This is a genomic window from Pseudomonas sp. NBRC 111138 (assembly GCF_001320835.1).
GTDB classification, from domain to species: domain Bacteria; phylum Pseudomonadota; class Gammaproteobacteria; order Pseudomonadales; family Pseudomonadaceae; genus Aquipseudomonas; species Aquipseudomonas paracarnis.
In genome coordinates, this window is record NZ_BCBO01000056.1 from 1 (window position 1) to 42,295 (window position 42,295).

The 42,295-nt window shown below is 61.7% G+C and carries 35 protein-coding genes and 1 pseudogene; 21 read left to right on the forward strand and 15 right to left on the reverse strand.

All coding sequences use genetic code 11. The annotated features are described in order from the left end of the window. Positions 1-22 precede the first annotated feature (22 nt). Positions 23-427, reverse strand: coding sequence for a response regulator (locus APH41_RS10020; protein WP_034125891.1), 405 nt, complete (start codon positions 425-427; stop codon positions 23-25). A gap of 53 nt (positions 428-480) precedes the next feature. Then, positions 481-678, reverse strand: a complete 198-nt coding sequence (locus tag APH41_RS10025) for a Flp family type IVb pilin (protein ID WP_034125890.1) — start codon at positions 676-678, stop codon at positions 481-483. A gap of 337 nt (positions 679-1,015) precedes the next feature. On the opposite strand from APH41_RS10025, the gene cpaB reads away from it, so the two are divergent. The 8 genes from cpaB to APH41_RS10065 are packed head-to-tail and all read left to right on the forward strand — an operon-like array spanning position 1,016 to position 8,442. Next, on the forward strand, positions 1,016-1,960 hold the full coding sequence (gene cpaB, locus APH41_RS10030; RefSeq protein ID WP_054918760.1) for a Flp pilus assembly protein CpaB: 945 nt from the start codon (positions 1,016-1,018) through the stop codon (positions 1,958-1,960). Between the two features lie 19 nt (positions 1,961-1,979). Continuing rightward, complete coding sequence (locus APH41_RS10035) at positions 1,980-3,185, forward strand: type II and III secretion system protein family protein (RefSeq protein ID WP_034125888.1); 1,206 nt, start codon at positions 1,980-1,982, stop codon at positions 3,183-3,185. Beyond that, a complete protein-coding gene (locus tag APH41_RS10040) occupies positions 3,182-4,375 on the forward strand; it encodes a pilus assembly protein (RefSeq protein ID WP_034125887.1) in 1,194 nt (397 codons plus the stop codon). Before APH41_RS10035 ends, APH41_RS10040 begins: the two co-directional genes overlap by 4 nt. Then, entirely contained in the window at positions 4,372-5,643 is a 1,272-nt protein-coding gene (locus tag APH41_RS10045; RefSeq protein ID WP_054896410.1) for a CpaF family protein, read from the forward strand. The genes APH41_RS10040 and APH41_RS10045 overlap by 4 nt, the downstream gene beginning before the upstream one ends. Positions 5,644-5,652: 9 nt before the next feature. Next, positions 5,653-6,534 carry a type II secretion system F family protein gene (locus APH41_RS10050; RefSeq protein WP_034125885.1) on the forward strand — a complete coding sequence of 294 codons (882 nt, stop codon included), beginning with the start codon at positions 5,653-5,655 and terminating at the stop codon, positions 6,532-6,534. A 1-nt stretch (position 6,535) separates the two neighbouring features. Beyond that, on the forward strand, positions 6,536-7,423 hold the full coding sequence (locus tag APH41_RS10055) for a type II secretion system F family protein (RefSeq protein ID WP_054896408.1): 888 nt from the start codon (positions 6,536-6,538) through the stop codon (positions 7,421-7,423). A gap of 10 nt (positions 7,424-7,433) precedes the next feature. After that, entirely contained in the window at positions 7,434-8,159 is a 726-nt protein-coding gene (locus tag APH41_RS10060; RefSeq protein ID WP_034125883.1) for a tetratricopeptide repeat protein, read from the forward strand. A gap of 10 nt (positions 8,160-8,169) precedes the next feature. Continuing rightward, entirely contained in the window at positions 8,170-8,442 is a 273-nt protein-coding gene (locus tag APH41_RS10065; RefSeq protein ID WP_034125882.1) for a DUF3613 domain-containing protein, read from the forward strand. A gap of 136 nt (positions 8,443-8,578) precedes the next feature. Here the strand turns inward: APH41_RS10065 and APH41_RS10070 are convergent, their stop codons facing one another. After that, positions 8,579-9,364, reverse strand: a complete 786-nt coding sequence (locus APH41_RS10070; RefSeq protein ID WP_054918763.1) for a response regulator transcription factor — start codon at positions 9,362-9,364, stop codon at positions 8,579-8,581. Positions 9,365-9,435: 71 nt separating this feature from the next. Beyond that, positions 9,436-9,939 (reverse strand): prepilin peptidase, encoded by a 504-nt coding sequence (locus tag APH41_RS10075; protein WP_034125880.1) that lies wholly within the window; start codon positions 9,937-9,939, stop codon positions 9,436-9,438. Positions 9,940-10,010: 71 nt separating this feature from the next. Here APH41_RS10075 and APH41_RS10080 point away from each other — a divergent pair, with 71 nt between their 5' ends. Together APH41_RS10080 and APH41_RS10085 are read left to right on the forward strand one after the other, a co-directional pair. Then, positions 10,011-10,448, forward strand: coding sequence for a TadE/TadG family type IV pilus assembly protein (locus tag APH41_RS10080; RefSeq protein WP_003188217.1), 438 nt, complete (start codon positions 10,011-10,013; stop codon positions 10,446-10,448). Continuing rightward, entirely contained in the window at positions 10,445-13,195 is a 2,751-nt protein-coding gene (locus tag APH41_RS10085) for a PAS domain-containing sensor histidine kinase (RefSeq protein ID WP_054918766.1), read from the forward strand. Before APH41_RS10080 ends, APH41_RS10085 begins: the two co-directional genes overlap by 4 nt. A 469-nt stretch (positions 13,196-13,664) precedes the next feature. Here the strand turns inward: APH41_RS10085 and APH41_RS10090 are convergent, their stop codons facing one another. From APH41_RS10090 to pbpC, 6 genes are all read right to left on the reverse strand, one after another. Beyond that, positions 13,665-15,608: a pilus assembly protein TadG-related protein gene (locus tag APH41_RS10090; protein WP_054918770.1), complete on the reverse strand. Its 1,944-nt coding sequence runs from the start codon at positions 15,606-15,608 to the stop codon at positions 13,665-13,667. Positions 15,609-15,876: 268 nt separating this feature from the next. Then, the gene (locus APH41_RS10095) at positions 15,877-16,434 is read right to left on the reverse strand and encodes a DUF4136 domain-containing protein (RefSeq protein WP_054918771.1); all 558 of its coding nucleotides are present in this window, start codon (positions 16,432-16,434) and stop codon (positions 15,877-15,879) included. Between the two features lie 43 nt (positions 16,435-16,477). After that, positions 16,478-17,080 carry a DUF4136 domain-containing protein gene (locus APH41_RS10100; protein WP_054918773.1) on the reverse strand — a complete coding sequence of 201 codons (603 nt, stop codon included), beginning with the start codon at positions 17,078-17,080 and terminating at the stop codon, positions 16,478-16,480. 23 nt (positions 17,081-17,103) lie between these two features. Then, positions 17,104-17,853, reverse strand: coding sequence for a methyltransferase (locus APH41_RS10105; protein ID WP_054918775.1), 750 nt, complete (start codon positions 17,851-17,853; stop codon positions 17,104-17,106). Beyond that, positions 17,846-18,154 carry a MazG-like family protein gene (locus APH41_RS10110; RefSeq protein ID WP_003188211.1) on the reverse strand — a complete coding sequence of 103 codons (309 nt, stop codon included), beginning with the start codon at positions 18,152-18,154 and terminating at the stop codon, positions 17,846-17,848. Before APH41_RS10110 ends, APH41_RS10105 begins: the two co-directional genes overlap by 8 nt. A gap of 184 nt (positions 18,155-18,338) precedes the next feature. Beyond that, positions 18,339-20,651 carry a peptidoglycan glycosyltransferase PbpC gene (gene pbpC / locus APH41_RS10115; protein ID WP_082430436.1) on the reverse strand — a complete coding sequence of 771 codons (2,313 nt, stop codon included), beginning with the start codon at positions 20,649-20,651 and terminating at the stop codon, positions 18,339-18,341. Between the two features lie 224 nt (positions 20,652-20,875). On the opposite strand from pbpC, the gene APH41_RS10120 reads away from it, so the two are divergent. Next, positions 20,876-21,169, forward strand: a complete 294-nt coding sequence (locus tag APH41_RS10120; RefSeq protein WP_003188208.1) for a hypothetical protein — start codon at positions 20,876-20,878, stop codon at positions 21,167-21,169. A 123-nt stretch (positions 21,170-21,292) separates the two neighbouring features. On the opposite strand, the gene APH41_RS10125 is transcribed toward APH41_RS10120, so the two are convergent. After that, positions 21,293-26,188: an alpha-2-macroglobulin gene (locus APH41_RS10125; protein WP_054918776.1), complete on the reverse strand. Its 4,896-nt coding sequence runs from the start codon at positions 26,186-26,188 to the stop codon at positions 21,293-21,295. Between the two features lie 299 nt (positions 26,189-26,487). Between APH41_RS10125 and APH41_RS10130 the strand changes: the two genes are divergently transcribed. Both APH41_RS10130 and APH41_RS10135 read left to right on the forward strand, forming a co-directional pair. Further along, the gene (locus tag APH41_RS10130) at positions 26,488-27,834 is read left to right on the forward strand and encodes an MATE family efflux transporter (RefSeq protein ID WP_054918778.1); all 1,347 of its coding nucleotides are present in this window, start codon (positions 26,488-26,490) and stop codon (positions 27,832-27,834) included. Positions 27,835-27,934: 100 nt separating this feature from the next. Continuing rightward, positions 27,935-28,261 carry a hypothetical protein gene (locus APH41_RS10135; protein WP_054896399.1) on the forward strand — a complete coding sequence of 109 codons (327 nt, stop codon included), beginning with the start codon at positions 27,935-27,937 and terminating at the stop codon, positions 28,259-28,261. Between the two features lie 80 nt (positions 28,262-28,341). Here APH41_RS10135 and speA read toward each other — a convergent pair whose 3' ends face one another. From speA to APH41_RS10155, 4 genes are all read right to left on the reverse strand, one after another. Beyond that, positions 28,342-30,255 carry an arginine decarboxylase gene (gene speA / locus APH41_RS10140; RefSeq protein ID WP_034126423.1) on the reverse strand — a complete coding sequence of 638 codons (1,914 nt, stop codon included), beginning with the start codon at positions 30,253-30,255 and terminating at the stop codon, positions 28,342-28,344. 142 nt (positions 30,256-30,397) lie between these two features. Then, the gene (locus APH41_RS10145; protein ID WP_003188201.1) at positions 30,398-30,769 is read right to left on the reverse strand and encodes a translation initiation factor Sui1; all 372 of its coding nucleotides are present in this window, start codon (positions 30,767-30,769) and stop codon (positions 30,398-30,400) included. 306 nt (positions 30,770-31,075) lie between these two features. Then, on the reverse strand, positions 31,076-31,612 hold the full coding sequence (locus tag APH41_RS10150; RefSeq protein WP_054918781.1) for an NUDIX hydrolase: 537 nt from the start codon (positions 31,610-31,612) through the stop codon (positions 31,076-31,078). Positions 31,613-31,614: 2 nt separating this feature from the next. After that, complete coding sequence (locus APH41_RS10155) at positions 31,615-32,682, reverse strand: DUF2333 family protein (RefSeq protein WP_003188197.1); 1,068 nt, start codon at positions 32,680-32,682, stop codon at positions 31,615-31,617. A 298-nt stretch (positions 32,683-32,980) separates the two neighbouring features. Between APH41_RS10155 and APH41_RS10160 the strand changes: the two genes are divergently transcribed. The 8 genes and pseudogenes from APH41_RS10160 to APH41_RS10195 form a co-directional block, all read left to right on the forward strand. Then, positions 32,981-34,651: a PleD family two-component system response regulator gene (locus APH41_RS10160; RefSeq protein WP_034126420.1), complete on the forward strand. Its 1,671-nt coding sequence runs from the start codon at positions 32,981-32,983 to the stop codon at positions 34,649-34,651. 1,499 nt (positions 34,652-36,150) lie between these two features. Beyond that, a pseudogene (locus APH41_RS29640) lies at positions 36,151-36,666 on the forward strand (methyl-accepting chemotaxis protein); the annotation flags it as partial. A 304-nt stretch (positions 36,667-36,970) separates the two neighbouring features. Beyond that, positions 36,971-37,426: a type II 3-dehydroquinate dehydratase gene (gene aroQ / locus APH41_RS10170; RefSeq protein WP_054918786.1), complete on the forward strand. Its 456-nt coding sequence runs from the start codon at positions 36,971-36,973 to the stop codon at positions 37,424-37,426. Between the two features lie 24 nt (positions 37,427-37,450). Next, entirely contained in the window at positions 37,451-37,915 is a 465-nt protein-coding gene (accB, locus tag APH41_RS10175; protein WP_054918788.1) for an acetyl-CoA carboxylase biotin carboxyl carrier protein, read from the forward strand. Positions 37,916-37,932: 17 nt separating this feature from the next. Continuing rightward, the gene (accC, locus tag APH41_RS10180; RefSeq protein ID WP_003188188.1) at positions 37,933-39,294 is read left to right on the forward strand and encodes an acetyl-CoA carboxylase biotin carboxylase subunit; all 1,362 of its coding nucleotides are present in this window, start codon (positions 37,933-37,935) and stop codon (positions 39,292-39,294) included. Between the two features lie 267 nt (positions 39,295-39,561). Next, a complete protein-coding gene (gene prmA, locus APH41_RS10185) occupies positions 39,562-40,440 on the forward strand; it encodes a 50S ribosomal protein L11 methyltransferase (protein ID WP_034134793.1) in 879 nt (292 codons plus the stop codon). 30 nt (positions 40,441-40,470) lie between these two features. Continuing rightward, positions 40,471-41,718, forward strand: a complete 1,248-nt coding sequence (locus APH41_RS10190) for a DUF3426 domain-containing protein (RefSeq protein ID WP_054918791.1) — start codon at positions 40,471-40,473, stop codon at positions 41,716-41,718. A gap of 185 nt (positions 41,719-41,903) precedes the next feature. Continuing rightward, on the forward strand, positions 41,904-42,295 hold a 392-nt coding region (locus APH41_RS10195), incomplete at its 3' end, for a tRNA-dihydrouridine synthase (RefSeq protein WP_177333559.1).

Consider the following 42,295-nt stretch of genomic DNA (forward strand, 5'->3'; position numbering starts at 1 on the left):
TTTAATAAGCGGTGCAGGTCCGTTACCGACCAGGTGTAGAGAGGGGAAACAGGCTGTTGAGGGTATCGAGCAAGCGCACCAGGTAGATCGGCTTGCGAAACAAGTCCAGCACCTGCAAGCGCAGCATATCGCTGACATCGTCCATTTCTGCATGGCCAGACATCACGATCACAGGCAAATGCGAGCGTGAGGTATGTTCGCGCAGGCGCTTGATCAAGGAGATACCACTTTCCTCGGGCATGCGCAGATCGGTGATGACCAGGGCGATATCAGGGTGAAGTGTCAATTCTTGCAAGGCGAAGGTGACGGAGGTCGCGGTGAAACAGACAAATCCCTCGTTTTCGAGGGATTCGGCCAACTCCACCAGCGCATCCTCCTCGTCGTCCACCAATAGGATTTGTTGGCGGGATGACGAAGGGTGGGTCATGGGCGGTACCTGATAAAAAGAATCACCGGAACGAAAGAATACCGCAATGACGGCTAAGTCGCCGCTGGCAGCGCATCGGACACTTGCTCGAAGATGCCTTTTATCTTATCGCCAAGCCCAGTACCAATACCGACGATCACCAACGCAACTATCGCGACGATAATCACATATTCAATAGCCGACGCCCCATCTCTGCGACGCAGGAATAACTGAGCGTGAACATAAAATTTCAAGAACAGGTCAAGGATCATGTTGAGATCTCCTTCATGCGCCACAAAGCGCCGATACAGCTGGCCCGCACAATGATTGCCGTGTGCCACTAGAGCATTGTCAACAAATTTAACACTCACAACTGTAAGAATGAATTAATCATAAAGTATTAGTGGCTCCATGCGCCCTGCAAGTCCGTTGTTTAAAGGCCCGATTCTAAAAACATCGATAAATTTTTCGTTCGGTAATGGCATTTCGTCCTAGCTGAGCTACCTTCAAATAGCCAAATCGTTAGTTGTTCATCACAGCCCAGTTGCGAATTTAACTCGTTTGGATTAACGGGAATAAAAGTAGTGCAACAGGATAGGGAGCGCCGTCATGAACAGTCGCATCAGCATGGTCCTGGCTGGCTTGCTGCTTATCGGAGCCCTGGTGGCAGGGTATTGGGGCTTGGTGCTCAGCCGTCCACCGGCACCTGCCGTAGCACCCTCGCCACAACCTGTCATTTCCGTGGAAAAAACCGTTGCGGTCGTGGAAGACCAGACCCGCCAGCCCGTCGTGGTACTGGTGCACGCGGTTACGCCTTTTGTGCCCCTCACCTCTGCCGATGTAGCCGTGGAAAAACTGCGCACCGTGCCGGCAGGCAGCCTGACCAGCGTTGACCAGGCCATCGGTCGTACGCCTTTGCGGGCCCTGGGTGCCGGCACCTGGCTCAATGATGAAAGCTTCACCGCCGGCGGCCCCCTGGCCCGCATGATTCGTGCGGATGAACGCGCGCTCGCCGTCGCCGTCGACGAGGTCATCGGTGCCGGTGGCCAGTTGAGCCCCGGCGACTACGTGGATGTCTTGTTGTTCTTGCGCCAGGACAATGCCAATGCCGAGCAATCGGCGCAGGTGGTCATCCCGGCGATTCGCCTGCTCAGCGTCGGCGACCAACTGGGTTTGGCCAACGACGGCACCCCGGCAGTACCGCCACCCGCCACCGCCGAAGAACGCGCCCAGGCCGCTCAACGTCGCACCGCCGCGCGCAGTGTGGTGCTGGCGGTGCCCGAACAATTGCTGAGTCGGTTGATGCTCGCTTCCCAAGCCGGCACGCTGCGCCTGGCCGTGCGCAGTGCCGACGAACAATTGCTCAGCCGCTACTGGGCCGGTGAAAGCGACACCCCGGACAAGGTGCAAAGCGCCAACCGCGACCTCTACCAATTCACCCAATTGGCCCTCAGCGGCCCGCCGAAAAAAATCACCCCTGCGGTGGCCGTCACCGGCCAGCGTCGGGGTATCGAAGTGATTCGCGGCGCGGCGGCAGCACAACCTACCCCCTGATTGAACAAGGATGCCTTGAATGAGCCAACGCTACGCTCAATTGGCCTTGGCCTTGATGCTGCCGTGCCTGCCCCTGGGCATGGCGATGGGCGCATCGGGCAGCTGCAACGCCCTGGGCCAATTGCCCGCCGTGATCGAGGTAGGCGAAGGCTTGCAGACCGAGCTGCAGTCGCCGGTAGCGATTACGCGCCTGGCTATCGGCGACCCGAAAATTGCCGATGTGCGGGTCAACGGCGACCGCCATTTCCTGCTCACTGGCGTCGGCAGCGGCGCTACCAGCCTGATGGTGTGGACCGGCTGCTCGACCACGCCGCGCCAGAGCATGGTGTTCGTCAAGGGCAAGGCTACTTCGGCGCTGACCAGCCAATCGCTGTCGCCCTCCGAAGACCCGACGCTGCCCAGCCAGGTGCAGACCGATATTCGTTTTGTCGAGGTCAGCCGCACCAAGCTCAAGGAAGCCAGCACCAAGATCCTGGGCATGGGTAAAAACTTCTTCCTCGGCAGCCCCGACTTGCTGTCCCCGTCAGAGGGCATTTTCAAATTGCCGGTGAGTGCCGACAACTTCAACATCGGGTTTGGCGGTGGCCGGGTCAAGGCACTGATCAACGCCCTGGAAAGCAGCGGTTTCGCCTATACCCTGGCGCGCCCGAGCCTGGTGGCCATGAGCGGCCAGAGCGCGACCTTCCTGGCCGGCGGCGAAGTGCCGATTCCGGTGCCCAGTGCCGGCAGCGATACCATCACCATCGAATACAAGGAGTTCGGTATTCGCCTGACCCTCACGCCCACGGTCATCGACCACAACCGCATCGCCCTGAAAGTCGCCCCGGAAGTCAGCGAGCTGGATTACAGCAACGCGATCCGAATCCAGAATATCCAGGTGCCGGCCCTGACCGTCCGGCGCACCGACACCAGTGTGTCACTGGCCGACGGTGAAAGCTTTGTGATCAGCGGCCTGATCAGCAGCACCAACCGCTCCACCATCGCCAAGCTCCCGGGCCTGGGCGATATCCCGATCCTTGGTGCGTTTTTCCGCGACTCCAATATCCAGAGCGAAGAGAAAGAACTGCTGATGATTGTCACGCCGCATCTGGTCCAGCCACTGGCTGCCAATGCGCAGTTGCCGTCGCTGCCCGGCGAAAAACTGCGCACCTATGATCCGAACTGGTTCCGCCTGTTCTTCCTGGAAAACGGCAACTTCGACCGTCGCAGTGGACTTTCCCAATGAGCGATAGCCTGAGCCAGACCTTCCTGGCAATCACCCGTAACAGCACCGACCTGGAATGGCTCCAGGGTGCCCTGGCCCCTCTTGGCCAAGTGATCAACGTGGGCGGCGGCAGCCTGGATGAATTGCTGGCACTGGTGGACGTGACCTTCGCCAACCTGGTGTTCGTGGGCCTGGACCGCGAGCACCTGGTAGCCCAGAGCGCCTTGATCGAAGGCGCCCTGGAAGCCAAGCCGATGTTGGCGGTGGTGGCCTTGGGCGACGGCATGGACAACCAGTTGGTACTCAACGCCATGCGTGCCGGCGCTCGGGATTTTGTCGCCTATGGTTCACGCTCCAGCGAAGTGGCCGGGCTGGTGCGGCGCCTGAGCAAGCGCTTGCCGCCCAGCGCGCCGAACGCCCATCTGGGCGGCCTCACCGTGCTCTACGGTGCCCAGGGCAATACCGATGGCGCCCTGCTGGCGAGCCACCTGGCGATGGTGGTGCAAAAGAGCGGCCAGCAGACGCTGATGCTCGACCTCGGCTTGCCCAGGGGCGACAGCCTGGCACTGCTGGGCCTGGACAGCACCTTCAATTTCGGCGACGCCTTGCGCCACCTGCGACGCCTGGACGCCACCCTGATCAACAGCGCGTTCACCAGCACCGACGACGGCCTGCGGATCCTCGCCTACGCCGCCAGCGATGACCCCTTGGAAATGACCAGCGCCGCCGAGCTGTACATGTTGCTCAGCGCCTTGCGCCAGCACTTCCAGCACATCGTGGTCAACCTCACCGGGCAAGCGGACAGCGAAGCCCTGCGCACCTTTGTCAGCCACTGCGACAAGCTGCTGTGGTGCACCGACCAGTGCGTACTCGACTGTCGGCGCAACCTGGCGATGCTGAACCTGTGGCGCGAAAAAGGCATGAAGCTCGACCATGCCAAGCTGCTCGTCGATCGCTACGTCAAAGGCTGCGCCCCCGGCACCGAAGCCCTGGAAAAAAGCTTTGGCCTGGAGTGCATCGCCGTGCTGCCCCTGAGCCCCGAAGTGCGCCTGAACGCCAAGAACCAAGGGCAAAGCCTGTTCACCCTGGCCCCCCGCGAAGCCTTGACCCAAGCCCTGCGCCACCTGGGCGAGCGCCTGGCCAAACGCACCGAAGGACTGGATAAACCTTCGACGCGCTGGTTCGAACGCCTGCTGGGAGCGAGTCGATGAACGGCGAAAAACTCTTCGGCGCACCGGCCCGTGGAAGTGCCGCGCACAACGATCACGACGGCCTGAAACTGGTGCTGCATCGCTACATCATCGATGCCATCGAAGAATCGGGCCAGAACCTGCTGGAAGGCTCGCGCCAATCCCTGGCGCAATTTGTCATCGACAAAGTGGCCGAATACATCACGCGCATGCACCTGGCGATTTCGCGCTATGAGATGGAGCGCCTGGCCGAGGAAATCGTCGATGAGCTGACCGGCTTCGGCCCGCTGGAAGTGCTGCTGCGCGATGTGTCGATCACCGAGATCCTGGTCAACGGCCCGCACAGGGTGTTTATCGAGCGTGACGGAGTACTCCACCAGAGCGACCTGCGCTTTATCGACGCGCACCATGTAGAACGCGTGATGCAGCGCATTCTCGCGCCCCTTGGAAGGCGCCTGGATGAGTCGTCGCCGATGGTCGATGCGCGCTTGCCGGATGGCAGCCGGGTCAATGCGATCATCCCGCCGATTGCCCTGGACGGCCCGTGCCTGTCGATCCGTAAATTTCGCAAGGACATGCTCAAGAGCAGCGACCTGGTGGCGATGCAAACCATCGACCACAACATCTTCGAGTTCTTCCAGGAGGCGGTGGGCAAGCGCTGCAATATCCTGATCAGTGGCGGCACCGGCACCGGCAAGACCACGCTGCTCAATATCCTCAGCCAATTGATCAACCCCCACGAACGCCTGGTCACCATCGAAGACGTCGCCGAGCTGCAACTGGGCCACCCCCACGTGGTGCGCCTGGAAACCCGTCCGCCCAATGCCGAGGGGCATGGCGAGGTCAAGGCCAGCGACCTGATTCGCAACGCCCTGCGGATGCGCCCGGACCGCATCATCCTTGGCGAGATCCGTGGCGTCGAAGTGCTCGACGTGATGACGGCCATGAACACCGGCCATGACGGTTCCATGAGCACCGTGCACGCCAACAATGCCCAGGACGCGTTGCTGCGCCTGGAAACCCTGGTGGGCCTGACCGGCCGGGTGGTGGCGGAGAAAACCCTGCGGCAGATGATCTGTGCCGCACTGGATGTGGTGGTGCAACTGACGCGCCTGCCCGATGGGCGCCGTTGCGTCAGCGAGGTGGTGGAAGTGGTGGGGGTGCGCGACGACGTGTATGTCACCAACACCCTGTTCCGCCTCGACCGCCGTACCGGTTTCGGCTTTCTGCGCGAAGCGCTCAACCCGGCCGGCGACAAGTTGCGGCGCGAATCGGCATTGCCGTTGTAGAGAGGGCTCATGACCGGACTTGTCTTGCTGCTCATTTGCATCCTGCTGATCAGCCTGTCCGTCTGGCTGTTCCAGCGAGGGTTGCGCCAGGCAGGCACCGACCGGGTGCTGGAGCGGCTCAGCGACGGCCAGCCGGTGCCCCAGGAGCCGAACGGCAGCTGGGTCGCGCTGGAGCGCATGTTCCAGCGCGCCGGCCTGGGCAAGCCCACCGACCGCCTGGGTTTGTGGCTGAGCGGCTGGGCGCTGGGCATGTTGCTGGGCTATCTGCTGGCCGGCGGGCTGGGACTGTTGGCCATGCTGATCCTGCCGCCGCTGCTGCTGCGGGTGTATATCGCCTGGCGCTACCAACGGCGAGTGCAGCGCATGGTCGAACAATTACCGCAGCTGCTGGACCACAGCGTGCGCAGCCTCAAGTCTGGGCGCACCCTGGCGGACGCTGTGCTGGGCGCGATCGACAGCACCGAAGCGCCGCTCAAGCAGGCCATGAGCCGCATCCAGCGCAACGTGCAAATGGGCGTGAGCCTGCCGGAGTCGGTCAGCGACTTTGCCGAGTTTTACGAGCGCGATGAATTCCGCCTGTTTGCTCTTGGCCTGAAGGTCAACCACCGCTACGGCGGCAACGCCAGCGAGCTGCTGGAAAACCTGATCAAGATGATCCGCGAGCGCGAACAGGGTGCGCGCCAACTCAAGGCCATGACTGGCGAAACACGCATGACCGCCTATGTGCTGGCGGGTTTGCCTATCGTCATGGTCGGCTACTTCCTGATGGTCAACCCGGGCTACCTGATGAGCATGTGGAATGACGGAACCGGGCGCCACCTGCTGCTGGCCGCGGTGGCGCTCGACATCACGGGCACCTTCGTCATGTGGCGCATGTTGCGGAGTATTTGAGATGGCCATCCTGATTTGCATCCTGTTGTCGCTCGCCGCCGTCGCCTTGATCGTCGGCAACCTGCTAGAGCAAAGGCGCCGACAACGCCTGGTCAGCCAACGCCTGCAAGGCCAACTGACCCGCGAGGACAAACTCGGCAGCCTGATGCGCCAGTTGGGCGCCAGCACCGTGGCCCAGCGCTCGGTCAGCCTGGACAACGAAACCCAGACCCTGCTCAACCGAGTCGGTTGGCGTAAAGCCAACCAGCGCTCCATGTTTGCCGCTTTCCAGATCGGCGTGCCCATCGTGTTGCTGGGCTTGACCCTGCTCGGCCAACAGCTGCTGTTTCCCCATGCCGGCTCACCCTGGATTGCCCCGGCGATTGCCCTGGGCATCGGTTACTTGCTGCCCAAACGCATCCTCGCCCTCAGTGCGAAATACCGCCAGGAGCGTATCGCTCGGGAAATCTCCACCTTCATTCCGTTACTGCGCATCCTGTTCGAATCCGGCATGGCAGTTGAGCAATCGCTGCGGGTGTTGAGCACCGAAGCCCAGCGCTTGCTGCCAGACCTGACCCATGAACTGCGCCTGATCCTGGCAAGGGTCGACTCGGGCCTGGAACTGTCCGAAGAGCTGGGCAAGACCGCACGCCTGTTGGCCGTGGATGAGTTCACCGACACCTGCATCATCCTTCAGCAGTTGATCCACCAGGGCGGCGGCGCGATGAAATCCTTGCTGGCCCTCAAGCAGTTGCTTGACGACCGCCGCCTGACCCGCCTGCAGGAATACATCTCGAAGATGTCCGCGAAGATGTCCGTGGTGATGATGGTGTTCCTGTTTCCCGCCTTGCTGATCGTGCTGGGGGGGCCGGCCATGATCGCCATCTCCCGAGCCTTGAATAACTTTTGAGGAGCCTGCCATGAAACCACTGATCGTCGCCTTGAGCCTGCTGATGCTGGGCGGCTGTGCCAGCAACGGCCAGGTTCCGTGGGCCGGGTTGCTGGCGCCGGGCAGTTGCCCCAAGCCCAGCTCGGACCAGGAGCTGTCGCTGAACCTGGCCGATGACATGGCCAACGAAGGCAAGCTGCACGCCAGCCTTGCCAACCTGCAGAACCTGCCCAGCGCCCTGCCCCAGGTTCGTCAGCGCCAGGCCCGTGCCTATCGCTTGCTAGGCCGTCCCGACGCCGAGCCATTGTACCGCAGCCTGCTGGGCACCTGCCTGGCCGCCGACGGTGAGCACGGCCTGGGGCAACTGGCGTCGGCCAAGGGCGACAACGGCCAGGCCATGGCTCACCTGCAACGCGCAGCACGGCTGGCGCCCACCGACGAAAAAATCCGCAACGACCTGGGCGTGGTGTACCTCGATCAACGGCGCCTTGAAGACGCGCGCTTTGAATTCATGACCGCCATCGAACTCAAGCAGAGCGATCAATTGGCGGCGGTCAACCTGGTGACCTTGCTGATCTATCAGGACAACTGGGAGCAAGCCGCGAAAGTGGTCGGCCAACTCGGGTTGAGCCCTGATCAGGTGACCCGAGCCCAGGCACGGGCGCAACACCTCAAGGACGCTGGCACGGCACCGCAGCGCCCAGTCAAAGATCAGGTAGCGGCGGTCAGCGATACGCTGCCGGCCTCTGTGAAATAAGGAGTCGATGATGAAATTCCAATACCTCGCCGGCCTTGCATGCCTGGCCCTGCCCCTCCTCGCTTCGGCCATCGAAGCGGGGCCGTCTTCACCCCGGCAGGCCGAAACGGAAAACTGGATGGCACTGCAACTGAGCGGGCGCGCAGCCTCGGCCAACCCCCAGAAAACCACGCCGGCAGAACGCGAACAGGCGCTCAAGCGCTGGCTGGACAGCAACAAGCACCCGATTCCGGAGTTCTTTGATCAGAAAATAGGCGGCACTGCGCAAAGTGGAAGCAAGTAAAGCTACTGTGGCGAGCAAGCTTGCTTGCGCTGGGGAGCGAAGCGCCCCCAAGAAAAGCCGACTCCAGCTGCGCTGTCGAGCGGGAGCAAGCTCCCTCGCCACGGAAAGATGGCTCCTGCAAGGTTTGCCTGGGCCTTTAGTGCGCAGTCACCCGCTGGCGCATCGCCGAGTTGCTCGGTGACAACGCCAGCGCCAACTGCGTGCGGTTGTGCATATGGGTCAGGCGCAGCACCTGGGACACGTACAGCTTCACCGTGTTCTCGGTAATCCCCAATTCACAGGCAATCTGGTAGTTGGTCTGGCCCTTGCCCACCAGGCGAGCCACATCCAGCTGGCGCGGTGACAGCTGATTGAAAATCGCCGGGATCTCCAACGACCCGGCTTCATCGGCCGATGGGTCCCCGTCATGGTCCTGGAGCGTCGGGTTGCGACGCACTTTGTCCAAGTCCATATACAAGTCGTTGATCGATTCGGACAGGTACTGCAACTTCTGGTTGAGCGTGCCCAGCTGCAGGTCTTTTTGCCGTTCCTCCAACGCCGCTTCCTGGCGCTTGAGGCCTTCGAGCAATTCATCGAGGTTGATCGGCTTCTGGTAGTAATCGGCGATGCCCGCACGCAGGGCTTTGATCACATCCTGTTTGTCGGCACGACCGGTGAGCATGATCGCTTCGAACGCACGATGTTTGCCGGCGATCCGTTGCAGCGCCTGGACCAGTTCGATGCCGTCCATGTCCGGCATATGCAGGTCACACAGCACTAAACCAATCTGAAGGTCTTCGCCAAAACGCTGGACCGCTTGCTGGCTGGACTCGCACGGGACACAACGGTACCCGCTGCTTTCAAGAAATTCACAGAGTTCCTCCACGATCAATGGTTGATCGTCGACAACGAGCACTTTTACTGCAGACGTAAGCTTGTTCACGCGCTACTCCATGCCTGGCAAGCCAAATGATGACCTATCCTTTCTGACGAAAACTCCTACACAACTACTCATTAAACGTAGACGTACTTTCCGACTATGTACATAGCATTAATCAACTCGTGCGACTGATGGATCCAAAACCAGCTGCCGGCAAAACCTGTCAAAACGAAGGGCGCAAAGGGCTGTTTTGTTGACGCTTGCCCTGCCCGCTCAACGCGATTTGAGCTAAGCCATTGATGCATAAGTGTCCAGGCCACCATGACGATGCCGGCACCGATCAACGCCCCCAACAGGTAGTCGATATTGGAGGCCAGCCCCAAGGCGGCTAGCAACTTCACATCCCCCGCGCCAAAGCGGCCCAACGCATAGCCCGGCAAGGTCAGTACCAGTGCCAAAGCCAAGGCCAGGCCGCCCTCGCTGCGGGGCGCGCCCAGCCAGGTCGACCCCGTCCACAGCAGGTAGATCAACGCCAGCAGGCCTACGCCCAGGGTCAGCGTATTGGAAATTTGGCGCTGGCGAATATCCTGCACAGCACATACGCCCAACCACAGCACAATCACTAGCGTCTGGATCACGTAAAAAACATCCCTTTTGGCTGAATGATTCTATGCTGATATCAAGTACTCGACTCAGGGTAGACGCAGTCATGAAATCGAGCCTCCCGAGAAAGCAAAAAGGCGCTGCGGCGATCGAGTTTGCCTTGGTCTTCGTGATTTTCTTTGCAGTGTTCTACGGCATGCTCAGCTACAGCTTGCCGCTGCTGTTGATGCAGTCATTTCACCAAGCGGCAGCCGAAGGGGTACGCCGCAGTGTGTCCCTGGACCCCAGCACCGCAGGCTATTCGGCCCTGGTGGTGCAACGCGCCAAGGATGCCGCCCAGGCCCAATTGAACTGGATCCCCGGCTCATTGAAATTCTTGCCCGGCTATATCACCGCCACCTACACCAATAATTTGCTGACAGTGAAGATCACCTACCCCTCGGCCAATATCAAAGCGGTCTTGCCGGCCCTGGTATTGCCCGGGGTGGGCACCGTACCCAACCTGCCCACCAACCTCACTGCTACCTCGAGCCTTCAGTTTTGACGACGGGGGATAAATTGTTCGCACGCCTGCGCGGGCGCACCAGCGCCCTGGCCTTGGACGCGCCAGCAGCACCCGCGTCGGGCCTGCAAGTGCAACTGGACAACCTGGGTGGAGTGCTGAACATCTCGGGCACCTTGAAGCCTTTACTTGCCCAGCATCTTGCCAACGCGCCCAACCCCCCCTTGCAGACCTTGCTGTGTGCCGACAGCGCGCGGAGTGTCGAGGGCACGCCGCAGGAGTGGCAACGACACGGCCTGGACCTCGACTTCCAGGGCGCTGCTGGCCAGGTCCTGCATACCCGCGGCTGGATCGAGCCGGAGGGCGACGGCTGGGCCCTGCACCTGCTGGACATCACTGACCTGCTGGCCGACCGAGTACGGGTGCAGCAACGCGAACAGAACCACCAACTCGCCGCCCTGATGAGCGAACAGCTGCGCGTGTGCAGCCCCAACCGCCTGCCCGAGGTGTTCAGCGAACACCTGCGCAGCGTGGCCCAGCGTTGGCGCATCCCCTGCGTCGCCATGGCACTGCTCGACGAAGATGATCAAGGCTGGCGCATCTACAGTCACTACGCCGCTCACGACGCCCCGGCCTTGTGGCAGACCGGGCAACACCTGGGCACCAGCCTGGACAGCATCAACGGCAACACACCACTTAGCCTGGACATTGCCCAGGGGCGCAGCGACAACCCGCGCCTGCACAGTGTATTTGGCAATGCCGACGGCTTCCTGGTGCCGTACCGCGACAGCCATGGCGCCGCCGCGTGGCTGCTGTGTGGCTTCTATAACGGCCAGGCACACCACACCGGCGAGCGTGACTGGCTGAACCTGTGCGCAGCACTCGCCGCGCCGCTGCTGGGCCGTCTGCGCGAACAGCGTCACCACCAGCAACTGGAACGGGTAGAAGCCCTGCAAGGCCTGCTCGGCACTGGCTGGTGGGAACTGTTGCCCGCTACCCAGGAAATCCAACTGGCGCCACAATTGCTGCGCAACCTGAGCCTGGACGACGGCCCCACCCGCCAACCCCTCGGTACCTGGCTCGAGCTCATCCACCCCGCCGACCGTCAGGCCCTCGACAGCCGCCTGCAAGACCTGCAAGCCCTGGGCAAGCCACTGCTGACCAACGTGCGCCTGCAACGCACCGAGTCCGAGCAGTCGCCCCTGTGGTACCGCATACAAGGCCAAGTGCTGGGAGCCGGCAATGAACGGCGCTGGGTCGGCTTCATGCTCGACATCAGCGACATTCAGAACCAGCAACTGCAAGCCGCCGCCGCCCATGCGCGCCTGGACAACCTGATCGCCAGCTCACCGGCCGTCATCTATGTGCAGCGCTACGTCAACGGCGCGCTGCACCCAGCGTTTTTCAGCGCCAGCCTGTTGCCGCTGCTGGGCTGGACCTTGGCCGATTGCAACCACGACACCCTGGCGGCGCTGATCCACCCCGACGACCGAGAACACTACTTCGAACGCACCCGCCAGCTGCTGCGCGAAGGCAACGTGCGCAGCCGCTACCGCCTGCGCGACAAGCAAGGCAACTACCACTGGCTGCTCGACGAAGCCAAGCTTTTGCGCGACGACCTCGGCTTGCCGGTAGAAGCCGTGGGCCTTTGGCTGGACGTCACCGAGGCGACCCTGGCCGCCGAGCAGGTGCGCCAAAGTGAAGAGCGCTACCGCATCCTGGTGGAAGACTCGCCAGCGATGATCTGTCGCTACCGTCCCGACCTGATCCTCACCTTCGGCAACACGCCGCTGGCCAATTACCTGGAATGCCGGCCCGACCAATTGCCAGGCATCGACTTGGGCCAGTGGCTGTCGGATGAACAGCGCGCCGCCTTTATGCAACGCATTCAGCAACTGACCCCGGAATTCCCGGTGAGCACCGCGGAAATCAGCCTGCAACTGCCGGGGCGCGAACATGCCTGGTGGGTGTGGTCGGACCGTGGCGTCTTCGATGAACAAGGCGCTCTGATCGAAGTGCAGGCCGTGGGCCGCGACAACACCGAAGTACGCCGCTCCCAGCAGCAACTGACCCAAAGCGCGAAAATGGCCACCCTCGGCGAAATGGCCACCGGCCTGGCCCATGAGATCAACCAGCCGCTGAACGTGATGCACATGGCCATCACCAATGTGCTCAAGCGCCTGGGCAATGGCGATGTGCAAATCGACTACCTCACGGAAAAACTGCAGCGTATCGACGCCCAGGTGCAACGCGCGGCACGGGTGGTCGACCATATGCGCGTGTTCGGCCGCCGCTCGGAAATCGAGCAGCAACCGTTCGACCCCGCGCAGGCGCTGGAGGGCACCCTGTCCCTGCTCAGCGAAGGCCTGCGCGGCAAAGGTGTAGACGTGTGCATCAGCCCTGCGGACTTCTCGGTGCAGGTCAAAGGCTATGTCGACCAGCTGGAACAGGTGCTGATCAACCTGATGGTCAATGCCCGCGACGCATTACTCAGCCGGCGAGAAAAAGACCCTGCCCTGCGCCCCTGGATTGCCCTGCACAGCGAGCACGACAGCCGCCATGTGCGTATCTGGGTCGAAGACAACGCCGGCGGGATCGACCCGCGCCTGTTGGAGCGGATTTTCGAACCGTTCTTTACCACCAAGCCAATCGGCGTCGGCACCGGATTGGGGCTCTCGGTGAGCTATGGGATTGTGGAAAACATGGGTGGGCGCCTGAGCGTCACCAACGGCGAGGCCGGCGCGAAATTCTGCGTCGAGTTACCCATCGCGCAAAACTCAATCAGCTAACCACGATGCGAAGCGAGCCGCTCTTGCTCTTGCTCTGCTTTTGATCTTAGGCGCCCCGTCAAACCACGCTGGCCGGAATTCGACAGGGATTTGGGGGGTAAACCGGCAGGGATGCCGGTTTAGCCGCCCCGCGCCATGGATGGCGCGTGGCGGCGGCCCCCCAAATCACTGGCGGATTGCGGGCACACCGAGCCTAGGCGAGGTGCCGAGTGGTGGGGCAAGAGCCTTTTGCTTACTTTTGGGCTCTTTTCAAAAGTGAGCCGCTGTAAAAGCGGAACCCTAAGTGGCCGTTACCGCAGGAATGGATATGTACTCGGTATACCTGTGTCGGCTGTCAGGCCGCCATCGCAGGCAAGCCAGCTCCCACATTTGGAACGCGGGGTGTCAGCCAGATAGGCGTCGGCTGTCAGGCCGCCATCCCAGACAAGCCCCCACATTTGGAACGCGGCGCGTCAGATATACCAACAGGCTAAATCACCAGATAAGCCCGGCCCATATGGCAAGAGAGATTGGCACCGACTTCGGCGTTACCCAGGTTGATGCCCAAGGCGCTGAGTAAAGTGTTGACGACGGGGTCGAGAATCGGCGACAGCACGTTCTGGATCAACCCCACCACCGCCGTAGTGATAGTCGCCAACAGCCCGGCGACCCCAGCCAACGCACCATTGGAGACACTCCCGCTGGGTGGTGCGTAAGTCACCTGCAAGCCATTAAGGGTCGCCGCCAGGCTGCCGACGATATTGGCGGTGCCCGGCGCGAACTTGTAGGTGGGCGGCGCATTCATCTCGGCCACCGGCGCAAACACCATCGTGCTGGTTTGCGCGGCAATGGTGGAGTTGGCTTTCAACAGCAAACCACCCCCCACATTGGGTGTACGGTTGGGGCTGCACAGCAGCGTCAGGACCACACAGTAGCGCTGGCCAAAATCGATCAGCCTGACCGGCTGCACATCGACTGCTGCGGAGGAAGAAAAAGCCGCCACCGGATCCACCGTACCGACCGCCAGGGTCGCCAGGGACGTAGTGGTTTTCACCGTCAAGGATTTGGAGGCCGGCGAGTCGCAATTGAAATCCGTGACATTGGTTTGCGCACTGCCGGCTTCGATGTAAATGGCCAGCGATGTGGTGACATCGACGTCAGCCACATTACAGGCCACCAGGCACAACACACCGCCAACCACCGCCGGCAGGTTGAGGTTCAACAAGCCCTTGACCACCTGGGACACCGGCGTGCCCAGGCCCGTCAATATGGACGCCACGCCAGAGACCGCCTTGATGATCGGCGCCTGCACGGTCACCAACGTGCGCACTTGCGCGGTGCGTACAAAAATCTGATCGGTCGGCGGGGTATTCTGCAAGCCCTTCTTGGCCAACACAGGATTGCCAATGGCCGACAGCTGCGGCGGTTCGATGACCTTGGTCTGGATCGACACATTGCCCACCAGCGGAATCGCGACCTGCGCCGCCGCACTCACCGCATTCTTGCTGCTGGACAACTGCGCCACCGCTTCCAACAGTTGAAACAATTGCACGTTGCTATTCAGCGCCGCCGTCGGCGTGCCGGTGGCGATGTCGATCAGGTCACCCACGGTCAACAGCTTGCTGTTGGGCGCAATGGCTTGAATCGAAATCACGTCATTGACGACCGCTGTGACCGCCGCACCGTTTTTCTGCAAAACCTTCACAGCAGCGTCGATCAGTTGAGTAGCCGAGACTGCGGTACTGAGCAAGGCATCGTAGTCACCGGCCTTCACGTTCAGGTTAATCGCCAGTTGGTCCAAATAACTGAGCAGGTTGACGTTGGTCTGCAGCAAGCCGTTCCAACCCGCCGCCGTGAGCGAAAGGTTGCCGCCGAGCAGGTTGCCGATGACCAGGTTGAGCAGCGGGGATTTGCCTGAATCGACGCTGGCCAGGCTGCTGCGGATCGACAGCTGCGCCACGGGCGGTGGTGTCGCCGCGACGGCGGTGGCGCTCAAGTTGATTTGCGGGGTAATCGGCGCACCACTGAACAGGTTCCACAGCCCATTGGCAACGCTGGTCATCACAGTGCGGGAAGCCACCACGCGGATAGCGTCGCTCTTGGTGGCATCAGCGGTAAACACACGGGTGTTCAGAGCATTGGTCGCCAGGGTGCCGCATGTCACCGCCAGGGTGCTGCCATTACCGACCACAAAACCGTTGCGCGCCGCATTTTGCGTGGCATAGGCGTTTGCGGTGGTGTTGGTACCGCATTGGCCACCGAGACTGGCTGCCTCCAACGCCGAGGTATCGGCGACGGATTGCAGCTTGCGCTTTTCCAAATACAAGCGCCCGCTGTCGACCGCCAGCAACGTAAACACCAAGGCCAAGGCCAAAGTGCCTGCCGCCATCAAGCCAATTGCACCACGCTGTCTGGAGCCGAATCGGGGAGACATCGAAGCACTCCTGCGCTAACTCTCCGTTGCACTGGAGTGTAGACAAGGCTTCGGCAGGTTGCTGGCAACTCGCCACATTGGCGACTGGCGGAGATGCCCTGAATGTCGGCCCCCTAATACAACTCAGCTAAGCGAACGCTATGCTCAAAACACTGAAGATCAAATGTGGGAGCTGGCTTGCCTGCGAAAGCGGCAGTGCAGTCACTGAAGCAGTGACTGACACACCGCTTTCGCGAGAAAGCCTGCTCCCACAGGGGGTACGGGGGGATCAGCGCGGGGGGTAGTTGGAAAGGATCTTGGTCACGGTGCTGCGGATGGCTTTGTTGCGTTCCTTGGGGTTCGGCGTGCTGGCCATCATCTGTTCGTCGCTGCCGCGCCACACCAGCTTGCCGTCCTTGCCGTCGAGCAGGTCGATCTGGATGGTCGCGACCTTGTAGGTGATATTGCGGGTTTCGTTGTACATCGGCGCGCCCCAGTAACCATTCCACGGGCCGCCCCAGGCACCGCCATAGTTGGTGGTGACTTGCTGCTGGCGGTCTTCGACGATCAGGTAGGCCTGTACATTCAGGTCAGCCTTGGTGCCCGCCGCCGCAGGACGCAAACCGCGCTGATCCAGCTGTTCGCCCACGGCCTGGCGGATGCGTTGCTCGGTGAGGTCGCTCTTGATCCTCGGGTCATCGGGACGGTACTGCAACGCTGGGTCTTTCCAGGCCCAATTGCGGTAGGCGCCGAAGTCTCGGCTGGCGTCGAAATCGTGGTTGACCTGGTTGCTCTGGCAACCGCCCAGCAACATGACAACAGCAAGCGCAGCGATGCGACGAAGCATGGTGTTCTCCAAAAACAACGTGGGCATGTAATGAGAATAGCTGCTAACTGGGCGGATAGGCAGCCATTGCCTTCTGCATCGCCTTGCGCAAGCTATCGGCGCGTTCGCTCAGGCTGCCCTGGCTAGTGGTTTCGGCGCTGGTGCTCCACACCGGCTGGCGGGTGCGCGCATCGAACAGGCTGATACGCGCCACGGCCACTGTCACTTCATAGGTGCGCACCACGGGCACGCTGTTGTACATGCCGTAACCGTTGCCATAGCGGTTATAGCCGCCGTAGCCGTAACCATAATCGTCCTGGACCTGGCGCAGGCGTTTTTCCAGGCGTACATCGGCGCTCACAAGCAGGTCGGGCGCACGCTTGTCATGCAAGGGGCGCAAGCCGCGCTGATCGAGGGCGCCGCTGACCGCCTCGGCAATCTGCGCCGAATCGGCCCAGGCCGTGCCCGCCGGCAACTGACCGTTGAGCCAACCCCAGCTGCGGTAGGCACCATAGTCGCGCACCGGCGCGGGGTAGGCGCTGGCATCAAAGGTAGTGGCCGCCTGGGCGGGCGCCGGCGGCATCGGTGCCGAACTGGCCACGTAAGGATTGGGGCTCGAGCAGGCCCCAAGGCCTAGAGACAACAGGATTAAAACGAGACGACGCATGTCGACCTCCCACGCTGGGCCGCTTAAACCGGGCGGCAGATCCAGTGCAAATATCGCCCAAGCCCGGCAAAGCTTGGGTGACGACGGTGAGCGAGCTCCATCTCCAACAAGTCCTGCAGGTTGGCGCGAGCCTGGAATTCCACCGGCATATAGTCGTGGAACACCCGCACGCCACTTTGGCTTTCGACCTGCCACAGCCCTTCGAGTTGCGCCGCCAACTCCCGTGGGTCCAGGGGTTGCTGCGGCGTCAGGCTCTGCTTTTCGCCGGCCATGTCGTTCTTGCGCATTTTGCGGAAGTGGCCTTTGAGCAGATTGCGGTAGATCAACGCATCACGGTTGTAGAACGCCAGGGACAACCAGCCACCCGGCAGCGTCAGTTGGTGCAGTACCGGCAGGATAGCGTGGGGCTCGGCCAACCACTCCAGCACGGCATGACACAGCACCAGATCGTAGGGCTCGGTGAGTTGGCCGAGCAAGTCCTGCCACGGTGCATGAATAAAGGTCGCGCTTTGGCCCGCGTCGGCGAAGCGCTGGCGCGCACCTTCAAGCATCGGCGCAGCGGGTTCGGCCAAGGTTACCTCGTGGCCCTGCTCGGCCAGCCACAGCGACATGTGCCCCAGGCCTGCGCCGATATCCAGCACGCGCAATGGGCGTTGCGGCAAGGTTTCTACCAGGTCGGCCTGGAGCACCGCCAAGCGAATCGCGCCCTTGGCGCCGCCGTAGATCTTCTCGGCAAAGCGCGTGGCCAACTGGTCGAAATGACGATCACTCATGGGCAAACCGCCGTTCGCTATCGGCCAGCTTGGCGCGCACCACTTCGTTCATATCCAGCCCCAGCTCACTGCACAGCAACAGCAGGTACAGGACAATATCGCCGACCTCCTGGCCCGCATGGGCGAGTTTATCGGCGGGCAGTTGGCGGGATTGGTCTTCGGTGAGCCATTGGAAGATTTCCACCAGCTCGGCCATTTCCACGCTGGCAGCCATGGCCAGGTTTTTCGGGCTGTGGAACTGCTTCCAGTCGTTGGTATCGCGGATGCGGTGCAGGCGTTCGGTGAGGTGTTCGAGGTTCATGCGGGGGCTCCTGAATGGGTATAGCTTACCCGATCATTCCCACGCTCCGCGTGGGAATGCTTCCAGTGACGCTCCGCGTCGCCTGCGCGGATGACGGGACGCGGAGCGTCCCAGGCGGCGTTACCACGCAGAGCGTGGGAACGATCAGCAGAGCGTGGGAGCGATCAGCAGAGCGTGGGAACGATCAGTCGACAACGCTGAACTCGAGCCTGGCGGTTTGACCGGCTTCATCCAATACGCTGAGCTGATAGCGGCCCAGCCGTTCAAAACTGGCATTGATGCTGTCCTGGTTCGCGCTGTCGCCCAACGGCGCACCGTTGAGAAACCACCAACGCCGGCCACTGCCGCCCAGGGCGGAGATGTTCAGGCGCAAGGCTTGTTGACTGGCAGCGGGCAGGCGCAGTTGGTCGCCTTCGCGTACGCCCACGATGGACAACGGCGATGAAGCGGCCAGCGCCGGCGGAGGGCAATCCGGGTCAGGCGCAGGAATGCGCGCTTCCCGGCGTTCAATCCTTGGCAACCAGGGCTCCAGCGGCGCCGGCCACAGCGCGATGTTTTTGGGGGTTGCGCCAGGGCAATGGGCATCGACCCTCAAACCCTTGGGGTTAACCCAGATGCTTTCCATCAAGCCCACGCTCAAGGGTTGATCCAATGCCTGCAAGGTCGGCGGCGTGGTGTTGTCCAGGGTCCAGGCAAAACGCTGGCGGCGGCAATTGGGGTCGCTGCGGCTCATGGGCTGGCCCAGCGGCCAACAAATCGCTGCCACGCCGATATTGGCAGGCACCGGTTTGACTGGCGCACTGATGCCGCGCTGGCTGTCGCGGTTGGTCAGCACGTCATGCACCTGCAACATCAACGGTGCTGCCGACGCCAGGCCGAACTGCCCCGGTACCGGCGTGCCATCGGGCCGGCCGATCCATACGCCAATCAGGTAACGCGGGCCCACGCCAATCGCCCAGGCATCGCGAAAGCCATAACTGGTGCCGGTTTTCCATGCCAGCACCGGCCGTTGGACCAGCTCGGCACGCGGGTCGCGGTCGGGCCGCGCTTGGCCGCTGAGGATGCGCCGCACAATCCATGCGGCGCCGGGCGACAGCAACGGCCGCTCCCTGAGCGTATCGTCCGGCTGTAACCGCAGGCTGGCGCTCTTGCCATCGCGGGCCAGGGCGCTGTAACCACTCACCAGATCTTCCAGACGACTGCCCGCACCGCCGAGGATCAGCGCCAGGTTCGGCTCGGCCAATGCCGGCAACGCCAACGGCATGCCACCGATGCGCATCTGCGCGGCAAAGCGCTTGGGCCCATAGGCTTCCAGCAGCTGCACCGCCGGCAGGTTCAACGAACTGGACAACGCGGTGCTCGCCGGTACCGCCCCGGTAAAGCCCATGGAAAAGTTGCCAGGGCGGTAATCGCCATAGCGCCGAGGCACGTCCTGCAACAGCGATTCGGAGTGAATCAGGCCGTCATCCAACGCCATCCCGTAGAGAAAAGGCTTCAAGGTGGAACCGGGCGAACGCAGCGCGCTGATCATGTCCACATGACCAAAGCGTTTGGTGTCGTTGATATCCACCGACCCCAGGTAAGCGCGCACCGCCATGCTTTCTTCTTCCACCACCAGGATGGCTGCCGAGGTGTGCTCCGGCAGGCGTGCGCGCCAGCCCAACAGCAGGTCTTCGAGACGGCGTTGCAAGGTGGCATCCAGCGTGGTGCGAATCAGTGGCGGGCTGTCGGGGCGATTCAGGCGACGTGCGAGCAAGGGCGCCAGGCTCGGTTCCAGGCGTGGGGCGAGCAACAGGGGTTCTTCCAAGGCTTCATCCACCGCCGACTGCGGCCATACCTGAAACTCGGCCAGGCGGCGCAGCACTTTGTCCCGGGCCTGCTGGGCGCGCTGCGGATGACGGTCCGGGCGCAAACGACTCGGCGCCTGGGGCAATACCGCGAGCAACGCGGCTTCGGCGTGAGTCAGTTGTGATGGCGACTTGCCCAGGTACGCCCAACTCGCTGCCGCCACGCCCTGCAGCGTACCGCCGAAGGGCGCGCGATTCAGGTACAGGTTGAGGATTTCGTCCTTGGACAGGTGCCACTCCAACTGCGCGGTACGCCACAGCTGGCGTAACTTGCCGTGCAGGGTGCGTGAGTGTGGGTCGAGCAGGCGCGCAACCTGCATCGACAAGGTGCTGCCGCCGGACACCACTCGCGCGCCGCTCAGGTTTTGCCAGGTCGCACGCACCAGCGCCAACGGGTTTACGCCGGGGTGTTGGTAGAACCAACGGTCTTCATAGGTGAGCAGCGCGTCGAGATAATACGGCGACACTTCGCGGGTCTGTACCGGGTAGCGCCATACGCCATTGGCATCGGCAAATCGCCACAGCGGCGTGCCATCTTCGGCCAGCACCACCCGCGCCAGGTCGTCCTGGGGCAGGGGCAAGGGCCAGATGCGATCGGCGCCCCACAGCAGCGCTATTACTAACGCCACACAACCCAAAGCCCAGCGCAATAACTGTGGGAGCGGACTTGCTCGCGAAAGCGGTGGGTCAGTTGGCAGAGATGTCACAGGCACGCCGCCTTCGCGAGCAAGCCCGCTCCCACATTGGGCCGCGTACATCCGCAGGTGATTAAACTAAAACTCAAACGGGCAAACCTCTATGCTTGCAGGGAACTCGCCTGCGTTATCGACAACCAAAGGCACAGTTACGCCCACCTTCTCATCAGGACACGCACATGCAGGTAGAAAGCTTTTTCGAATGGTTGGGCCAGGCGCTCGGTTCCGTCATCCGTTTTATCGTCGACGGGCTCAGCGGTTTGTTCGGGGCCTTGACCCACGCCGGCGGCAACTTTATCGACGGCCTGTCACGCACCTTGGGCATGGACACCTCGATCATCAGCATCATCACTCTGATCGTCGGGTTGCTCTTCCTGTACTCGGCGGTACGCGCCTTTATGCGGGCCTCGATTATCGTGGGGATCATCTGGCTGATGCTGGGGCTTTGGTTGCTGAGCTGGGTCGTACACTGATATTTCGATCCTCTCCTGTAGGAGCGAGCTTGCTCGCGAAAAACTCAAAGGCGCCGCGTTGATTCAGGAAACACGCGTTCTCGTTGACGTTTTTCGCGAGCAAGCTCGCTCCTACAGTGTCTTTCAGCGGCCCTTGATTACCATATCCACTGGCGTCTCGCCCACCGCCTGCCAGTTCGGCCGATACATCGACTCTACCTGCGGCGGCGGCACGCGGTAGGTTCCCGGTGTCACCGCACGCGCCAGGTACAACAAGTGCGTGGTGCCATAGCCATCCAGATTCATGGCCGCCACATAGCGATCATCCCTGAACTCCTGATGCTTGAGCGATGCGTTCTGCATCGACTCGCGCCACTCCTTCACCTGGCTACTGGCGTTCTCCAGGCTCGCTGCGCTTTGTGCCAGGTTCTGGTTTTCCAGTTCCAGGCCGGCGGGCAGCAAGTCCACCACCAAGGCATCCGGCACGCGTTGCTTGGCACTGACGGCCAGGTGCACCAGCACCAGGTCGCCGCTGTTGAGGCTGCGCAAATTCAACGGCTGGCCATTCATGCCCAGGTATTCGCGGCGAATACTCAGGTTCTCGCCACCCGGGGCAGGCGGCACTTGTGGGTAACCCGAGATTGTCAGTTGCTGGTAGACCGGTACATCGCTTTGATTGGTCAGGCTCAAATTGCCGGAAAGCAGCTTGCCTTCCAGGTTGAGCGTCGACTGCTGGTTATTCAGCTCATGCTCCCCGTCGCTGCCATCCAACAGCACCTTCCACGCCGATTCGGGCTGGGCGAAACCCAGCCGCCCGGCCAGGAACAGCGAGTTGCGCTCCTGGGTCGACAGATAGGGGCTGGCCGCCAACTGGTCCGACAAGGTAAACAGGCGCTCTTCACGCTTGCCCTTGGCCAAGTCATTTTCCTCCAGCAACGCCAGAATCATCGCCTGATCGCGCAACGGGCTGCCGTAGTCGGCCAGCCACTCCTTGGCACTGCGCTGCGCCGCCAAACCGGCAAGCAAGGCTTGATCGGCACGCGGCTGGTCGCCCATTTTCTGCAGGGCGATGGCCAACTGCACCAACGGCAAGCCGGAGCGTGCGTCGCTGCGCCGTTCGAACAGACTGCGCAACGCACCCAACGGCGCCTGCTGACTGCGCGCCAGCACCATACCGGCGTAGGCCTGTACGGCAAACCGGGTGTGTTCGGCGTTGTCGCTGTAATCCACCTCGATCAGGTTACGTTCCTGCACATACCGCAACAGGCGCTCGCTGGCCTTCTTCAAGGCTTCAGGCGGTACTGCAAAACCCTGGTCGCGGGCGCGCAGCAGGAAGTCGGTGACATACGCAGTCAGCCAATATTCTTCCTCGCCATCAGCGCCCCACAAACCGAAGCTGCCGTTGTAGCGCTGCATGCCCAGCAGGCGCTCGATGCCCAACTCGATCTTGCGCTTGCGCTCGGCATCCGGCTCGCCCTTGATGCTCAGGCGCTTGAGCAGCGCATCGTCGGCATACAGCGACGGGTACAAGCCACTGGCGGTTTGTTCCAGGCAGCCATAGGGGTACGCCTTGAGCGCACTGATCTGCGCGCCCAGGTTCAACGGCGGCCGGCTCGACAGGCTCAACAGCGCCTCACGCCCCGAGGCATCGAACTGATCCAGTGCGCCCGCCGGTAAGCTCCACGGCTGATCCTTGATCACGGCGCGGTAATGCTTGAGCAAGGCCGGGTACGCCGGGCGCACGCCTAAGGTCCACTCACGGCTGAACGGCGGCAGGTTTTCCCCCGGCAGGTCCAGGCCATTGACCGTAACCTTGACCTTGCCCTGACCGAAACCGCCCCAGGCTTGTACCGGAATACGCAGGGTGGTGCGCTGGCCTTGCTTGAGTTCAACCGATTGCGCGTCGCTGTTGACCAGTTCCAACGGCCCTTGCGTCGTTAATTGCACATCGAGTTTCTGCGCCTTGCCCGACAGGTTTGAGAGGTCCAGGGCCAGGGTGGTCTGGTCGCCTCCTGCCAGGAAGCGCGGCGCCGACAACTCGGCAATCAGCGGGGCGGCAATCACCGTCTTGCCTTCCGCCATACCGTAGCGATCATCGCTCCAGGCTTGGGCCATCAGGCGCAGTTCGCCGTTGAAGTCGGGGATATTGACGCTGACTTCGCCCTCGCCTTTGTCGTTCAGCGTCACCGGGGCGCTTTGCAGGGCGACGATGGTTACGCTGGTGTCCGGGCGTTTGCCGCCTTTGGCCAACGCCGCGTCGCCACCAAATGCCAGACTGGCCAGGCGCCCTTGGCCGGCTTCAATCAACTGGCCGTAGATGTCGAATTGGTCGACGCCATAGGCTTTGCGGCCAAACAGGCTGGCGTACGGATCGGGCGTTGGAAATTCGGTGATATTGAGGATGCCCACGTCCACTGCCGCAAGCAGTACGTGCACCTTTTGAGGCACACTGCCATCGGCGTTTTTGGCGGCGATCTTTACCGTCAGCGGTTGTTTGGGGCGCATTTTTTCAGGTGCAGTGAGGGTCAGGCCGAGTTTGCGCTGGGTGCGATCCAGCGGCAGGTGCAGCAAGCCCACGGCGCGTTTAGGCGTGATATTGGCTTTGCGCTCGCCGGGACGAATCACCAGGGCGCTCACATACAGATCGTGGCGCGACCATTTAGGGTCGAGCTTCACCGCAAAGCTTTTGCCTTCGGCCGGCACGTCGATTTCCTGCCACCACAGCGGGCCTTCGGCAGACTCCACCAACAGGTAGCCTTTACCGGCAGCCGGTGGCGTGACGGTGACGTTGGCGGTGTCGCCATCGCCATAGGCGGGTTTGTCCAACGCTAGCTTGACCTGGTCGGGGCGCACGGCGCCGCCTTCGGTGTTGTCCTGGGCCTGGTAGCCGGCCCAGAAACGCAGGCTGCTGACCAGCCCGGTCTGCGGGTCTTCGACCTCCACGCGGTAAGGGCCCCACTCCACCTGGAAGCTGACCTTGGCGGTGTCGCCCGCCTTGATGTTCAGGCTCTGCTCATCGAGGTTGAGGAATTTCTCGTTGAAGTGGTAGCTCCAGCCGTCATTCTCCGAGTAGTTCCAGTAGTAGTCGCGGCGCTCACGCACCAGGCGCACCTTGAGGTCTTGCGCGGCCAGTTTCTGACCGTCCTGGTTGGCCACCAGCACTTCGAATTCCACCGGGCCATCGCCGTTGGTTTCCTTGCCGTCAAACAGGCCACGCAGGCCCGGCAATTGCTCGGCCGGCCAGATCGGCTGCACCAGGCGCCGGGTGATCGGCCGACCGCCGGACTCCTGCAGGCTGGCTTGCACAATCAGTTGCAACGGCGACTTGGCCTCGGCCCACTTGCTTTCCAGGGTCAGCGCTTGCTCGCCATTGGCGTCGAGTACGCTTTCGTCCAGTTCGAAATCCTGGCTCAGCTCTTCTTCAGTGACGGAACCGAACTGGTAGCCCGGCAGGGATTTGACCGCCTCGCGCAGTGGCCGCACGTACACCTGGCCACTGACGCGGTTACCGGAGGCGGGCGCGCCGTAGAGGTAACGACCGTTGACCTGGATGACCGGGTTATCCGCCGGGCTCAACGCCGTGTCACTGCCCTTGAGTTCCAGCGCCAGGCGTTCGGGCAGGAAGTCTTCGACGAGAAATTCATAGAGTTGCGGCTTGCCGTCACCGAGGTCGAACACCAACTGCCAGCGCCCGGTCGGCGCCTCGCCAGCCAGCTGCAACGGGTATTGATACAGGCCCGACGCGTCGGCCTCCCACACGAACTTGCGACTCACCTGTTCATCCGGGCGCCGCACTTCGACGCTCACCGGCTGAGGCTTCACCGCCTTGCCATCCTTGTCACGCAACAGCGCGTTGAGCAGCACGGTTTCGCCGGGGCGATACAAATCACGCGGGCCGAACACAAAGAACTGCAACGGGTGGGACGGTTGCCCGCCGATATCGAACTCCGCCAAATCCAGCGCGGCGCTGTCCAGGCGCAGCAGGCTGGTTTGCTCGCCCTGCTTGGCCAGTAACACCTGGGCTTTTTTCGGCAGCGGCAACTCGGCGTGGCCACCGTCTTCGGTCTTGCCCTGGCCGAGCACGCGGCCTTCGGCATCGAGGATTTCCAGTTCGACGCCGTTGAGTGCCTTGCCGCCTTCCAGGGCCTGGGTAAACACATCCAGGCGATTGGCGTAGCGGTGCACCGACAGGCCGATATCACTCAAGGTGAACAGGGTGGCCGGTTGCGAATAGTTGTAGGTGCCCGAAGCGCGCATCACCGCGAGGTACACGCCCGGCTGCTGCAACTGCTTGAGGCCGGCAATCGGTAGCAACAGGGTTTCGCGGGTATTGCGCGCCGGGTTCAGGTCGAAACGCCCGCCGTACACCAGTTCGGCCATTGGCAGCAGTTCACGGGACTCATAGCTTTGCAGGCTGGTATTACGCCCCCACTGCGCCAGGAACGACGGCAGGGATTCGGGTTTGATCCGAAAGAATTCCACGTCGATCTTGTCGACATTCAACGCGATCACCGGCAGGCCCTCGGCCAGGCGCGTCGGCAACAGGGTGCCACGGCTGGCGAAGCCGACGGTGGCTTGCAGGTCGCGGGTTTCCAGGCGGGCGCTGTATTCGGCGGCGAGGGTGTTGCCGTTGACCGCCTTCACCCCTGCGTCCACGGTCAGCACCAGTTTGCGCTGCGGTTCAAGGTGGCGCAGGCGCAATTCCATCAGGTTATCGGACAGTTCCCAGGCGCCATCGACCTTGCCAGACTTGCTGTCTACCAGGTGCAGCTTGTCGGCGAATTTCTGATCGGGGTCCAGCGGAATGGAAAAACTCACCGACAGCGTGCTGGCCCCATCCAACTGCACCTCGGACACATCCACCACGCTCAGCTCACGCCCGGCATAGCGTTGCTTCAACGCTGCCACGTCCACCGCCGCTTTCACCGGCTTCGGCGCTGCCGCCACGGTGGGCGCAGGCGGTGCAGCGGGTTTATCGGAAGAATCGCAAGCGCTCAGCAGGGCCAGCGCGCAGGCCAGGAACAGTCCTTTGTTAAGCATGGGGCACTCATAGTCAGAGGGAACCGAGGGGTGAACTATATATCAGCGCCGACCAAGCCGCTGCGGCGCCGGTCACATTGACCGACGGAGGGGCGGTTGGTTCTAGGTAGGCATGAAGCCAAGCCAAATCCCACAGCCACTGGAGATCAAACTGTGGGAGCTGGCTTGCCTGCGATAGCGGTCTTTCAGCCGATATCTTCACTGGCTGACCCACTGCTATCGCAGGCAAGCCGCCTCCCACATTGGTTCTGCTGTGTGGCGGGTTGACGGTTACAATGCCACTCCACCAAGGAGCCTTCATGACCGCCCTGCTGACCGACTGGCGCCACCGCCCCACCCATCGCCGCGTCTGGGCCCTGGCCGCGCCGATGATCCTGTCGAATATCTCGGTGCCCTTGGTGGCCCTGGTGGACAGCATGGTCATCGGCCACCTGCCCCACGCCCACCAACTGGGCGCCGTGGCTGTCGGCGCCAGCCTGTATACCTTCCTCGCCTGGGCCATGGGTTTCCTGCGCATGGGCTCCACCGGCTTCGCCGCCCAGGCCGCCGGGCGTAACGATGGCGCGGCGTTGCGGCAGATCCTGTTGCAAGGCTTGTTGCTGGCGCTGGGCCTGGCGATGCTGCTGGGCACCGTGGGCATTCCGTTGAGCCATCTGGCCTTGGAGTGGATGCAGCCGTCATCTGAGCTCAATCAACTTACCCGCGAGTTTTTCCACACCCGCCTGTTCGGCCTGCCCGCCGCCCTCGCCAGTTATGCACTGGTCGGCTGGTTCCTCGGCACCCAGAATGCACGAGCGCCATTGGCGATTTTGCTGACCACCAACATGGTCAACATCGCGCTTAACCTATGGTTCGTCCTCGGGCTGGACTGGGGCGTGGTCGGCTCCGCCCGAGCCTCGGTGATCGCAGAGTGGACCGGCGCCCTGCTCGGCCTGGCGCTTACGCAAAAAGCCCTGCGCGCCTATCCTGGGCATATCGCTTGGGCCGCCTTGAAACTGTGGCAAAGCTGGCGCCCATTGCTGGCGGTCAACCGCGACATTTTTATCCGCAGCCTGGCGTTGCAGTCGGTGTTTTTCATGATCACGGTGCAAGGCGCAAGGCTGGGAAATGCCACAGTTGCAGCCAATGCCTTGCTGCTCAACGGGCTGTTACTGACGGCACATGCCCTGGATGGCCTGGCTCACGCGGTCGAGGCTCTGTGCGGCCACGCCATCGGCGCACGTGACCGGCAAGCGTTACGGCGGTCATTGGTGGTTGCCTGTGGTTGGTCGCTGATCGCCAGCGTGGGTTTCGCCCTACTGTTCACCTTCGGCGGCCATCTGTTCATCGCCATGCAAACCGATATCCCCAGCGTGCGCGAAACCGCCGATATCTACCTGCCCTACCTCGCGGTATTGCCGTTGATTGCGGTGTGGAGTTATTTGCTCGATGGGCTGTTTATCGGTGCAACGCGGGCGCGGGAAATGCGCGATGGGATGTTGCTGACGGTGATGCTGGTACTGCCGATTGCCTGGGCTTTGCAGGGCTTGGGCAACCACGGACTGTGGATAACTTTTTTGCTATTCATGGCGGTACGCAGCTTGATCCTGGGGGCGATTGCCTGGTGGCTGAGCACGCAGAATCGCTGGCTGAGCGATACCCGCTGACACGAGCCCCTACCTGTTACTTCTGACAGGTTACAAGCCGATTTTTCAAGCGTTGAATAGCGGTGGGCAACCTCCCCTGCTTACGCCAAGGAAAATCGCTATGAATATCAAACGACAAACAGGCATCGTCACCCTTTGGGTAATCGCCACGCTGACTACCGCAGGCTGCACGGCGCCATCGAACTCAACAGCGCAGCCGGCCGGGACACTGCGGGTGGAGAATCAAATGGCCGGTGAGTACACACTCGTGGTGATACATGGGACTGAACAGCACAGAATCACCAAAGGCGAATCAAAGGACCTGACAATCGATGGAAAAGAGGTGCTCCTGTCGCGCCTCAACAGTCAGGGCACAATAACGCAGATAGCCCTCAACGTTCACTCAGAGAGCAAATGCCCAGTGACGCAATGCTTGCTCGTAAGGTGACTTGATCAACGTCGTGCCAATGCGGCCGGCCTCACAGGAACTAAACGAACACTCGCTCAGTTCCGGTGAGGCCGCACGACTCAAGAAGACAAGTAAGAAGAACGAGTCAACCCAAGACGCAACGCATCCAGGAACTGGGTACGCTCGGACGCCGAGATCTTCGCGCTCGCGCACTTGTCGCGGTAGTGCGTCATCAACTCTTCCGGCGACAAGTGCACATAGCGCAGCATGTCTTCGATGGTGTCGTGAGTCTCGATCCCGGCGCTGTACACCGAACCGTCTTCACGCTGGTAGATGTTCACCGAGTCGGTGTCACCGAACAGGTTGTGCATGTCGCCCAGGATTTCCTGATAGGCGCCGACCAGGAAGATACCCAGCAGGTAGTCCTCGCCTTCGTTCAAGCCGTGAACCGGCAGGCTGGTTTCGATGCTCTGCTCGTCGACGTATTGCTTGATCTTGCCGTCGGAGTCGCAGGTCAGGTCTTGCAGCACGGCGCGGCGCAGCGGCTCTTCGTCGAGGCGGTGCAGCGGCAGGATCGGCAAGACCTGGCCGATGGCCCACGTATCCGGCAAGCTCTGGAATACAGAGAAGTTGCAGATGTACTTGTCGGCCAGCTTGTCGTTGAGTTCGTCCAACACCTGGCGGTGCGAGCGCTGGCGGGCTTTCAACGAGTTGTGCAGGCGGCGGCACACCGCGAAGTAGCACTGTTCGGCCAGGGCTTTTTCGGCCAGGGTCAGCTTGCCGTCGGCGTACTGGGTGGCCACGTCGCTCATGTAGTGGGTGGCGCGCCAGTAGGTTTCGGTGACCATCTCGATGTCGGTCGGGCCCAGCAGGTCCACCAGCCATTGCACGGTTTCCGGCAGGCTTTCCTTGTTTTCGATGGTCGGGATTTCGTCGTTGTGCTTCTCGACGTCCGTCACCTGCACCACCAGCATGGCGTGGTGAGCGGTCAGGGAGCGGCCGCTTTCGGAGAAGATGTTCGGGTGCGGCAGGCTCTGCGCGTCGCAGAATTCCTTGAGCATGCCCACTACCACGCCGGCGTAGTCGTCCATGTCGTAGTTGATCGAACTGGCGTTGCGCGAGTGCGTGCCGTCGTAGTCCACGCCCAGGCCACCGCCGACGTCGATGTGGTCCACCGGCAGGCCGAGGTTGCGCAGTTCGCCGTAGTAACGAATGGCTTCCTTGAACCCGTGCTGGTAGTCGGCCAGGTTGGCAATCTGCGAGCCCATGTGGAAGTGCAGCAGGCGGATTCCCTGGTCCAGGCCGGCTGCGCGGAAGCGCTCGACCACCGACAGCAACTGGGCTGCCGACAGACCGAATTTGGATTTCTCGCCACCGGTGTCCGCCCACTTGCTCGATGCCAGGGACGACAGGCGCACACGCAGGCCCACCTGCGGCTTGACCTTGAGGCTCGCTGCCTCTTCGATCACCAGCCCCACCTCGGACTCTTTCTCGATCACGATGAACACGTTGTGGCCGAGCTTCTGGCCCATCAGCGCCAGGCGGATGAACTCACGGTCTTTGTAACCGTTGCAGACGATGGTGCCGCCCTTCGGCGCCAGGGCCAGCACGGCCAGCAGCTCAGGCTTGGAGCCGGCTTCCAGGCCGATGGAAACGTTCTGGGTGGCAATGATGTTCTCGATCACCGCTTCCTGCTGGTTCACCTTGATCGGGTACAGCGCGGTGTACTTGCTCTGGTATTCCAGGCGCTCGATGTTGGCATCGAAGGCACCGGTCAATTGGCGCACGCGGTCTTGCAGGATATCGGGGAAGCGCACCAGCAGCGGCAACGACAGGCCGCTTTTGCGCAACTCATCGACTTGCTCGTACAGATCGACGGGCGTGCTGTTCGGGCCGTTCGGACGGACTTCTACGCGACCGGCTTCATTGATCGCGAAATACCCGGCCCCCCAATGGCGAATCCCGTAAACACTGCGGCTGTCCGCAACTGTCCATTGGCTGCCATCGTCTTTGCGTGTGCGTCGTACGGACATCGAAGTCCCCTATAAATGAAGGCGAAGGCGCCACCTCTCGCGGAGGCTGGCGCAGTCTAAAGAATGAAAATGACGATTTGCCTGCAAGGGAAGTAGACCCCACTGGCAGGACAGAGTTTAGCCACAGGTTGGGAAGAGGCTTTCAGCCGCCGGACTTCTTGGCCTTGTACCCGAGCTTGATCAGCTCGGCCAACAGCAACTCGACGTGATCGCCCTGAATCTCGATAACCCCGTCTTTCAACGCGCCACCGGTGCCACAGCGCTTTTTCAGCGAGGTGGCCAATTCCTTCAGGGCTTCTTCAGCCAGGGGCACGCCGGTGATAGTGGTCACCGTCTTGCCGCCACGGCCTTTGCTCTCGCGACGCACGCGGGCAATACCGTCGCCTTCGGGGATCAGGGTCTGTTTGCAGGTGCACGAATCCACGGGCTGACGACAGTCCGGGCAGTGTCGACCTGCGTCGGTGGAAAATACCAGGCCACCAAGGGCGGCGAAGGATGCGGCTTTTTTGGCCACCGGCAATCCTCTTGGGAGGATGAAGACTGATCGGCGCCGCACAAGGCGGTGACCGACCGCGAAGCCCCACTCAGGCAGGGGCAGCGCTACCGAACCGTCAAGGCCACCACCACTGTAGGAGCGAGCTTGCTCGCGAAGATCGTCAACGATAACGCGGGCATTCAGCCAGCACGCGGTGTCTTGGCGTTTTTCGCGAGCAAGCTCGCTCCTACAGGGTGAAACAATAGCGGTTCGGGTGAAAAGGCGCGCAGTGTAACGGCAAAAAGCCAAGTTGCTAAGAGCCAAATGGCGCCAATTTATACAACTTTAGCGACGTGAGGCGAGATAGCGCCGCAAGCCCTCTTGGGCGTCCGGGCAATAAGACTTTTGCTCGGCCTCTGCAAGCACCGTTTCAATGGATAGAAAACGCGCTTCCATGACCTCTTCAGGCTGCAAACACAGCGGGCCGTCCCATACAGCAGAGTAGGACGTACACCACAGGCGGCTGTCGCCATCTTCAAAGTAAAAATGATCGTGCTCGACCAACTCCACGCCACTCACGCCCAGCTCTTCCGCCAATTCCCGCTGTGCCGACAGGGCATAGCTTTCTCCCGCCGCCACCATCCCACCCGCCGCCGTATCCCAATACCCTGGATACAGCGCCTTGCTCAGCGTGCGCCGGTGCACACACAGCTCGCCTTTGGAATTGAACAGGAAGATAAATGTGCAACGGCCGATCAAGCCGCGCTGGCGCAGGTCGGACCTGACCAGGTGACCGAGCAGGTGGTCCTGCTCGTCGACCCAGCAGATCAGTTCAGCGTCGGAGGCCGCTCGGTGTGCGGCCTCCTTTTGAGTAGCGTCCATCATCAACCCTGGTTGAGGAGCTGACGCAAGTCGATCACTGCAGCGTTTGCCCGGGAAATATAGTTGGCCATCACCAGCGAATGGTTCGCCAGTACGCCGAAGCCACTGCCGTTAAGAATCATAGGACTCCATACCGGTTCTTGCGAGGCCTCCAGCTCACGAATGATCTGGCGCACGCTGACCGTGGCGTTTTTCTTGGCCAGTACGTCGGCAAAATCGACTTCGATGGCACGCAGCAGATGGGACAGGGCCCATGCCTGGCCGCGCGCTTCGTAGAACACGTTGTCGATCTGCATCCATGGGGTTTCCACCACTTCTTCATCGACCTGCGGCACTTCACCCGGCGCCAGCGCCTCGGTTTTCAGCGCAGTGTTCAACTTGACCCGGCCCACGCTGGCGGACAGACGCTGGGACAGCGAGCCCAAACGTGTGGCCACATCGCCCAGCCAGTTGTTGAGGTTGTCGGCACGCGCATAAAACAGCGCGCCGCGCTGGTTCGGGTCAGACAGGCGCGCTTCGTAGCGGCTCAAGGAATTGATGCCTTCCTGGTATTCCGACTCACTGGATGGCAGCACCCAGCTCTTGTTGTCGAAGTTGAAGCGCGGCTCGGCCTTGGCCAAGTCAGCGTCTTCAGCCGACTGCGACTGGGAGCGGGCGAAGTCTTTACGCAGGGCGCGGGTAAGGTCACGCACCTGCACCAGCACGCCGTATTCCCAGCTCGGCATGTTGTCCATCCACAAGCCCGGCGGGAAACGATCGTTGGAGATGTAGCCGCCTGGCTTGTTCAGCAAGGTGCCAACCACGGTCTTGAGGGTTTCGACGGTGGTGTAACCCACCACCATCTGCTTGCCTTCCTTCTCGGCGGCAAGCTGGGCATTTTGCTGCACCGGAAACAGCGCCGGCTCTTGGCTCCAGTACCAACCCAGGCCACCGGTGACCAGCAGGTACAAGCCGATGATGCTGAGCAACGCCCGGCTCATCAGCAGGTTGCGAAAATAGCTGCGGTTGGCCGACTTGGGCTCAGGGGCGGGGCCTTTGGCACTGCCTTCGCGGTTTTTCCAGTCCAGCATGGCGATATCCTTTCAATCACTTGAGTTCATGCACGTCAATTGTCCGGGTGCGTTCAGACATTCCGACCACAACCCTACCCCATCGTGCCCATCGGTGCGGGGCTTTTACACGAAACTGGCGCACCAGCGCGCTTGGACTATAAAGGATGCACGCGATTTACGCTGCGCGACCCATTGGTCAATAACTGAATGGCAGGCACGCAGACTTAATTGACGTATGACACTCATCTATCAGAAAAGAGGTGCTAGCATAGAGCCATCAGTCGACCTCAGCATGCACCCTCACAGTAGTCAGGATATGACCGAGTCAGAAGACCCCAGCCGCGAGCGTCTCAAGCAGCACTTTGCCCAGCGGGTAATTCATCAGGCACGTCAAATTCTTGAGATCTGGCAGCGCCTGCAACGCAGCGAGTGGTCGAACGCCGACTTTTCCGAACTCAGCGAAGCCAACCTGCGCCTGCAACGCTTCGCCGAACGCTTCGAACAGCCCGAACACACACAACTGGCACGGCATATCAGTCAATCCTTGCAGGCTGTGGACGAGAACCGTGGCCGTCTGAGCAGCCAACTGATCACCGAGCTCAACCGCTTGATGCAACGCCTGTCCCGCACCGGCCTGCGCCAGGGCGATCAGCTTGAGCAAACCTTCCTGCCGCCGATGCGCAAGCCGATCTATGTGATGCTGGCCGACCATGACCGCGCCGAACGCCTGGCCAAGCAGTTGGAGTTCTTCGGCATGGGCGCCCACGCCCTGGACAGCGTCGCCGCCTTTCGCGCGTCCATGGCCGAGCGTTTGCCGTCGGCGATCGTGATGGACGTGGACTTCTGCGGCACCGGCCTGGGCCTGAAGCTCGCGGCAGAGGCCCAGGAGGGCCTGGAGCAAAAGCTGCCGCTGTTGTTTTTCAGCCTGCACGAAACCGACACCCCGACACGCCTGGCCGCCGTACGCGCCGGCGGCGAAGAGTTCCTGACCGGCACCCTGGAGGCCTCAAGCCTGCTGGAAAAGATCGAAGTGCTAACCTGCGCGGCCCAGTACGAACCGTACAAAGTGCTGATCATCGACGACTCGCGGGCCCAGGCGCTGCACACCGAACGCCTGCTCAACAGTGCCGGCATTGTCACCCGCACATTGACCGAACCGATCCAGGCCATGGCCGAGCTGGCGGATTTCCAGCCCGACCTGATCATCCTCGACATGTACATGCCTGCCTGTACCGGCACCGAACTGGCCAAGGTGATTCGCCACAACGACCGCTACGTCAGTGTGCCGATCATTTACCTGTCGGCCGAGGACGACCTGGATAAACAGCTGGATGCGATGAGCGAGGGCGGTGACGATTTCCTCACCAAACCGATCAAGCCGCGTCACCTGATCACCACTGTGCGCAACCGTGCGTCACGTGCGCGCAACTTGAAGGCACGGATGGTGCGCGACAGCCTGACCGGGCTGTACAACCACACGCATATCCTGCAACTGCTCGAAGATTGCAGCTTCCGCGCACGCCGTGAGAACAAGCCGTTGAGCTTTGCCATGCTCGATATCGACCACTTCAAGCGCGTCAATGACAGCCACGGCCACCCCATGGGCGACCGGGTGATCAAGAGCCTGGCACTGTTTCTGAAGCAGCGTTTGCGCAAGACCGATTACATCGGCCGCTACGGCGGTGAAGAGTTCGCCATCGTGATGCCCGACACCGACCTGGAATCGGCCTGCAAGGTGCTGGACGACATTCGTCGGCGCTTTGCAGAAATCCACTACCCCGCCCAACCACAGGATTTGTGGTGCACCTTCAGCGCCGGCCTGGTGGAGCTGTGCGACGGTTCCGACAGCTTGATGATGGCCGCCCAGGCTGACGAAGCGCTGTACCGCGCCAAGGACGCCGGACGTAATCGCGTGCAAGCCGCTCGCACATCAAAGCAAAGTGCCATCTTTTCACCAGAATCCACCGATTCGGTCATAACGCTGTAATACAAACGCAATAAATTCAGGCGCTTATCTCTTGCCGTCGGTTGAAACCCCGCATGCGCCTGAAGCTGCTGACCAATCTCAATACCCTTCTGCTGGTGGCTGTGTGCCTGGCCCTCGGGGCGACACTGTGGTGGTCGCAACGGGCGCTGGAGCGTCCGTACTTGTTGATGGAGCGCTACCTCGGGTTGTCCCAGGTCTTTCAAAACCAGGCTGCCCGTAACATCGAGGACTACTTAGCCAGCGGCGATGCCCTGCGCCTGAGCAGTGCAACCCAGAGCCTGGAAAGCCTGCAGCTTCAGCTGGGCGAACTGCCGCCCGACTTGGCGCAAAACCTGCGCCCCAGCCTCATGGACCTGGAGACTTTCAGCAAGACCGACCTGTTGGCCGCCGGTAAATTGGCTGGCGACCCGCAAGCCCTGTTGCTGCAAGCCGAGCGTGAACTGGGCGCGAACCTGGAACAATTGAGCCAGTACGCCAGCGGTGTCAATTCCGCGGAGGCTGCGCATTATATGTCGCCATTGCTCGCAGCCTCACAGCACCTGGGCAAACTGTCCCTGGCCCGCGACAAGCTAGTCAGCAGCGGGCGCGCCGAGTTGGCCGCGGATGTCGAGCGGGAAGTGACCAACCTGCGCACTCAGGCCGACCTGCTTGCGCAGCTGCCCTTATTGGGAATAAAGGCCAGCGCTGAATCCCACACCGATGATTTTTCCGCGTTGATGGGCCTGGAAAATACCGAAAAAACCGAAGCCCAGGACACCGGCGTCGACCTCAAGCGCGAACTCAACAGCCTGTTGACCCGCTACCCCGCCGAACTCCAACGCACCCGTGAACAGATCCAGCAACGCGCCGATCTCGCCGCCAGCACCCACCTTAAAATCACCAACGTACAACAGGCCATCGCCGGCCTGGAACCCGTGGTGCGCGCGCAACACGCGAAGATTCAGGGTGAAGTGCGTGTGATGCAGGGGGTGATGATTGGTCTGATCCTGCTGATCGCATTGCTGATCGATACCCTGCAACGCCGCCTGGCGCGCGTGCTGACCAACCTGGCACCCGCCTTGTCGACCTGGGCCGAAGGCGACTTCAGCCAACCGATTGCCCTGGGCAAGACCAACCGTGAACTGCACGATATCGAGGCCTCCCTTAACCGCCTGCGCGCCTACCTGGTGGATCTGGTCGGCACCATCCGTGGCAATGCCGAAGAAGTGGCAGGCAGCAGCCGCGCCCTGGCCGAACTGAGCAGCGGCCTGCACGACGGAGCCGAGCGCCAGGCCGGCGACACCGCGCAAATCCGTGATTCCCTGGGCGAGCTGGAAGCCACCATCCAGCAAGTCGCCGGGGATGCCAGCCAGGCCGCCGGGGCCAGTCGCAGTGCAGGCCAAGCCGTGGAGCAAGGCCAGCGCGTTATCGGCCTGAGCCTCACCGGGCTGCATGCGCTGGTAGGCGAAGTGCAGCAAAACGCGCAGATGATCGAGAAACTTGCCGAAGAGTCCGCCACCATCGGCGGCGTGCTCACGGTGATTCGCTCGATTGCCGACCAGACCAACCTGCTGGCGCTCAACGCCGCTATCGAAGCCGCCCGCGCCGGTGAAGCCGGACGTGGTTTCGCCGTGGTAGCCGACGAAGTGCGCTCCCTGGCCCAGCGTACTGCCGGCGCCACCGCCGAAATCCAGGGCCTGATCGCCGGCCTGCAAAGCGCCGCGCACCAGTCGGTAGAAGGCATGCGCGCCCAGGTCGAACACGCCGAAGCCACCGCCCAGCAGGCCCAGGCGGCGGATGGCGCGCTGGATGAAATCGTCGGGGCGATCCAGACCATCTCGGATACCGCCGTACGCATTGCCGATGTGACCGCGCAGCAGAGTGGCGCCGTGAGCGAGATACGCGACAACAGTGAGCGGATTCATCAATTGGGTGAGGATAATTTGCTGCGTATTGGCCAGGGCCGTAGCCAGGGCGAGCACCTGCTGGTACTGGGTGGGCAACTGACTACCGCCGTGCAAGCCTTCCGCGTCTAACCCGATCCGGCCCTCTATGAAGACCGCAATGTGGCTGATCGTTCCCACGCTCCGCGTGGGAATGTCGCCCCAGACGCTCCGCGTCCCGCTTTAAAGCCGTGACGCAGAGCGTCACTGGATGCGTGCCCACGCGGAGCGTGGGTGCGATCAGCTCCCACACTGACCAAATGCCGTCTCCCAGTCACAAATTTTGCGCAATCCTCGCTAATCGTGCCGGCTACTGCATAGAACTGGACAGTCACAAAGGCTTTGCGGCATAGTCGCCGGGTTCTGACGCACCCACACCAATAACAAGGAACAGCCAATGGCGACCTTACTGGTTCTTCACGGACCCAACCTGAACCTGCTTGGCACCCGCGAACCGGGCGTCTACGGGGCAGTGACCCTGGACCAGATCAACCTCGAACTGGAAAAGCGGGCCCGTGAAGCCGGCCACCATTTGCTCTACCTGCAAAGCAATGCCGAGTATGAATTGATTGATCGCATCCATGCCGCGCGCGGCGAAGGCGTGGACTTTATTCTGATCAATCCCGCCGCTTTTACGCACACAAGCGTTGCATTACGTGACGCGCTGCTGGCGGTGAGCATCCCATTCATCGAAGTGCATTTATCGAACGTGCACAAACGCGAAGCTTTCCGCCATCACTCTTACTTCTCCGACGTAGCGGTAGGAGTGATCTGCGGCCTTGGCGCCAGCGGTTACCGACTGGCCCTGGAGGCCGCCCTGGAACACATTGAAGAACAGGCTAAACGCCCCTGACCGACCCTTGGGAGTTGATGATTCATGGATATCCGTAAAGTTAAGAAACTGATCGAACTGCTGGAAGAATCCGGTATCGACGAGCTGGAAATCAAGGAAGGCGAAGAGTCCGTACGGATCAGCCGTCACAGCAAGACCCCGGCCCAACAGTTCTACGCGCCACAGATGCAAGCACCGGCTCCAGCCGCCGCAGCTCCGGCTGCCGCACCTGCCGCCGCCGCTGCACCTGCCGCCCCAGCCGCTCCTGCGCTGAACGGCTTCGTGGTCAAGTCGCCAATGGTCGGTACTTTCTACCGCACCCCGGCACCGACCTCGCCAGCCTTCGTTGAAGTGGGCAAGGCCGTGAAAGTGGGCGACACCATCTGCATCGTTGAAGCGATGAAAATGATGAACCACATCACCGCGGAAAAAGCCGGCGTCATTGAATCCATCCTGGTAGAAAACGGTCAGCCGGTTGAGTACGACCAGCCGCTGTTCACCATCGTTTGAACCGCGGAGCGCCTTCGATGTTGAAACCTGCGAAGAAACTGCAAAAAGTCCTGATCGCCAACCGCGGCGAGATCGCGCTGCGTATCCTGCGCGCCTGTAAGGAAGAGGGCATCAAGACCGTCGCTGTTTACTCGACGGCCGATACCGAATTGATGCACGTGAAACTGGCGGACGAAAGCATCTGCATCGGCCCGCCACTGGCCACGAACTCGTACCTGAAAGTCTCGAATATCATCGCCGCGGCAGAAGTGACCGGCGCCGATGGCATCCACCCTGGTTACGGCTTCCTCGCGGAAAACGCCGATTTTGCCGAACAGGTGGAAAAATCCGGGTTTGCCTTCATCGGCCCGAAAGCCGAAACCATTCGCCTGATGGGCGACAAGGTCTCGGCCAAGGACGCCATGATCGCGGCCGGTGTGCCCACCGTTCCAGGCTCCGACGGCCCACTGCCTGAAGACGAGGAAACCGCTCTGCGCATTGGTCGCGAAGTCGGCTACCCGGTGATCATCAAGGCCGCCGGTGGCGGTGGTGGTCGCGGCATGCGCGTGGTGCACAAAGAAGAAGACCTGATCGAAGCCGCCAAGCAGACCCGCTCCGAAGCGGGCGCCTGGTTCGGCAACCCGATGGTCTACCTGGAGAAGTACCTGACCAACCCACGTCACGTGGAAGTCCAGGTACTGTCCGACGGACAGGGCCACGCTATCCACCTGGGCGACCGCGATTGCTCGCTGCAACGTCGCCACCAGAAAGTCCTGGAAGAAGCTCCGGCTCCGGGCCTGGATGAAAAGGCGCGTCAGGAAGTCCTGGCACGCTGCGTCAAGGCTTGCATCGATATCAACTACCGTGGTGCCGGCACCTTCGAGTTCCTCTACGAGAACGGCCGTTTCTACTTCATCGAGATGAACACTCGTGTGCAGGTAGAGCACCCGGTATCGGAGATGGTCACCGGTATCGACATCGTCAAGGAGATGCTGAGCATCGCCGCCGGTAACGTGCTGTCCTTCACCCAGGACGACGTGAAGATGCACGGCCACTCCCTGGAGTGCCGCATCAACGCCGAAGACCCGAAAACCTTTATCCCAAGCCCTGGCCTGGTCAAGCATTTCCACGCGCCCGGCGGCAACGGCGTACGTGTGGATTCGCACCTGTACAGCGGCTACAAGGTTCCGTCCAACTACGACTCGCTGATCGGCAAGCTGATCACCTGGGGCGCCACTCGCGACGAGGCCATGGCCCGTATGCGCAACGCCCTGGACGAAATCGTGGTCGACGGCATCAAGACCAACATCCCGCTGCATCGGGATCTGGTTCGTGATGAAGGCTTCTGCGAAGGTGGTGTGAACATTCACTACCTGGAACACAAGCTGGCCAACCAGTAAGTGCTCCACCCAACAAAACCGCCTTCGGGCGGTTTTGTTGTTTATGGGCCACCGCCCCCTGATCGTTCCCACGCTCCGCGTGGGAACGCCTCTTGTGGCGCTCCGCACCACGCCTTAACAACGGGACGCGGAGCGTCCGAGGCGGCATTCCCACGCCGAGCGTGGGAGCGATAGTCGGCGCAGTCGTCTTCTGGCTTGCTCTCGCGTAAACTTGCGCGCTTTCGCGGCCTGCCCGCCGCACATTCATTTTTTTCAAAGGTGCCCGCCATGCCTTGGCTGCAAGTCCGTCTCGCCATCAGCCCAGAACAAGCCGAAACCTACGAAGACGCGTTCCTCGAAGTGGGCGCCGTGTCGGTGACCTTCATGGACGCCGAAGACCAGCCGATTTTCGAGCCGGAACTCAACACCACGCCGCTGTGGTCCCACACCCACTTGCTGGCCCTGTTCGAGGACGGCACCGACGCCGCCGCCGTGCTGGCCCATATGGAACTGCTCACCGGCGGCCCGCTGCCCGAGCATCACAGCGAAGTCATCGAAGACCAGGACTGGGAACGCAGCTGGATGGACAACTTCCAGCCCATGCGTTTCGGCCAGCGCCTGTGGATCGTGCCAAGCTGGCACGCCGCGCCCGAGCCAGACGCCGTCAACCTGCTGCTGGACCCAGGCCTTGCGTTCGGTACCGGCACGCACCCGACCACCGCCCTGTGCCTGGAATGGCTGGACGGCCAGGACCTGACCGATAGCAATGTGCTGGACTTCGGTTGCGGCTCGGGGATCCTGGCCATCGCCGCCCTGCTGTTGGGTGCCAAGGAGGCCGTGGGCACCGATATCGACGTGCAGGCCCTGGAAGCCTCCCGCGATAACGCCGGGCGCAACAACATTGCCGAAGGCAAATTCCCACTCTACCTGCCTGAGGACCTTCCCCAGGTTCAGGCCGACGTACTGGTCGCCAATATCCTCGCCGGGCCACTGGTGTCGCTGGCGCCGCAACTGTCGAGCCTGGTCAAGCCGGGCGGGCGCCTGGCGCTCTCGGGCATCCTGGCCGAGCAAGGTGAAGACGTGGCTGCGGCCTACGCCAAGGACTTCGAGCTGGACCCGATCGCCAACCGTGATGGCTGGGTACGCATCAGCGGTCGTCGGCGCTAGAATGAGCGCTTGCCTGAATCGGATGGCCGCATGACCGACAGTTTCGTCACCCAGTGCCCACATTGCCAATCGCGCTTTCGCGTCAACCACGCTCAGTTGAGCGTGGCCCGCGGCGTGGTGCGTTGCGGCTCGTGCCTGCAAGTGTTCAACGCCGCCCGCCAGTTGCTGGAGCAACGGGCCCAGGCGTCTGCGCCGGAACCTGAAGCGCCGACACCCCCCGAACCGATTGGCGAAGCACCTCCCGAGCCACCACGGGCCATCAGCCAGAAACAGTGGACGGCCGAAGAGCTGGACCTGGATAACCTGGACAAGGAACTGGCCAAGCTGGAACGTCGCGAGATCCAACATACCCAGGCCTTGGGTGCGGAACGTCGCCAGCCAGGTGCCGACCGTCGGCAAAAGGAAGAGTCCTTCAGCGCCAGCCGCGATACGGTCAAGGCCGAGGAAGAAAAGTGGGCGGCCAGCCTGTTCAGTGAGCCACCCCAAGAGCGCGCCCAGGCACCAGAAGAAGAGCCCGAGCCGGTTAAGGCACCTGCGTCCAAACAGCGCACCGAACCGTCCATGTCGGCCCACGTCGACGAACTCGATGACGCACCAGCTCTGCACGCCACTACCGTGGATGACGACCTCGACCCGCCGCTGATACCCACCCGCGACGAGCACGATGAACCTGAACCCGAAGACCGCGCACAGCCGCGCCGCAAGCGCGCGCGAACGGAGGCTGGTGTACACGACGAGTTACTCCAGGACCTGGAAGACGACCCCCTGCACCTGTATGCGCAGAAGCGTCCGTCAAGCTGGGGTCGCCGTCTGGTCTGGATATTGTTGGTGGTACTCGCCGCTGCCGGTCTGGCCGGCCAGTACATCGCCTACCAATTCGACGACCTGGCCCGCCAGGACGCCTACCGTCCCTGGTTCCAGGCGTTATGCCCGAAACTGGGGTGCACCGTGCCATCGCGGGTCGACATTACCCACATAAAGAGCAGCAATCTGGTGGTGCGCAGCCACCCCGAATTCGCCGGGGCGCTGGTGGTGGATGCCATCCTCTATAACCGCGCGACCTTCTCCCAGCCCTTCCCGCTGCTGGAGCTGCGCTTTGCGGACTTGAACGGCAGCCTGATTGCCAGTCGTCGCTTCAAGCCCGCCGAATACCTCAGCGGCGAGTTGGCCGGCGTGAGCGAAATGCCCTCGCAGACGCCTATCCACATCTCCCTGGACATTCTTGATCCGGGCAATAGAGCCGTGAACTACAGCCTGAGCTTCCATTCGCCCGAGTAAAACGGCGTGCCCACCGAGGTTTGACGGCGGATTATTGACTTGACCGCCGTCAACCAAACCGATGGCGATAAAAAAGTAACTGTTCAGATTTTATCCAATTCAGCCTTTAACCAGTCATCGAGAGCGGGTATCATGCCAACCCTTTTTCGAACTCTAATGATCCGGCCCCACAACAGGGAAGTCCTATGTCGGCGGTACGCATCGGCCCATACACATTGCAGAACGGCTTGATCCTCGCCCCGATGGCGGGTGTCACCGACCAGCCCTTTCGTCAGCTGTGCAAGCGTTTGGGCGCGGGTCTAGTAGTCTCTGAAATGGTTACCAGCGACATGAGTTTGTGGAACACCCGCAAGTCGCGGATGCGCATGATCCACGAAGGTGATCCCGAGCCACGCTCGGTGCAGATCGCCGGTGGCGATGCGCAGATGCTGGCGGATGCAGCCCGGGCCAATGTGGAGCTGGGTGCACAGATCATCGATATCAACATGGGCTGCCCGGCCAAAAAGGTCTGCAACAAGGCCGCCGGTTCCGCGCTGTTGAAAGATGAGCAGTTGGTCGCCGAGATCCTGCAGGCCGT

What these genes read in the sequence shown, in the direction of transcription:
- APH41_RS10020 (WP_034125891.1), bottom strand. Translation starts at nt 427, where the DNA reads ATGACCCACCCTTCGTCATCCCGCCAACAAATCCTATTGGTGGACGAC.
- APH41_RS10025 (WP_034125890.1), bottom strand. Translation starts at nt 678, where the DNA reads ATGATCCTTGACCTGTTCTTGAAATTTTATGTTCACGCTCAGTTATTC.
- cpaB (WP_054918760.1), top strand. Translation starts at nt 1,016, where the DNA reads ATGAACAGTCGCATCAGCATGGTCCTGGCTGGCTTGCTGCTTATCGGA.
- APH41_RS10035 (WP_034125888.1), top strand. Translation starts at nt 1,980, where the DNA reads ATGAGCCAACGCTACGCTCAATTGGCCTTGGCCTTGATGCTGCCGTGC.
- APH41_RS10040 (WP_034125887.1), top strand. Translation starts at nt 3,182, where the DNA reads ATGAGCGATAGCCTGAGCCAGACCTTCCTGGCAATCACCCGTAACAGC.
- APH41_RS10045 (WP_054896410.1), top strand. Translation starts at nt 4,372, where the DNA reads ATGAACGGCGAAAAACTCTTCGGCGCACCGGCCCGTGGAAGTGCCGCG.
- APH41_RS10050 (WP_034125885.1), top strand. Translation starts at nt 5,653, where the DNA reads ATGACCGGACTTGTCTTGCTGCTCATTTGCATCCTGCTGATCAGCCTG.
- APH41_RS10055 (WP_054896408.1), top strand. Translation starts at nt 6,536, where the DNA reads ATGGCCATCCTGATTTGCATCCTGTTGTCGCTCGCCGCCGTCGCCTTG.
- APH41_RS10060 (WP_034125883.1), top strand. Translation starts at nt 7,434, where the DNA reads ATGAAACCACTGATCGTCGCCTTGAGCCTGCTGATGCTGGGCGGCTGT.
- APH41_RS10065 (WP_034125882.1), top strand. Translation starts at nt 8,170, where the DNA reads ATGAAATTCCAATACCTCGCCGGCCTTGCATGCCTGGCCCTGCCCCTC.
- APH41_RS10080 (WP_003188217.1), top strand. Translation starts at nt 10,011, where the DNA reads ATGAAATCGAGCCTCCCGAGAAAGCAAAAAGGCGCTGCGGCGATCGAG.
- APH41_RS10090 (WP_054918770.1), bottom strand. Translation starts at nt 15,608, where the DNA reads ATGTCTCCCCGATTCGGCTCCAGACAGCGTGGTGCAATTGGCTTGATG.
- APH41_RS10095 (WP_054918771.1), bottom strand. Translation starts at nt 16,434, where the DNA reads ATGCTTCGTCGCATCGCTGCGCTTGCTGTTGTCATGTTGCTGGGCGGT.
- APH41_RS10100 (WP_054918773.1), bottom strand. Translation starts at nt 17,080, where the DNA reads ATGCGTCGTCTCGTTTTAATCCTGTTGTCTCTAGGCCTTGGGGCCTGC.
- APH41_RS10105 (WP_054918775.1), bottom strand. Translation starts at nt 17,853, where the DNA reads ATGAGTGATCGTCATTTCGACCAGTTGGCCACGCGCTTTGCCGAGAAG.
- APH41_RS10110 (WP_003188211.1), bottom strand. Translation starts at nt 18,154, where the DNA reads ATGAACCTCGAACACCTCACCGAACGCCTGCACCGCATCCGCGATACC.
- APH41_RS10120 (WP_003188208.1), top strand. Translation starts at nt 20,876, where the DNA reads ATGCAGGTAGAAAGCTTTTTCGAATGGTTGGGCCAGGCGCTCGGTTCC.
- APH41_RS10125 (WP_054918776.1), bottom strand. Translation starts at nt 26,188, where the DNA reads ATGCTTAACAAAGGACTGTTCCTGGCCTGCGCGCTGGCCCTGCTGAGC.
- APH41_RS10130 (WP_054918778.1), top strand. Translation starts at nt 26,488, where the DNA reads ATGACCGCCCTGCTGACCGACTGGCGCCACCGCCCCACCCATCGCCGC.
- APH41_RS10135 (WP_054896399.1), top strand. Translation starts at nt 27,935, where the DNA reads ATGAATATCAAACGACAAACAGGCATCGTCACCCTTTGGGTAATCGCC.
- speA (WP_034126423.1), bottom strand. Translation starts at nt 30,255, where the DNA reads ATGTCCGTACGACGCACACGCAAAGACGATGGCAGCCAATGGACAGTT.
- APH41_RS10150 (WP_054918781.1), bottom strand. Translation starts at nt 31,612, where the DNA reads ATGGACGCTACTCAAAAGGAGGCCGCACACCGAGCGGCCTCCGACGCT.
- APH41_RS10155 (WP_003188197.1), bottom strand. Translation starts at nt 32,682, where the DNA reads ATGCTGGACTGGAAAAACCGCGAAGGCAGTGCCAAAGGCCCCGCCCCT.
- APH41_RS10160 (WP_034126420.1), top strand. Translation starts at nt 32,981, where the DNA reads ATGACCGAGTCAGAAGACCCCAGCCGCGAGCGTCTCAAGCAGCACTTT.
- aroQ (WP_054918786.1), top strand. Translation starts at nt 36,971, where the DNA reads ATGGCGACCTTACTGGTTCTTCACGGACCCAACCTGAACCTGCTTGGC.
- accB (WP_054918788.1), top strand. Translation starts at nt 37,451, where the DNA reads ATGGATATCCGTAAAGTTAAGAAACTGATCGAACTGCTGGAAGAATCC.
- accC (WP_003188188.1), top strand. Translation starts at nt 37,933, where the DNA reads ATGTTGAAACCTGCGAAGAAACTGCAAAAAGTCCTGATCGCCAACCGC.
- prmA (WP_034134793.1), top strand. Translation starts at nt 39,562, where the DNA reads ATGCCTTGGCTGCAAGTCCGTCTCGCCATCAGCCCAGAACAAGCCGAA.
- APH41_RS10190 (WP_054918791.1), top strand. Translation starts at nt 40,471, where the DNA reads ATGACCGACAGTTTCGTCACCCAGTGCCCACATTGCCAATCGCGCTTT.